The sequence below is a fragment of the Brevibacillus reuszeri genome (genome assembly GCF_001187725.1).
Lineage (GTDB): Bacteria > Bacillota > Bacilli > Brevibacillales > Brevibacillaceae > Brevibacillus > Brevibacillus reuszeri.
In genome coordinates this window covers 173,014-230,684 of sequence record NZ_LGIQ01000002.1, presented here as the reverse complement: position 1 = coordinate 230,684, position 57,671 = coordinate 173,014, and the positions used below count along the sequence as shown (strand labels likewise).

Sequence of the window (57,671 nt, the reverse complement as noted above, 5' to 3'; positions counted from 1 at the left end):
GTGAGGCTCGGCCACTGGAATTCATGGTCTTGGTTCAAATAAACGCGGTCACCGATTTTCACGCCACTGCCTGGCTCTACTTTCTCTTCGATCTTGTAATCGAGGCCAAATTCCTTTTCTACAATTTCGAGTGTCTGGCGGTTTCTACTCTTTTGAATGTTCGTCGCATTATCCTGCGTCAAATTCCAGAGACGGAATGAAAAAAGGACCTTATGCTCCTTCGCTTCCCGGACGAAGGACAGGATTTCCCGCAAATAGCCTTCCCGGTTGGTAGAGCCCTCATGTCCGTCAAAGCTGTGGAGCGAAAAATTCATCTGTCTCAGTGCAGGCTTCCCGAGTAACTTGTGCCGATTTTTTGCGATCAAGGTGCCGTTGGTCGTGATATTGACCTTAAAGCCTTTTTCGTGGCTGATATCGAGCAGCTCATCGATTTTGGGATGCAGTAGCGGCTCTCCTTTTACATGTAAGTAAATGTACTTGGTGTGCGGCTTGATCTCGTCCAATCTTTTAGCAAAGTCATCGACCTTGATAAAATTGGCTTTGCGCTCGGTTGGCGGGCAAAAGGAACAGGCGAGATTGCAAATGCTGGTGATTTCTATATAAACTTTCTTAAATGTTTTCAAGATGTTTTCCCCATTCTGAATATCTATGATAGGATGTCGTTTTCTTAATCATACCCCACATAGTACCATAGGAGAGCTTTTATAGGTAACGGTGCATTCTGGTGGTTTACACACTCATGTCATGGAATAATAGTCAAAAAACATATCGAGAAACGAGTGCAGGACCTCAGATTTCTCATCTTGTCGGTAAGCAATGGCTATATCCATCATGACACTCGTATCCTTCAGTTCTCGAAAGACAGCCCCCGTATTTTGTGTATCCACTGCGGCGGAAAGAGAGACTCCCATCCCCATACCTACAAGAGAGATTACGGTTTGAATGTCATGTGTTTCAACCGTGATTTTTGGTGAAAATCCGGCTTGATGGCAGATTTTTGTCACGGTATCGTAAAAGCCTGGCCCAATCGCCCGGGGAGTTATGACAAACGATTCCTCTGCTAATTCGGTGATAGAGATCGGCCCCCCTTTTATAGCCAATGGATGATTCTCAGGCAGCAAGGCTTGAAGCAGCACCTGCCTATAATTCTTCACGATGAGCTCTTCACTATTAACAGGCGGTGTTAGTAGACCCACATCAATTTTTTTCCCATGCAAGGCACGTATTTGCGCAGTAGTTCCCATCAATTGCAGGCTTAGACTGACAGTCGGATACTTTTCCCGATACTTTTCGACGATAGGAAAAATGTTTTGGCCCGTTCCCGTAAACCCGATTACGAGCTTCCCATGCTCCGCTCTTGCCATCATTCTGGCGGTATCACATGCATCCTCTACCAAATCAAGCATTTGATACGCCTTTTCCAAAAAGGCTTTTCCTGCATTGGTCAATTCCACACGCCGATTCGTCCGATAAAACAGCGGTACGCCAACCTCTGCTTCCAGCTGCTGAATTTGTCTGCTTAACGGGGGTTGGGCAATATGCAAGCGCTCAGATGCTCGACTGAAGTTGAGCTCTTCTGCCAATGCCACGAAATATCGAATATGCCTCAGCTCCATGTTTCCCACTCCCCTCTTTTGAATAATACCCTGTAAGTATCATTACGGATTAATTGGGTATTTCTACAATTTCCCGTTTCTCTATATAGTATCTATAAATCCTACTCTTGCAACGCTCATTTCAAATAATCGGTCGGGAAGGAGACACCTTCCAGGATGTCATGAACCATTCACTTTTGAGGAGCTGATCTTATGAATTTTCAAAACCGCGTAGAGAAATTACGAGTATTCATGGAAAAGGAAAATTTGGCTGCCGTATTACTGACCGATCCAATAAGCCAGTGCTACATCACCGGATTTGAGATTATTACGTATTCCCGACCGATTTTCACCATCGTAACCAAGCAGGAATGTATCTTAATCGTTCCAGGTTTGGAGGAAGAACACGCTAAATTACATGCCAGATTTGATCAGTTAGTCGTCTATTATGAGCATCCTGAAAAAGCCTCTCAAGGAACGGACCCTATTGCTTTGATATTACAATGCTTGCAGCCTCTTGCAGGCAAAGGGAGACTCGGAATGGAGTCGCGCTCGTTGCCTTTTGCACTCGCTAGCATCCTCCAAAGCAAGAATTGGGAACTGGCAGATGTTTCTGCGGAAATGAATCATAGCCGGGCGATTAAGGATGCACAAGAACAGGACAAAATGCGCCAAGTATGCTCACTCGCCGTTGGCTCTGTACAAGCTGCGTTTCGCGCCCTTGCTGTAGGAATGACAGAACGGGAGCTTGAAAATGCAGCTGCCAGCGCCATTTATCAGGAAGCCTCGACCCTCTATCCGGGCTCAAGCTTTTTCACCGGAGGAATGAATCCGACCGGAAGCGAGCGCACGATACTCCCACATGTGTTTTCCAGCTTGAAAAAAGTCGAGCGTTGCGACGGACTCATTATTACGAGAATTACTTCACTTGACGGCTATAAAGGTGAGTGTGAGCGAACTTGCTTTGTTGGGGAGCCATCCGCTAAACAGAGAGAGCTGTTCGAGGTCATGGTAAATGCCCAAAAAGCAGCCTTTGCTACCATTAAAGCAGGAGTGCTGGCAAGTGATGTCGATTTCGCTGCGCGCTCCGTTATCCAAGAAGCTGGCTACGGCGAATATGCCGTTCACCGCACGGGACACAGCATCGGTCTCACTCTCCATGAGTCCCCATTCTTCCGGTTTGATGACAGCACGATTTTACAGGAAGGAATGGCATTTACAGTCGAGCCTGGGATTTATGTACCTGGAATAGGAGGCTTCCGTCATTCGGACACCGTACTCGTTACAAAAGACGGATATGAGATGCTGACTGAGTGCCCCCGCTCGATTGAGGAATTGGTCTTTGCTTTGTAGGTGAGGAAGCTGTTTTCCGATTGAACAGAGAAATCCAATGACATGAAAATGACGCTGGCATCGTTTGTCCAGCGTCATTTTTCATCTTCTGCTTTGTTTATCCGCTAGCCTTGGTGGCAGGTTGTAGCCTATTTTGATTGTCCTTCTCCCTTACATTTGATCAAAGTTACCTTTCCTTCCCCATTCATTACTCTTCCGGGATATAGAGGTCGCCCTTTATGATTCGTTCAGGACGGCTGCCCCGGATGCGATAATTGATTCAAAGCGTAATCTAGTAATTCTTCTTTCACAATCCTCGGCAATTCAAATCTATCATACCGCAGAGCATTCGGATTTATTTCTACTGTTCTACCTGCATCTGCTTCTTTTTTTACCAAAAAGGCTAACGCATCCAATGGATTCGATGATTCCTTCAGCAGTATTCCCCTTAATTTTGCCAACAATTGATGTTGATAAACGCTCTGGAATTGTAGCCGTCCATCCGTTTGCTTACACTGTATTTCATAATGGCTATAGTGATCAAAGACTTCCCAATCAGACCACTTCTCACTAAGTTGTTCTGATATATTTGGGAGATCATAGGCATGCCAAAATTCTAATCTCCTCATTTTTAAATCAAGATGAAAACCACCTACAGGGAAACTATAAGACCATTCACCCAAAGATAAATTTTTATAGCCATAGGATTTGTTTATCTTGTTGATCATACCAGGACCGTCTGATAAAAAAGCTTCAACACCTCCACACAAGGGGAATATGAGAATCTCGTCTTGCGAGTACGCTACACTTGCTACAGTATCCACCCAATCCCTTTCCTCTGGAGGAGTTAAACTTGTATCATTCACATCGTCTTCACGGCTCTTTAAAACTCTTTCCTTTGGGTAACCAACATAGGCTGCTACATCTACTATTCCTTCATAAGCCCAATCAATTTCCCACCCATGCCAAATTTTCCTCATCAGTTTTAAATAGAGATCCTTAGAGGAATGTTGTACAGAATATCCTCTCCTCCGTAGAAAACTATCTTCTTTTTATCTACATCAAGAACTGCTCCGCCTTCCGCCCAAACATCATCCAACCATCCAGACTCATCAACCCTTGTCTGCATTTCGATAAACTGGATGGCATACTGCTCTCCCCAAAATAAATCTTTTGGCAACGTGTTCGCACACCAGTGACTATAGTACAAATCGTAGGTATTACCTCTAACGACAATCAGATTTGCTCTTTGTCCCATTGCTCCCCTCCTGCCCCCCTGCCTTCACAAACTACAACTCAATCTCAATCCTTGTCCCATGCCCCTCCTCACTATGAATCGTAATTTCACCATCATGCGCCTGAATAATATCATTCGCTATAGCCATTCCGAGTCCAGAGCCTTTATGCGCCTCACCCGTATTGGTTCCCCGATAATAACGATCAAAAATACTGTTCAGTTCTTCCTTCTTAATCCCTTTTCCATTATCCTGTATCACGATATGCGTTCGTTCCCTCTTTTCCACACGCACAACGATTTTTACGTCGGGTTCATTGTGAACGATCGCATTGTATATCAAATTGGTGATCGCTCTCCTCATCAAAATTTCATCAACCTCTACGGATATGTGCTCTGCCGTTGGCTGAAATTCTATTTGCCGATGGGCGTACTTTGGGTCATTCACTATATCGATCACGATGCTTCTCAACAGCGTCACCATATTAATGGTTCTCTTATGAATGGATAGTTCTTTATTTTTCAAGCGTGTCGTCAAATGTAGGTCTTCCATGACCTCTTTTATATAGAGTGATTTTTGTTCAATGATCCCTGCATATTCCCGAATTTCATCCAAGGTAAAATCGTAATCTGGGTCTTTGATCATTTCCGAGTAGCCCTGGATGGAGGCAAGCGGTGTTTTTATATCATGGGAAATATTTGCGATCCATTCCTCTTTTAACTGATCCAATTTCTTGCGTTCATTCTCGTTCGTTTTCAACTGCTGGGATAACTGATTGACATGATCGAATACTTGCCGATAAATTCCTTGTGGCTCGTAATGGACATGGTATTGGTTGTTTGCCAAGTGTTTGATCCCGTCAATGAGGGAATGCAGCGGCTGTGTAAGACGCTTGCTAAACATATATCCGATCCACAACGCAATCAGAATATCGATGAGAAAAATATATGCCCCAACCTTGGAGATTTGGAAAAAAACCTGGTTATCGTAAGAGATCACGTAGCGATTTAAATCAGGATCTTCTATCCCGATGAAATAGCTGTATCGGTGGTCTTTTCCTTCCTTTTCCCCGATAAAAACAGTCGTATCTCCATTCACCTCTTGATACTTGTACATTTGAATCATATCGGTTGGCGTATATTTTTTCTTTACCCCTTCAGGCACAAGGTAACCCATGATCTCCTTGCCATTTTCGTCTAAGATTTGAATCCACGCCTTCTTTTTCAGAAGCTCGTTTTTTCCTTCCTCCGTAACCGTTACTCCGCTATTTTCAATTTTGATCTGATTCTGGAACTCCCGGGTGAACTGCTCAGGTGGTGTTTCCTTTTTGAAGAATATCGGTATGTCGAATCCGGACTGAGCGATTAACAAAGCGAAAGTGAGAAATAGATTCATGAAAATAACGAGTACTACGACCAAAACAACCGACACTAAATATCTTCCGGTTACTTTCCATTTCATGGATTAATGATCCTCTACAGTTAGTTTGTATCCTAAGCCTTTTATCGTGATCAAATACTTTGGCTGGGAAGGCTGTTCTTCAATCTTTTCCCTTAACCTCCGAATGTGCACCATGACTGTATTATCAATGCCCGTAAAATCCTCGCCCCAGACTGTATCGTACAGCTTTTCCTTACTGATCACTTTATTGACGTTTTGCAGGAAAAACTTCATTAGCCCAAGCTCTTTCGGCTTTAAATCGATAGGCTTGCCGTTCTTTAACAACTCTGCTTTTTGCGGGTTCAACTCAAAAGGACCCGCTTTTATAATCGGATCTTCTATCATCTCGGCTACCGCATAATCGGCTCTGCGCAACTGTGCCTTCACCCGATAAGCAAGCTCCTTGGGGCTGAACGGCTTGGTGATGAAGTCGTCTCCCCCTATGGCAAAGCCCAGTATTTTATCGATTTCTTCTGTTTTGGCGGATACGAACAGGATCGGTACTTTGGAGACATTCCTCATCTGCTTGCAAATCTCATAGCCTTCTCCATCCGGCAGCATAATGTCTAATAAGACCAGGTCTGGCTTCCTCGTTTGAAATTGAAGCCATCCTTCCTGTGCTGTCGTCGCCGTTATGACTTGCTCGATTCCTTCCTTGATGAGCACCGTTTTTATAAGCTTCAATATATCTTCTTCATCGTCGATAATTAATACCTTTTTGCTAGACATTCCATACCGCCTCCTCAACTGCCCAATCCTTTTACTGTGAGAGTATGCCTGAGACTTGGCCGCAGATCAAGCTGGATTCATGCTCCCTTGATAGAAGAATGCGCAAAAAGGCCGTTTTTCAAGCCTTCCTGCGCATTCCATTCCACTACTTTATTTTTTGTTTGCCATAGGTCATAAAGCGCCACATCTTTTCCAAAGGTCCCATGGTAAAAAATTTGAACCACAAAGTGCTGAAGATGATTTGTACGATAAAAATCAGGCAGGCAATGATGACTACGTTTACCGGTGAGACGGTTTCTAGCCCCATGATGGAAATGATCAGCGACCCAATCAAGCTTTGTGCAACATAATTCGTAAGAGCCATCTGGCCTACTCGCGATACAGGAGTAAACAAGGAACGAATCTGCTCATGCTCCAATAGCAAAAATAAGGAGCTTAGATAAAACAAGACCGCAGGAACGGTGCCAAGTGAAACGATCAGATTCAGTTCATCTGCTCCACTCTGCGCTGCAAACCAGGTCCAAATTGAAAAACCTGCAACTACCGGCAATGATCCAATCGCGACTAGCCTGATCTGATTTTTCCATTCCCCCACTCGTTTGATCAAATCAGATTTTGCAGCTAGAAAACCTGCCAAAAACATAAGAAAGATCAACGTCGAGTCGGCAACAATTGCGTCTAGTACACTGGCTAAGGAGCTAGGTGCCCCTGTAAGCTTCCAGATTAATGCGAGCAGATAAACGCCAGTGATCGCCACAAGCCATTTACTACCTGTCGCGACTTTTGCTCGATAAAAGGGCAGCAGGAGAAAACCAATTAGTGCATAAGCAGGCAAAATCGTTCCCCAAAATAAAAATACATGAACGACCCCGATGACAAAGAGTGTCAAAAGACGCCGAGAGAATCGTCTTAACGGCTTATCTCCCCGCTTTTCTGCCCGGGAGGCGAAAATATAAAATCCAACACCAAACAGGAATGAGAAAATAGAGAAGAACTTCTTTTCCACGAAAATGTTGATCAAAGTGTCGATCACTGCATTGATCCCATTATTAACAGGGATGTCCATACCTTCTGTAAGCAGGATATAGCCTTTCACATTAATAAACAGGATCCCGAACAGTGCGAGACCGCGAATGATATCTAATGAAACGATTCGCTCTTTTTGCGGGATGGATGGGTTCATTTGCTTCTACTCCTTTCTTTCTTGCAGCTTTTCTGCGACTTTCTCTGGGAGCTTTTCTTTTGCCACTTCCTGATAAGAGGTCACTCCCTTTCCTTCTTTCACGTACAAGCTCAGATACGCTTTTTCCCGAAGCTGCTTGTCCGCAGTAAACTTCAGGGTAGTTTGCGTTCCGTTTTTATCAACAGCTGGCAATTCATATTCATATCTGACCAGCGTCTCTCCATTGCCGATTCTGTTTGTCAGTTCCTTTCCTGGCCCTTGGATCTGCGTATAAAATACGTCTGCACCAATCCGGTTTAGGTTTACATTTTGGATAATGAGCAGGCCTCCAAGGAAGACGGCTACGATCCATACACAAGTGATGATGTTATTTTTCATGGCTCTCTCCCGTTTTTTCGTATTTGATTCGTACAAAGCTGATTATAGCCGCCTGCACCTTACAGCGTTTTAATCCGAACCTTAACTAAACCTTAAAAAATAAAAACAGCAAACCTCGGTAATGAGATTTGCTGTTCGCAACGGATAGTTGGCTTCCAAGTATAAATTCTATGATTGTTCCACTTGCTCAGGTTCTCGCCGTCGCCAGCTCGTGAATACCAATGTCAAGGCAACGATGGCGAGGATCATCCCGAGCAGGCGAAATCCCTCAGCGCTAAGCCTATCTCCCATTACAATGCCGAGTAGCAGTGAAGAGAGAACGGTGCCCAAATATCTCGATGTCATAAATAATCCGGATGCTACTCCAATCATTTCTTTCGGAGAGCTCTTAAACAAGGCAGCTTGCATGCCAACATTGTTCAACCCGTTGCTAATGCCAAATGCAGCTAGCACCAAACACACACTGATAACTGGTGAACTCTCTTCCAGTGTCACAATCCACACTGATCCTATTGTCATCAATATTGCAGAAACCAGCAAGGCTGGCCTTGGTCCTGCTTTATCGATCCATCTCCCTGTTAGTGGTGACACAACAAGCGAGCAAAAGCCCAAGCTTAACATAAGCATCCCTGTATCGACCTCGCTGTTATGACGCACCATTTGCAGGTAGGATGGAAACCCAAAAAAGAGCGAGTAATAAAGCAGGTTCACGAGTATGAATTCGACATTCACCCAAGTCATCGCGGGATATTTCGCAAATGAACGTACAGGAATAAAGGGTGATGTCGCTTTTAACTCATGTCGTACGAAAAAGCCTAGCGCAACGAGACCGAGCAGCCCGACGATGACAATACCAAATGAGACATGGCCAGATGATGTTGCTGACAACAATCCAATGAGTAAACCGACCAGCCCCACCGTAAAAAACAACAGCCCTTGCACATCGATAAGCTCTCCCCATTCTCGTAGGGACATGCCCTGTGTAGTAGATTTTGGCGGTGCATCATCAGGAATATTCCTCCACGCAAATAGAAAGCTCGCCACCACAAACGGAATATTAACGAAAAAGATGGCTTGCCAATCCCACCAATGTAGCAATACACCGCCGATAAAAGGCCCAATCGCTGCCGCTCCTGATAGAAACATGGACAAAACGGACAATGCAGTTGCCTGTTTTTCTGTGACATGAACGCGAACAATCGCCATCCCTACCGCAACCATCATGCTTGTTCCAATGGCTTGCAAAATACGGAACACAATGAGCCAACCGAAACTGGGTGAGAATGGAGCTAATAATGATGCCACAGAGACAACAGCTAGCCCCGTAAGGAATATCTTTTTGCGGCCAAATAAATCGCTGGCCTTCCCCATCACGGGTTGAGCAATGCTGCTTGCAATATAGAAGGTAAAAATAATCCAGGAAACCTGGGTAAAATCAAGGCTGTACACATGCTGCAGTCTTGCAATCGCCACCGCAATCATGGAAGAATTTAAAGGGTTTAGTAGTACCCCCAGTCCAACAGAAATTAACAACCACCTGCTGCGAGCATTCATTTTTTAGCCCCCCTAAAGCTTGTTGAGGATAGCGTATAGGATATCTCACATTTACTCCAACGCATTTTATGCTATGATTTCATTGACTCAAAGGAATGAACGGAGGGGAACTCCATGGAGCTTCTTCAATTAAAATATTTTCTTGCTGTAGCTCGATCCGAGCATGTGACCGAAGCCGCCAGAAGTCTGCATGTGACACAATCGTCGCTCAGTAAAACGATTCACCGCCTGGAGGAAGATCTCGGAGTCCCTTTATTCGATCGGATCGGAAGAAAGCTGCGATTGAATGAGTACGGGAGCAGATTCCTTCGCCGTGCGGAAAAAGCATTGTTTGAATTGGAACAAGGGAAACAAGAAATACGTGATTTATCCAGTCCGGAGCACGGTACGCTTGAATTGGCGGTCACAACTGCAAGCACATTGCCACATATCCTGCGAGAATTTCGGAAAAAACGGCCCCATATCCAATTTCATGTGCAGATGCTGAGCACACAGGAAATGGTTACGCTGCTTCAAAGAGGCGAGGTCGACTTTTGCTTGTCCTCACCGCCCATTCACGAGGATGACATCGTGTGTCAAATCGTGTTTCTTGACCCTATTCTTGTAGCTGTTCCTAAGTCGCATCGGCTCACAGACCGAAGCAGCGTATCCTTGGCAGAGTTGGCAGATGAATCGTTTGTCGGTGTAAAAAGAGGCTATGGTACACGCGATTTGGTCGAGTCGATGTGCAAATCGGTTGGGTTTGCACCGAATTTTGTGTATGAGGGAGATGAACCTGCCAGGCTGATCAGTCTCGTAGAAGCTGAGATTGGCATATCCTTCATCCCAAGTACGGCAGCCTCTGCACATGAAAAAATCAGCTATCTCCAGATAGAAGATCAAGAATTGGTACGGGAGATCGCTTTGCTTTGGCACAAAAGTCGGTACATCTCGCGGGCTGCTCTGGAATTTCGGGAGGTCGTTGTGAAGTATTTTGAGTCGATATCCAAAATAGACTGAGTTGAATGGGGAAAAGCTATGAAGCCTAAAGTGATCGTATTGGATTTGGATGGAACTCTTCTCAATTCCAAAAAACAAATATCGAAAAGAAATATGCTTGCTCTGCAGAAGGTGAAAGCTGAGGGGATTCCTGTTATTTTTGCAACAGCTCGTCCGCCAAGGGCTGTGAACTATGGAGATATCCATTTATTTTCATTTGGAACGGTCGTATTCTATAATGGTGGATTATTTCGGTGCGATGTTACAAATCGCGAAATCCATCATTCAATAGCAAAAGAATTGGTTGCTTCTATCTTTGATTATTGCCTATCGGTAGACCCTGAAGCCAATATTAGTGTTGAAGTCAAAGATAAATGGATCACCTATAAATCGTTGGATTATAGAGAAATGATGAAGACTACAACAAACCCAATCATTACTAGCAAAGAAAAATTAAAAGGCTATGATTGCACAAAAATTCTTCTAACCGATTGGAATCATTTTGAACATCTCGTTACTAAGTTTGGGGACCAGGTTACTATTATAAGCACAGATGATGGAAAGTTGATTCAAATCATGTCTCTAAAAGCATCAAAAGAAAATGCCGTTACCTATTTGATTGAATCTCAGGGCTATAAAATGAGTGACGTCATGTGCTTTGGTGATGACTTCAATGATTTGGGGTTGTTTCAGGCCTGTGGTATATCAATAGCGATGGGAAATGCCATTCAAGAATTAAAAGAAACGGCAACGGAAATAACGGAAACGAACGATAATGATGGAGTGGCTATCCTATTAGAAAGAGTCCTGGGTATTTCGCAAAAGAGTTAATCTTTAGCTAGCACCTCTTCCACCTGCCAGCACTTCCACTAAAATGGGGTCAATCGTTCAATATAAAAACAGCGGTCAATCTAAGATTTTTTTTCAGCTCTTAGTTGGCCGCTGTTTCATTTTGTGGAGTCAGTCTAAAACAATCTCTCGTGCGAGTCAAACTCATTCCCATCAGCTTAAAAGCTTTATTCTACGCTTTTCAACGACTCAATCATATTAATATTGGTTACCTTTCTCCTGAGCAGCAGGTTAGATAGAATCGTAAGCACGTAGGCAAGAATAACGGAGACTAGCATGACAAAAACATTGATTTGATCTGGTATTTGTTGATGGCTGCTAGAAAGTGCCTTTACAACAATTGAATAGACATAGCCACTGATCGGCAGAGCTACAATGACCGCAAATGTGGTCAAGATGATATTTTCAAAAAAGATCAGTCTGTTTATTTTATTTTTTTGATAGCCTAACACCTTAAGTGTTGCGAGCTCCCGAGTTCTTTCATAAATGTTTATGGAGGAGATCGTATAGATGGCGCCAAAGGAGAGGATGACGGCACTAATGATAAACATGATAAAGACAAAACTGTTTTGCTTCAAAATGTATTCAGCTGATTTCTTTAGGTCATTCTTATCTGTAATGGTCTCTACATGCAGAGCTTGTTCATAGAAGCTGCGAACGCTGATCCGATCTACAAAGCTGTCTGCTTCAACCAGTAGTGAGGTCGGTCTGTAATCTATGTCAAAGCTCTTTAAATAGGCTGGTGTGCTATAAAACGACGGATTGGAATACTGGGTAGAGATATGTAAAACCTTCATATCTACTGATTGATTTTTTAGCTCGGGTGCAACAAATTTTATTTTGATGCTATCTCCTGCTACAATCTGATATTTGTCGGCATAGGATTTGGGTATCAGCACGCCACTATCTTCCAAAGATATCCGGCTTTCATTTTCGTCAAAGAAATGGATGAGATTGTTTTCTTTTTCGGTAACAATGAGAGTGGCCTTTTCTTTTTCAGCATCTTTTATGAATTCAACAGGATAGGTCGCTAAAGGAAAGCTATTTTTTATACCAAAGGGTGCTTTAACCGCATCCGTAGCTGTTCCCACCGCATAATCTACTCGTAAATCGTAGGTGTAAACATCTTCAATTTGGTTGGCTACTTTTAGCAAAGCCGTTTGTGTGCCAAAAGCCGTTATCAATAAAACCGTGCTAACAACAATACCAATTGAGCTCGCGATTGCCTTTTGCTTGTTTAAAAATATATTTCTCAAAATGAGCTTGTAGCTGTAAGAAATACGATTCCATATACCCGGAACTCTTTCGATCCATAGCTTTTTCATCTGCTTTGGCGGTTTCGGACGCATAGCCTGAGCTGCACGTTCCTTTAAGACGCTTCTACCACTGAGGTAACACGCCAGAATCCCAAAAGCACTGGAGAAAATCATTGGAGGAAGGAAAGAATAAATAGATAGAGAGTAAGTAATGCCAGGCAAAGAGTATGCTCTTGCACTCGACGCCGTTACGAGCGGAATAAATACAAGAACAGCAGCGACACAACCGATTACGGAGCCTATTATACCTGCAAGCACTGGGTATCCCATGTAATGAAGCATGATGCTCCTGTTTTTTACACCCAAAGCCTTCATGATACCGACTTGATTTCGTTGAGAATCGATCATCCTCGACATCGTAAGAAAGAGAATAATAGCTACAATCAAAAAGAGAACGAATGGGATAACCTTGCTCATCAGTTTATTATTATGTATCGTTTCACTTATTTTCGAATAACTGAAAGTCCGTTCTTTGCTTATTTGGCCTACATAAGGAAGTTGTTTGGATTGTGCTTCAATGGATTTACCCAACAAGTCAATATCGTAGCCTTCCTTTGCTTCAATCATGATTTCATTGTAGGTAAATACACCGACGATTTCAGGAATGGCCGCCTCGGAAATATAAGCGATTCCGTACGCTTTATGATCCTGTATTTCGTTCTTTTTGGCATGCTCAACATTCTCTCCCATGCCGCTAATGGTAAACGTAAAATCTTTTTCATTTGCTCTTAGAGTGACCTGGTCACCGACACGATAATCATGTTCTTTTGCATAATGGGAATCGAGTAAGATCTCCTCTTTTTTGGATGGAATCCTGCCCTCGATCATCGTAGGCGTATTGATTTCATTTTCGAGCGGAATGGAATGAATTTTGATGGAAGCCTTAAAGCCATCAAAGGATTGTGTGGCGTCAAAGGTATAGCGTCCCTCGATTTTTTGGATGCCCTCTACTTTGCTCAAAGCCGCCACATCATTTTGGGGAATTTGACTGTAATACACATTGAGGTCGCTTATATGATGTTCTTTAAAGTAAGCCTCCGTATACGCACTAAGATTATCACTATAAGTGACCAGCCCCGCATAGAAAAAAGCTCCTACTGCGATAACCAAAACAAAGGCGATAAATTGCCCGATCGATTGTTTGATATCTCTTCCTAATTTTAAAAATAATTTCATTCTCACCACTCGATCCCTTCGACACTTTGTTTATCCGTATTTATCGTGATACTATCAATCCTTCCGCTTTTCACCTTAATCACTTTATCAGCCATTGGAGCAATCGCAGAATTATGTGTGACCAAAACGACGCATTTCTTTGTTTCCCTGTTTAAATCTTGCAACAGCTTTAGGACTGACTTACCTGTCACATAATCCAAAGCCCCGGTTGGTTCGTCGCAGAGTAAAAGTAAAGGATTTTTGGCAACCGCCCTAGCGATCGCAACTCTTTGCTGTTCTCCTCCAGAGAGCTGGGAAGGGAAGTTTTTGACCCGATCCGCGAGCCCCACTTTATGTAAAATCTCTTTCGCATCCAGATGGTTTTTGCATACCTCAGTGGCAAATTCCACATTTTCCAGAGCGTTTAAATTCGGAATTAAGTTATAGAATTGAAAGACAAAGCCAACTTTCTCACCGCGATATTGGGTTAATTTTTTTTCGCTCAATCTGGTTACCTCTTGATCCCCCACAAGCACTTGGCCTGAGGTAGCCGTATCCATCCCGCCAAGTATGTTCAATATCGTACTTTTCCCAGCACCACTTGCCCCCAAAATCACGACGAATTCTCCCTCCGAGATGGAAAAATCAACACCGTCCAGGGCCTTGATTGGCACTTCCCCTATTTTGTATTCCTTGGTTACATCTTTGAATTCGATTAACTTTTTCAATGATTCCGTCCCCTTGAATCGTATTTTATGGTTCTAACGGGCATCTAAGCCAGAACTGCGCTAGTAATCGTCATACTCGTCCCTAAATTCCATTATATGCCAAACATGAGCCTTTGAATCGTGCAGACGATGGATTTTCGCATCGGTCTCAAGGTGGAGTTTCATCAAAAATACCAAAAGGATCGGCGGTCTAGAAAAAATGACGGCCGATCCTTTCGCTATAGGTAGGGGATATCTTACTCTGACCATATAAATCGGGGAGTGCGGCTGAGTGTGGCGGGAAGAACGCTCACATGATCTTCTCCAGTGAACTTTAACCACTCCAGATGCAGCCCTTTGTCTAGGAGCGGACTCAGGCTCTGGGCGACCTCTTCCGCACCTTTCAGCATATCCTCAAGCTCCTCTGCGCCAATGGTCAGCAAAAGATGTCGCTGATCCTCGCTTTGCCAGCATGCTTTAAATTGTTCCAGTTCCTTTAGCACCTCGTTATTGCCCCACCAGACGGATGGACTTCCAGAAGCATAATGCGTGAACAGACGCGGTCTTGTGAACAAGGCATGCAGCGTAAGCAGTCCCCCGAGGGAATGTCCAACTATCGCTTGCCGGGCTGGATCAATCGGCCATTCCTTGGCGATGACGGGCATCAATTCAAACTCGAGAAAATCGAGAAACTGGTCAGCCCCTCCATTTGGAGGCCACGGCTTACCATCTGGTCGTTCGGGAAGGTCTGCTCCGTCGACCTGCATCGTAAAGTCGCGGCAACGACGTTCCATATCGAATGGCTCCTTTGATGGATAACCAATTCCAATCACCAGAATGGGGTCATAGCCCTTTGGCTTTCGTGTTTGCAGCTTAACCGCCTCGGCAAGGGTCTGAAATGACGCATCACCATCCAATGCATAGATAACCGCGTATCCTTTTAACGGCGGTTCTTCTGTTGGCGTGGCAAGCAAAATCCGGTAGTCCAGATTCCTGCTCGATGTCATCCGGTATTCAAAGCAATGCTGTGGAATGTGAGGTGTTTCTGTCATTTTGCTCATGGCTGAAGGAACCTCGCTACATCGTCAATCACTTTGCCGTTGGCGATAAACCCGCCGCTCAGCCAATAGTCATTTGACGTTTCGAATACGTGACCGTTCTTCACTGCGGGAACGTTCTTCCACACTTCACTTTCACGCAGCTCATTGAAATAGCGATCTCCCTGATTGCCATCGTTGATAAGAAAAATATAATCAGCATCCAGCTCAGGCAAAATTTCCAGGGAAACTTCAAGAGCACCGTCTTTCACCAGGTCGCTTTGCTCGAAGCCCAAATCATGCTTCAGCACATACCCGCTGAAATAATTGCTGTTCATGAAAAACATGCCTTTTGCATTAAATCGAATAATCGCTGCTTTTTTCCCTTTAATCTTCCCTTCCAGCTTGGTCCTTGCATTTGCAGCTTTGTCGGCGTAGCTTTTTATCGCCTGCTCAGCCTTGTCCGACTCATCCAGCAATTTTCCGAGAGCGCGAAGTGAGCTGTTTAAATCGGTTGTTGCGTTCTTGAACACATACGTCGGAGCGATCTTCGCATACTTTTCATACGCGCCACTCTCGGATGCATATGAATTGTGCAAAATAATCAGCTCTGGCTGCGAATCCAGAACCGCCTCAAAAGACGGCAGCCCGCCGGCAAAGCTGATCTGCGGAACACTGCCGAGCTGATCCTGCAAATACACTTGCGGATTGACGCCGTTTGACCATTGCATCGTCGGCTTGATCCCCAGTGTAACCAGAGAATCCTCCATGATCGGAGCAAAGATTTTAGTCGGCTTGGACGGAATCTTAAGCTCATGACCAAGCTCGTCCTTTATCGTCAGCGGGTAGATATTTACTTTTTCCGTCGCATTCTTTACCACTTCCGTCGAATTGCTCGGTACTGCTGCCTCCTGTTTGGCGCTTTGCACGTTGCCCGTATCCGTTCCGCACGCGGCAAGCAGTCCAACTACCAAGACCAAAGACAAGACAATCGACCTGCGGGCATGCCGATTTCGCTGGTTCACCATGTTCATCATAAAAAGCCCCCTCTAAGCGATAATCATTCTCACAAGAAGGAATTATAAGGGTATCTCCCACGTAACTCCATGGACAGGAATAGGAGAGGGGGCTGGATTTTTCCCTGTTAACATCAAGGACGTCTCTTCCAGTATCCGATTGACCGCGATCGCGGAATATTCGAACCATGGATTGGAGGGGATGACATACATATGCCCGTTCTTTACCGCATTCAGCCCTTTCCACTTCGTGTGATGCTGCAAAGAAAGCCAAAACTTTCGGGTATCTGCATCTGGCCAAATCAACAACAGCATGCGATCAGGATTCATGTGCAGCAACTGTTCGAGTGTGATTGGTACATTGCATTGTTCCTTGAGCTCGGGAATTGTCTGCAGTAACAAATCCTGAAACAGTACGTCGCGAATTCCTCTGTTGCTGTAGAGATAGATTTGCGCCCCCGATATGCGCAGCGTGACAAACAGATCATCCCAGGCACTATGGCTTATACTTTCCCTAGCGTGTGCTGCTCTGGACTCATAGGTGTGAATCCATTGCTCACAAAGCTCCTGCTTGTCCAGTACCTCTGCTATTTGTCGCAATTGCTCTTGCCACTTCGTCGCTCCCATCCTGACGCATTCGATCCCCGAGATCATGAGCCGCTTGCGAACATCGTCATCATGATCATGCTCTACAATCAGGACGTCAGGTCTTGCCGCAAGCAGTTTTCTGAAGCTCTCTTCCTCCATGGACATGTCAGGTCCAGAAGAGCCTATGCGCACCTTGATCAGGTCCTGGTAGTAATAGTGATAATAGGGGCTCCATTTGGGATCAAGCGGAGCCGCAACAGGGATGACGCCAAGCGCGAGCAGATTTCCGATGGCTGCCGATGATGTGACCGCTACCCGCTTGTGAGCGTCCCTGCTGTATGCAGAAGGAGAGATGCCCACTACTTTCTTGAACTTTCTACTGAAATAAAACTCATCGGAGTAACCGACCTTGCGTGCGACCTCGTGCATATACAGATCCGAATCGCGAAGCAGCTTTTTGGCGTGACGGATGCGCAGCTCTGTCAAATAATCGTTGACGCTGTGTCCGTAAGCTTTCTTGAAAGCTTCTCCAAAATAGTTTGGACTGTGCCCAGTCAACTGCGCCAGGTCATGGATCGACATGGATTCAGCGAAACGCTCTCCCATATACGCACGAACCTCATCCAATGACATAGGTGTAGCGGTACTGCTTGCTTCGTTTTGGCTCTGTTCTTTGCTGGTCATACATCCTCACCTCCTGCACACTTTCACTATTTGTCATTAGCTATGCCATTATTTCTTGCCAGCTTCTCTCGACATAACTAAAGCGATCTTGTTGAATTTAATCAATAGTGATAATCATTATCATTTATGAAGTATACACTACACATTCTGGCCGGTAAATAGAAACCTGCTGTTGTCCTTTTTCCCATAAAAAAGGGAGCGCTGACCCAAACGGGTTCGAGCACTCCATTTTCTTAGCAGCTTACGTATTCGCATTTATCAATCGTCTTTTAGCATCTTACATGCTTGCGTTTGAAGCCAAGCTGGTTTTTATCTACTGCCTTCTGAATATTTTCTGAAGCGCTCAGAAATTTGCTTTTTCCATTGCTTTGCTTGACTTCTACTAGACCTACTTCCTTCGCGGTCTCGACCGCCTTATCATGGAGTGGCATATAGGATACCGCTACAGTGTAAATGAAGTTATTCATCGCGTATTTCGCTCGCTCTGGAGTTTCGTGAATCGTATTTTTTACCGTCTCAAGCATAGTGGCAAGCTTGCTCTCCGAAAATTCACTGTCCTGTCGATTGCCCAAAAGCCAGCAGTAACAGCTCCAGCCCGCTGACCTTCTCAGCTCTTCGTCGCTTGCGATCCATTTATCGGCAACCTCTTGAGCAATATCTGCTTCTGCCAAGGTTACAGCAACTACATAATCGGACAGCATGTAAAAATACGCTGTGTCCATCCAACGCTCAAAATCCGCCTCCGACATCGCTTTTGGGTCTGCAATGATGCCAGCAAAGTACATGGCATCATAGTTTCCTGTGGCGTAAAGCTGCTCTGCCAACGGTTGATTGATTTTAATTTTTTTGAACATAGGCTTCATCTGGCCAGTCGCCACCCCAAAAAGCGGTTCGTGCGCCCCATTGGATACGTATATTTTCTTTGTTCGTTCTTTGCCCAGCGCTTCAAGCTCCTGCATAACCGTTTCTACGTTCATTGTTTCATACTCCCTTCTTTTTTTCGAAAATTTACTTATAAGATGAGAGCCAGGAATCGGTAGGGAGATGCTCTGAAAAGATTAAATCCGGTTCCGTTTACAACAAATGCATCTTGGCTTCCGCCTCGTCCCACGGCACCGAGTAGCCTGCCCCTTTGGCACAGAAGATCGAGGAGGAGGTATAGAGCGGATCGGCATCCTTGTTGTAGCCTTTCCTCTCAATCACTTCCTCCGTATTATGGCAAAGGTCGTAGCCGCCAAACACACAGCGGATACTGCCTCGTCCATGCGTGAAGGAAGCAAACTCGGTGCTGTAGTTCATAAATGTCGACACGGGCACTCTCCCCGTAATGATCGCATGGGTATCCGATGTCTGCGGTGGCTCAAACGTACCTGAGAAACGCTGAATATCAGACAGCACCCTCCCGATCTGCTCGATTCCCACCTTGATTTTGAAGTCATAGTACGGTTCCAACAAGATGTTGTCTGCTTTCTCCAGTCCCTGCCGCAGTGCGCGGAAGGCTGCCTCACGGAAGTCGCCCCCATGAGTATGTTCTTTATGCGCAGCACCTTTTACCAGCGTGATCTTCATATCAGTAATCGGCATGCCAGTTAGCAGTCCATGATGCTCCCGCTCGTAGAGATGAGACCCGACCAGATTCTGATAGTTAAAGCTCAGGTCATCAGGATGACAAACGCTGGCGAAGTGAATCCCACTGCCTCGTTCTCCCGGTTCTAGCAGAAGGTGCACCTCCGCATAATGCCTGAGCGGTTCGAAATGTCCATATCCCGTCACTGCAGATCGTATCGTTTCTTTATACAAGATTTCCGGTTGGCCAAAAGAGACAGCGAAACCGAAGCGCTCCTGCACGATCTGCTCCAGCACTTCTAACTGGATCAGACCCATGACGCGGATGTGAATCTCCTGCAGATTCTCTTCCCAAACCAGGTTCAGAGACGGGTCCTCTGCGTTCAAAATGCGAAATACACCGAGCACCTGCTGCACGTGAAGCGAACTGTCGAATTGTACCTTCGACTGTAGCGTCGGCTCGGTCTCGTAAGCAAACTTGTCTGCGTATTGCCCCACACCTTGTCCAGCCTCTGCCTCAGACAAACCGACGACTGCAAACAGATCGCCAGCTGTAACTTGATCAACCGACTGCGTTTTGCTGCCGTTAACCGATAAGATTTGTGTAATTTTCTCTTCGTATTGATTTCCGCCGCTCTCATAGCTGAGCTGATCCCGTACCTTTAGCATGCCGCTCATCGCTTTGATGAACGTTTGCCTCAAACCGTTTGCAGCGTATCGAATTTTATAAATACGGCCCCCGAACGGAGCTGTTTCGTCATAAGACGCCGTCGTCAACAAGTGCAGCTGATCCAGGAATTCAGCAACGCCCACGTCCTGCAGTGCCGAGCCATAGGCGCAAGGGAAAAGACGTCCCTCTCGTATATTATCCTGCAAGGCACCCAACCAAAAAATAGGGTCATCCATCCCCTCCAGAAAGGATTCCAGCAAAGACTCATCTCGCTCCGCCAGCATCTCCCGCAGCCCCTCACCGACGATACTGCCCGCGAAGCCTTCCGTGATAGAACAGACATCCCCGGTCAACTGACGACGAATCTCCTCCATCGTTTTGTCTGCATCCGCGCCAGTTCGATCCGTTTTGTTGATGAAAAAGAACGTGGGAATCCGATGCTTGCGCAGCAGCTGCCAGACTGTTTCGGTATGGCCCTGTACACCTTCTACTGCACTGACAATCACGATCGCATAATCCATTACCCCCATCGCCCGCTCCATCTCGGAGGAAAAATCGACGTGTCCAGGCGTGTCGATCAAATAATAAACGTCACCTTTAACGTGCATAACCGCCTGATCGGCGAATACGGTAATCCCTCTTGCCCGCTCAATGTCGTGGCTGTCCAGAAAGGCATCTTGATGATCCACCCGGCCCCGCGACCGGATGCTGTTCGTATGGTATAGCAGCTGTTCTGCGAAAGTCGTCTTGCCCGCATCCACATGAGCAAACAAGCCGATTGTTAGACGCTTCATGTAAATCCCTCTTCCGTCATGCTCGAACTAAAATTTCTTCCTTTATTAAAACATAAGAGGTGGGCGTGGGAATAGGGCGGGCAAGCGCGTAAGAGCCCGAATGATTGAACTGGCAATCACTCAGGCTCTTCTTTTACGAATAAAGCAAATATTGAGCTACCTCATCCAAAATACGATTAATGCCTGTAGGACCATAAGAACCAATCCACACGGACGAATCCACTGTATACACGCACTGCTGCTTCACGGCGGAGAGTGAACGCCACTCTGTACTGTGCTGCACGGTGGTTGTCCAATCCTTGAACATGTCATTGCACAGTAGAAAATAATGATCGGCATTTACTTCCGGCAGCACGTCAAGAGAAATTTGGTAGGCAGTATCGGAAGCTTCCTCTATAAAAAATGGCGCAGACAATCCCAAGTCCTCGTACAATACCGCTCCCGTACGATGAGCTGCAGTATGCACACGAATAGATGCATCACGCGGGCGAATGAGAGCCACCCGCTGACCTCTTAGCGTATTGGCAAGCTCTGCAGACAATCTGGCTGCCTTCTCGCAATATTCCAGTAAAATTTGGTTTGCTTCCTCCGTTTTATCTGTAATCATCCCGAAAATCCCCAATATGAACCGCCAATCCTCGTTCCGTTGAAACATAACGGTCGGTGCCAATCGGCTTAAATGCCCATAATGCTGCTCATGAGCCTCCGTGCATACAATCAGGTCAGGCTGTAGCATGGAAATCGAACCCATATTGGGCTGTTCATACGTTCCGAGCACTTCCGTTTGCCCAAGCTTATCCTGCAAATAATCCGGAAAGCCAATGACAGTGCCTCCAATACCTACGCTGCCAACAGGCCGTTCATTCAGCGTGATCAGTTGATCCGCATATTGCACATCAAGCACGACAATCCGTTTCGGCGACTGTCGTAATGAAAGCTCGCCTTTGACATGCTTGATAACCAGGTTTTTGTCGGCAACAGCGGCCCTCCGATAGGAAAGCGGACTAATCCCATAGTATTTCTTAAAAGCTCTACTAAAATAAAACATATTGCGATAACCGATGCTTTCGGCAATTTCACGAACAGTTGCCGCAGTGTGCTGCAGCAGCTGTGCCGCATGATTCATCCTGATTTTTATTACATATTCCATCGGTCCGATCTGTTCCTGTTGTTTAAACCATCTTTGCAGTTGTCTCGAGCTGCAATGCACAAGCTCCGCCATCTGATTCAGTCTCAGATCCTGGTTGTAATGCGCATCAATGTGCCTGATAACAGTACTTACTGCTTCTGATGGATTTTGGTAGCCGTCAGTCTGCAACTGCTTCAACAGTTCATAGAGCAGCCCTTGCAGAAGCGCATTAGCATGGAAGCCTTCAAGGCCTTGCCTCATACTCCATTTTTGCTCGATTTGCTCCACAATCTGGTAGAGCGTCATCCGCTCGGCAAGACTCACGCCAAACTGCACCTGTAAAAGATTAGACCCGTCAATATGCTGGGCCACCTCTCCCCTATTCAGGTGCATAAGCTCGGCCCTGTAATAGATGGCGATATATTCGATTGGCTGTGTAATCGCACCAAAATCAATAACCGCACTCCTGCCAGCATGGCAAACAAAAAACGGGGAAATCGTATAAGGGGTTCCGTCTATGAACAGCCTTCCATGCCCTCTGCTTACAAAGAGCAGCACGTTTGCTGGCAAACAATAATTAGGAAGGGCGTTGCCAGAAAGCATGCTTCCTCGCTTCACATCGAGCAGCTTGATTGCCGTATCGTTACTCAGCAATACGTGTTCCTTTATTGACATTGATCTCATCTCCAAGTAGACAGATTCGTTCTTGGAGCTATATGCTTGTGAGGCTTTATGTACGTATTTATCATTTTAGATGATAATCATTCTCATAGTCAATACTGCTAGTCTATCAGATTGACATCACCTCTTGCTACGTGAAATGAGCATTTATTGTTTGGGACATTTCAAGCAATACTCGGGCGCCATTTGATAGTAGAGGCAGCAAGTCAAACGCCTACTACGCCCGACGATACAGCCCCCTTGGTCTTTATTTACAAACGAGGCAAACGGATTTTTACTCATGCCAAACAGCTCTCCCGGAGCGTTCATTGCAAGAAAAGAGAAATCGTCTCGCAACAGCTGACGTCTTGATTCATCCTGCTCTTCGTCATAGCTATATACGGGAGCGACGCGCACCATCACATTCTCCCACAGTGTCGCTTTCGATACCGAGCCCACCACAGCTACGGTTTTTATGAATGGCGTCAGGCAATCCGCGAACAATTCTTTTATGATACCTGCTTGCCACGATTCTCTATGATTGGCGTCAGGTACTGTAACTCGTGCATCAGACAATACCATGTACGGAAAAGCGGAGCCAGCAGACGAAGCAGCCAAATGAAAGAGATGACAATGCTCGGGACGAATCCCGATTCCTTTATTGTAATAGGTCGCAGCGCTGAGTACTGGAGTCACGAGCAGATTAGCCACCCTTTTTACTAGCATGGAGGATGCTACTCTAACGGTTCCAGACCCGATATGCTCCGCAAGCCATTCCACGTACGCCCTGCATTTTTCCTCATTCAGCAGCTCGCCCAAAGCCAGCACCTGTATGCTTTGCTGCGAAACCTCTCCCATAGTCAAATGGTAATCATCCATAAGCTTTTTCCAGTCATCTGACAATAGAAATGAATTCATCCCCTATTGCTGTCCCAATAAGGATTCTGCAATTTGGCTGGTAATCATGTCGATGGCAATTGGTCCATAATAGGCAATCCATAATGTCGAGTCCACCTTATAAACCCGATTGTTCTTTACCGCCTCCAAGGATTTCCACGTTTTCGAACTTTCCAGATTTTCGACATCTGCTGCAAACATCTTATCGGACAACAAGAAATAATGATCGGCTCCAACCTCGCCAATAGCTTCCAAGGAAATTTCGTACGCTGTGTCATCAACCTTTGCAACAGATGGGGGAGTGTTCAAGCCCAAATCGTTATAAAGAATGGCCCCTGTACGATGCTTGGGGGTGTGTAGACGTATCCCTTCTTTTCTTGGGCGAATAAGCGCGACTGTCTCAGTACCCAGCTTGGCAGCAATCTGCTCCTTGAGCTTGGAAACTTTATTTTCATAGGCTTGCTGGACAGCCTGTGCCTCTTTTTGCTTGCCCATGATTTTTCCCATGGTGTTCAACGTCACACGCCAATCTTCATTAAATTCAAGCACAAGCGTCGGTGCGATTTTGCTTACATTGTCATACACTTTTTCTTGAAAGTCCGTCATGAGGATCAAATCCGGATTTAATTGCACGAGCGCTTCCAGGTTCGGCTCATCTCGCGTGCCCAGTACCTTCACGTCACCTAGCCGATCGCTCAAATACGCTGGAAAATCCTTATCAGAGCCAGCGGTAGTCACACTTCCAGCCGGCTGCTCCTTTAGCGCAACCAATTGATCGACGAATTTAGTGTCTAGGACGGCAATGACCTCTGGCTTTTTCTCTAGTGTATATTCACCCTTCATGTGGGGAATGGTCACGGGAAAGGCAGTATCTCCTGCGGGCTTCGGAGTGGCCTCGGCCTCAGTCGTCGGTGGTGGTGACGCAGCAGTCCCACTTGACGTATTGACGCTGTTTCCTCCCGAGCTGCATGCCGTCAGCAGGAGCATGAAACAAATGAGTCCTGTTGTTAATTGAGCAGTTATGTAGTTTCTCTTCACTTATATATCCCCTCTTCTTTTTAATGATAATGATTTTCATTCTCTATTTTATATGGATTCGTTCTCTTTTCAATGAAAGTTTGCGACATATAGCTTTTCATTTTGCGACGGATATTTTGGTGATTCTTGATCAGCTTCTGGGAGATAGCCATATGAAACGACATTTACGTAAACAAAAAAATAAGAGGGGCAACCTCGCCCCTCTTTACTACGATCCTGTCAAAGCAGTTTTTGGTAATCGCGTTTACTATAAATAATACGTCAGATTTCTACGAGATTGTCCATTACAGCGTAGAATACAAGGTAATTCTCAACAACAAGTATTCGGTACTGATCCTTGAGCCCTCTATTACTTTTATAATGATGTCCGGAAAAAGGGAAATATTGTAAATAAGAAATAGCCTTATCTAGCTTATCAACAAGATGTATGGCAGCTTCAGGTGCATGGAGCTGTTCACTAATATACTGAACAATGTCTACCAAATCTGATTGTGCCACTGCAAGATAACGTATGTCGTACCTTTTCTCCACCATCTGTCCCCCTTTAATCTTTAGTGTTAATGCCCAGCCGTTCAAGCAATCTCTCCTACTTCATTCATGAAGTCAATAGGATAGGACGGGATTTCAAGTTGTTCTATATCATGGAACAAATTGGTTGTCAAAAAAGCAATAAACTGGGGGCAACCATCCCCCAGTTTCATGTAATCATTTATGATTTTTATCCCTTACGAAGACGTTGTCTTAATTGCTTAAACACTTCATCGTGGCTATAACGAACATCTGAGTTCTTCGCTTCGATTTCAGCCTCTTGAAGCTTTGCAAGAATCTCGTTGTTGTACTGCATATCCTCATAATGCTCAATACTCATGACCACCATGTCGCCGTGTCCATTTTTTGTAAGAAACACCGGTTCACGATTCTCGTGAACGATCTTTGATATTTCAGCGAAGTGATTACGCAGGTCGGATATAGGTCTGATTTGCGGCAATGCCCCCACCTCCTGACATGATTTTATCATTATTATGATAATCATTCAACTTTATCTTTATGCAACTAAGGATGACTTTTCGGGAGCTCATGAAAAGCTAATCGAATAAGTCCGCATATTTAATTGCCATATTTATTCCCCTCTTGCACCACGCATCCACATCAAACGTAGCCGCGCTGCTTCAACAACGTCCAGTGTTCAGCATCGAGTCCTGACTTCATCGCCTTCAGCGGGTCGACCTCACCAGTATTGTCGGCGAAGGCCACGACGAAATCGTCAGTCAGCGGCAGTCCGGCGTGCTTTGCCATTCGGAGAACCTCTGGCACAAGTTGTTTCAGAACACGCATCGCCGATGTGTTGCTTTGCTTCATGTCCATCAGTTGGGCATGAAGAAGGCAAGCTTCCCGAAGTTCCTGGCCATCGAACCAGTATTCGTGGTCTTCGCCCTGCACGTCTCGGATTTCATCCGGCGCCCACAAGTAGTAGGACACATCCTCACCGCGCTCGACAACTGATTGTCGATAAGATTCCCGGCCCCAAACCAGGAACGGCGGCCATGCGGCGCCCAGATCCTCATGGGTATAGCACAGGAGCAGGCAGTATAACTTCTCCTCCTGTGGAATGTTATCTAGTGTAGTTTCAATGGCCTGAAGCAACAGTGATTTCACCCTGGCCTCGACTGTGGCAAGCGATTCTCCCTTGGGCAGACGCAAATAGGTGAGCCTTTCCTGACCCGTCGGTTGACCCTGCTCGTCCGTGTACTGCAAAACAATCCGTTCCAGATGGTCCTGTGCATCGTAGCTGAAGACGTATTGGCTGTACCACGACTCATCCTCTTCCTGCCAATGGCGGCTGAAACTGCGTAGCAAGCGGCCATCCTCGTACTCCATGCGTGTGTCCGCACCGCGATAGCCCATATGCAAGTGATTGGTAGCCAGTTGCCCATCCTGATAGCCATATTGCGTTACCGATCCGATTCTCACGTCATCGTTGTGAACGTACCACTGCACACCTGTGCGCCGATCCACCTCGTACAACCAGACCGTTTCTTGTATGCCAGGGCCGCACTCAATCACGATGCGGTCTTGTGCATCCAAGCCATGGCGGATGTGCGATGTCGGATTGGCTCGGTCATCGGCCACCCATCGTGGACTGGAGCCGCCATACAGCTCGCGGGCGAAGGGCATTTCAAAAGCCATCGATTCGGTCGCCCAGCGCCATGTAACAACTTGCGTACGCGCTTCTGTCCTCAGCTTTTCCCATACACTCTTTTTATCAAAAAACGATTTCAGAAACTCCGAAATGGCTTCATCGTTTAACTTGTATTTTCTTTGTTCCATTGGCTCTGAGCCCCCTTTAACCTATAGATAATTCTCGACACTTATTTTCACAAATCATTCGCTGCATCCTCTTTTTGTTCTAAATCATCATATAAGTCGAACGAAAAACGTCCTGCTGACCGCTTCTCTTTTTCCTCTTCATTCGATCTCTCCCTATCACCACCAGGATGGAACCTGAGACACATCCCGCCGTTCCTCTGTTCTCAACTCCACCGGTATATGGACTTGTTTCGCTATCGCAAACAAATGCTGTAGAAACGATTCCCATTCGTCTGCAACTACGCGACAGGGCAAGGATGCGATTGTCTTTTCTTTATCGTTATGCTGCATAAATGAAATATACATATTGGTTGACCCTTGCCCGCTAACTGTTGGATCAACAACAATACGGCTGACTGCCGATAAATCAAGCTGCTTTTTTCGCAGCGTAATCGCAGGCGGCTGCTGCTCAAAATCAATGCGCTCCAGCTTCGTACCGAAGGCCACCCTATCCGAGGCAAGAAACGCTTGCTTCGCTGTCTCCCACTTGCGAACCTTTTCCATATTGCGCTTCCCATTACAATGCACCAACCAATTTCCAGCACCGTTGTCTCTCTCATAGCATGTCAAATCGATTCGGTAGGCTCCCTCAGGAGTTCGAATATCGTATACTGCTAACCACCTAAGGATATTACCGTGGCGGTTTCGGAAATAGTGCTGGTTCACTCCCAAAATACTACTGCTCGTAAGCTCTACGTCTTTTCCCCCGAGTCGAAATCTCAGTACCCCACCCTCAAAACGCATTTGTTCTGGTTCCAAGGCACGATTTTTACAACGCCGAAAACCGAGAATAACACTCAAACTGAAAACACCAAGGCAAATCAATAATGTAGCGAACTGGATCTCCAAAAAAGCGTTCAAATTCCACGATCCTATAAAACCCAGCAGTTCAATCACCAGCAACACAACATAAAGGAAAATCGCAAACACCATGCTTGCTTTGCATGCCTCTAGCAAGCGTTTAGAGAACGGATCACGCAGAAATACTTGATCTACCATCCATGCCTCCGGCGGCCCATTTCTCCTTTTCTTCTTCATCCTGCTCCTCCTGCCAGTGAATCCTTCTTCAGAATCCACCGCCGCAGCTGCTGCTCAATGCGATCCAGTGCTTGCTCTTCATCTGATGATAGACTGCCACATAATATACGACGGTAAGCTAATCGCCCCTGAGCATACCTCTTCTCCACATACTGGATTACTTCATCGGATGCCTCCTCAAGTGAGAGCATTGTTGTTCCGTCAATAAACCTGGCAAAGACAAGTACATCTTCTCCATCAAGCGTAATCGTAAGGAAAGGAACATAAACCTCTTCGAAGCCTGACGATAAGTCCTCTTCAGATACCGTATAGATGTTCGACGAGAGGTCGGGTACAGGCTCCTGTTCCTTTTTGTTTCGTTTTCTACAAAACATACGCATCACTCCTCGCTTTCACGGTGCAAAATATACCCAGAACTATTTCGGAGCTTTTTCACCCTTTTGTGTTACTACGATACGATAGTACCTGTCGTTTCAAATATTTACCACAAAGCATGTGTGATCATTTCCATAAAGCAAAAATAACCATTCACCTACTCAATGAGAATGGTTCAGAGCTAGATGAAGTATTTCATTCATATTCAACGGAATCCAAACATAACCCCCTTCAGAATCCAAAGGCTCTTGAGTAATGGCTTTTGATAAAGATGTAAAGGGAACACGAATCGCTCGCGTCCCCTTTGTCCTCAACCCTCCTAATCACTCACCCAAATCTCTTATTACTCAACTAACAGACCGACTCCACATGTGTAGAATAAGTAAAATGGACATGAAGGAGTATCAAAACGATAAATAGAATACACAATAACAAATTAAGGAATAAAAAAAATCAGGAGGGAATCATGGGCAGATTAGTTCATTTCGAAATTCATGTAGATGACATGGGGCGTGCTAAACAGTTTTATGGCGAGGTATTTGGGTGGGCATTTGAAGATTGGAGTGAATATGCTGGAATGCCTTATTTTGGAGCTGTGACTGGCGGTGCAAACGAGCCTGGAATAAACGGAGCTTTAATGCAACGTCAAGGCCCTTCCCCAGAACCTGGCCAGGCTGTGAATGGCTATGCCTGTACAATGGGAGTGGAAGATTACGATTCAACTGAAGCAAAAATTCTAGAAAATGGAGGCAAGGTCGCTCTTCCAAAGTATGCTCTGCCTGGAATGGCGTGGCAAGGATATTATATGGATACCGAAGGCAATGTTTTTGGTATTCATCAGCCAGATGTGAACGCAAAATAGAATCTTTTTAAAATATAAACTAGAAATAGTGATTTTATGTTTGAAGAAAGAGAGTACTTTAAAAGCGGTACTCTCTTTCTTTTGATAAAAACTAGTACGCTTTGTAAGAATGAACATACTTTATTATTTCCTTACAAGCAATACACAACACTCCACATGCCCCGTATGCGGGAGCGACTTCGCGCTTTTTCTTTGAAACCCTTGATTTTCAAGGGTTTTTCCCGTTCACTTCCGTTCGTATCTGAGTGTATTTTTGGGATTCCGAGTGAAGTTAGTCCCCATTTCGTCCCCAATCGTCCCCTACTTCTTTGAAGGTGGGGCATCTTTATTTTCCTCCATCATTTGCTTAGTTATTTCGTTGATCTTCTTCTGCGCCTCAAACCGTAACTTGCCCTTGCTACGTTTGATTTTATCTCACTGATTAAAAAGATATTAAGGGATTTTAAAATCATTTAAATACATTTGTTTGTGAAACTTAAGACAGTAGAGGGTTTTAAAACCCCTCCAAATTCCTCCAATGCTTTAAAATTAAATATACCAACGCCCAGAATCTACATCTGGGCGTTGGTATCACATTATTAAATAATAATAAGCTAGACTAGGTATCTAATCAACTACTTATGTGTACTCCGATTTATTCTGACTTTTCGTAAGTCCATTTCCCATTATTCTCGTCATACTTAATATTAAAAGACATAAAGTCCCCGTTATCTCTGTAAAAAGAGAAAGAACCTTCTGTATATTCTTCATCTAATAAAATTACAGGAATAGTATCACCTTTTTTGGCGTACGGTCGTGCAGCATCTCGTAGTTGTTATCAAATAACACAGTAGTAATATGGCACTCACCCTCAACAGCCTGTTGTTTGGCAAGCATGGAGTTATAGCCACCGATGGTGTCTTTCTCCAAACCTCCCATAGAACCGCTCTTGTCCAATATAAATACTAACTCAGTTAATCCTTTTTTCATTGAAATGTCCTCCTCAAGTTTTATTGTGACTTAAGGATAACATTTCTAAATTGGTATCAGGTCGCTTGAGGAGCGACATTCAATCCAATTCAAGTGCTGATCTTATTAAGTTTAACATTTCTTCCCCATGAGCGATTGCCACTTCTTCCGTCCATGCGTTGGCATCGGTAGTTGAGTCGGCCATTCTTCTTAGTTTCAGGCTTTGTCCATCAATCCCATTACGAAAATTTGCCTTTTTAGCAAGTGGCAAGTTATTCGAAAACTTAGAGTTTAATCCACTTGAAACAAGGCAGAGGTTACCGAAATGATTCAGTTCTTGCTCGTCCCATCTGACATTGCTGTCGATGGGATGCTGCGGATACCAATGTTCCACCGAATTACGGAATTCAAATTGGAAATCCTGCTTCGTTTTTTGCCACAACAAGTAATCCAAGTAATTGAACACTATGTGCGGAGTGATCAGCCCAGTAGAAAACTCACCATCGTTCATATATTCACGCACTGCTGCTTTTGCGATGTTTTCCAGCTTTTCTGAATGCTCATACGAGTCATACCCATCCATATCAAAATAGAGCCACGCAAGAAACTCTGTAGTCCAATGCATAACCAGTGGGGATGTATACGTTACCCTTAACATGGATTGCAACATTCGACTTGCGATTGAATTAGTAACATCCACATAATACGCTTTTGGCTGCCTCTTAGCATATTTTTTACTATTGCTCCATGAAACCTTGAGTGTTTTAAGACTCCATCTTCCTTCCGTATCGTCGCCGCTGAACTCCCTTTTGAGCATATAATTATCGAACAAGAATCTACATCTTAACAAGCATAGCCCGAAACGCTCTACCGTTTTGCCTACGTGCTTATTGCGAGGAAATACTGCTTCGAAACGCTGTATGAGTTTTTTGTCGTCAATCAGTTCCCCGCTCCACGTTTTTTTAGCAACCACTTCAGCCACATTTTCCTCTACTTCAAAAATCTTTAATACGTGCAAGAGAAAATGTCGGAATGTTAAAAAACTCTCAAAACGTATATTGTCCTCATCTGATTTATCGAGGCGAGATGTACTCAGTGATGTAACGTCTACACTATCGGCAATCTCGCTTATTGAACGCAATGCCGTGCTGTCGGTTTTGTCGCTTGCTAAGTAATATCCGTCAGAATCATCAGGATAACAATCCCAGTCATATCCAAAGTAGTGATTTCTCTCGGCTACGACAAAGTGCATCTGCACATAGCCGGCCATATCACTGCAAGCGTCCCAAATCCGAGCAAAAGCATCCCTTTTCATTCCATCGGTTATCATCTCTATCAATCTGGACTTTACGATATCTTGCTGCTCCAGTTGCTCGCCACGATTGTTCATGATTTCAAAATATTTGTTCAGGTCGGTGTTTGGCGGGACGATTACTCTCACAAGGCTAACCTTTTCCAGTTTCCACTTTAATTCGGCAGATTTAAGAGTTCTTGAGGAAGCCTCAACTTTACCGAGAATCTTCTTTGATACGACGTCGAAACCTGACAATATACAGCTATCGGCATCTTGACGCCAGCTGACCTCATCGTTGTTTCTCAACCTCTCCAGCGTGTAATCAGACTTCGGGCGGTATTCGAAAGAGATAGCGTCTCTCTCAAACGGAATGTCCAGAGCGGTCAGCAACAAGTATAGAGCGGTCAACCGCTGCTGACCATCGATAACCTCAAACTTTCCATCATTGCGCTCGAACACAATTAGGTTACCAAGATAGTAGTTATCCGTCTCGAAGTTTAGTATATCATCAATTAACTGCTCAATTTCTTTATCCTCCCATGCAAACGCCCTCTGATAAAGTGGAATTATGTACTTGGTCTTGCTGAAAATATTTCCTCCCGAGAAAACGATTTTAATGTTGCGGACGTTTTTCACCATCATTCAACACCTCCCGACAAACCCATTATTCTCTGCACTTTACTTAAAAGTAGGATTTTATCGTCGCTACTGGGAGAATACCTTATCTCTTCCGAAGACAACATAGGAATCATTATTCTTAATACATCCGACTCCTTCATACACTTTTGCAACAAATAGAACATTGGAATTGTTTCTTTGTCACCAACTTTTTCGCCAATGGCGTAATTTCGCACTGTATCAAAGCCTAACTTCTGCATTTGCAAACGGACCATAAAAGCCCAAGCGTACAGCCGTTTGATAACGCGGTCGTCAAAATTCCTGAATCTGTCGCAGTAGTACAACACAACACAATAAAACAATTGTTTGGCATAAGAGAATCCAACGCCTGTCCCACTCAGGAACAGGTCAAGTTCCGCCTTCGAAACAGCCGCCTTCACATCCGAAAGCAGATTCAGGTAATGCTCTACGTATTCAAAAAAGTTTTTGCCTGATACAAAGGTCTGGTCAATTTGAAATACTGGCATCCCCTTAACCGTTCGCATAGCATAGTAGTATTGTAAATCAAAGCTGACGCCTTTGAATTCGTCAATATCAGCGGATGTGAACCTATGACCTTTATCTTTTTCAATCCAATGTTTTATGGGGAACAGGTAATATTGAAAGAGAATATGAATTTCCTTTGGATCCGTTCTCTCCCATTTGTCTACCGTGTGTTTCATTTCGTTTGGATGGTCGCGCATTTCTCGCAAATGAAACGCTTTCAATAAATCATGGGGATCCAGAGCCCTACCACGCGTGTTCTGAGAGTCAAATAGTTGGAATGCTTCGGGGAGACTTTTCGTGGCGACAACTACAAACTCTAAGTCACTCGACACCGCTTCAATAAAACGTTTTTTTTCAATTGAACTTTTCTCAGCAAAATATGACCTAATTGCCAGGAAATTACGTCTGATATTCTCTTCCGATACCTTGGAAGAGAGTTTCGTCTCTAATATTGGCACACTACCTGATGCATCCAGAGCCTTGCAAATAAGGGCTAGTGTAATAATTCGCTGTTGCCCATCAACGATATTTAATGCTCCGTTAGTTTCATCGTTGTGCAGAATAATCGTCCCAACGCGATACTTGAAATCAGGATATTTGTTAGTCTGATCTATGGCAAATTCAAGGTCTTCCATAAGAGCAGACACATTTTTAACACTCCACTTATATGGACGCTGATAGTTAGGCAAATTAAGATTTTTCAGCTGAAGAACCGTATCGACTGACACAATTTCAGGATGTTCAAACAACTCATCACCCTCCTAACAGTGGCTGATCATAGCTGAACAGCACTTCATTAATCTCGTATATGTTGTAATTGCAACTCGTAATAAAATATTGGATGATCACGTCAAACTTCTGGCTTCTCGAGAGGACATACCCCGCTCGCTCCAAGAGGTCGTCTGTTTCATCCAGCGACAACTCCATAGCCACAGCAAGGGCTATGGCGGTACACTTGCTCGGCATATAACCCTTGTTCCTTCGGATTTTTGAGAACAGCTTACGGTCGAGGTTCGCACGTTTATAAACCTCAACATCCGTCTTGCCCTTGGCGTCAATCAGTCGAAATAGTGTCTCAGCGAACGGCTCGTCAAGATCACCTACCAAATCCTCAAGCCCGCCGGTCTTCATCTCTTCGAAGATTATAGATTTAGGAGCATCAGCATCGGCCGCCTTTATAGCGTCCAGCTCGACCTGTAAAAACTGATTTTGGCGACGGTAATCAACATAGTCATCTACGTAGTTTTCGTCTATGAATGCCTTGACCTCACCGAGTAACTTCTTGCTCACATCAAACGCAGCCTTGTCGAACATCACAAGAAATACTTCAATATCGTGGTCGACAAGAAAATCCTGAATCGCAGAGGTGGCAACACGGAGAGCTTCTGCTTTCGGGTAACCATAGATACCGCTTGATATCAGCGGGAAAGCAATGCTTTCACAACTGTTTTCCACGGCACGTTTCAGGGAATTGGTATAGCAAGAACGGAGTAGTCCGTGTTCGCCATGCTTACCGTCACTGTAGACCGGTCCCGCGGCATGAATAATGTACTTCGCCGGAAGCCGGAACCCAGGTGTAATAACAGCTTCACCAGTCTGAATCGGAGCGAGTTTATCACAAGCAACTTGAAGTTCGGATGCTCCCGCGGCTTTGAATATGGCTTCGCAGACGCCGCCTCCCATCTAGAGCATAGTATTCGCCGCATTGACTATAACATCAACTTTTATTTTAGTGATGTCCTGTCGGACTATGGTAAATGGCATATTTTAATTACCTCTAATGATTTGATTATCATCAATGATGGTTAATGTTTATTACTTGGAAGACGTTGAGATAGACCTGCATCTTCCAGTCTCTTATTCCATTGATATAAGGTTTCATCCGAATGTTCAACTAACAACCATCTATATACCATGTGCTCATGCGTCATTTTCCATTGGTGTCCAGCCTTCAAAATTAAATCCTCAGCATAAAACTGATGTAGATTTAATCCAATACATAATGCCATGACCGCTGGTAACTCCTTAGTTAACGCTTCCTTATTCCTGTAATCACTAATTATTCTAGAACTTAATCCAGACCGTTCAGCTAGAACCTCATTGGTTATGCCTCTTCTTTTTATATGACACTCCAATGTTCTTGAAAAGCTCCCTGGCATATTCATTAGTTCTTCTGAAATTTCTTTGGAGAAAGCGATTATTTTTGCTGTCTCCTTTGCACGCTCTTGTGCATTTTGATTATCGATATAGTTGGGATTGTACTCTGCCTCTACAAAATTGACAGCATTAACATCCCTACAGAGAAAGCACCTTCTATAAAAGGAATCATCATACAGTTTGCTGATTCGATTTGTTCTATCAAAGATCAAACAGCACTCATCAACATTCTCTAATGCATACTCAGTCAACTCTATTGAGCCATCTTCGCAACGTAGCACATATTGGGGATCGTTAATACAGAACATGGCATTTACATAAACAACTTTACCTGAGTACACCATATCAGAAAGACCCTGCGACATTTTTACTACATTAAAAGCATTCATCTCATCAATTACAAACGTTTGATTCTTTCCTAATGTGCCTCTTCGGAAGGAATATGGCGGATAGTATCTACCATCGACATATACAAAAGTCCCTGCTGCCTGCTCAAACCCAATGTCAATCGCTCGTAGTTTTGCTGATAATTTGGATACGCCAAAAAAACTAGCGAGTTCCTCAATTGCAAGTTGCAAAAATTCAGCATTTCGTAGATCTTGCTTTTCACCCTGTAACCGTATCAATATTTCATTCAATTTCTGTTTTGTGGTTTTTAAAGGCATTAAGATTCTTGGTGTTAGAACGTTTGCCTGCCATTCCATCCAGTGTAAGGCATTATCAATCCCTACCGTATCTTTTCCATATTCCTCAACTACATCGCAACTTATTGAAATCACGTCGTTATTCAGCAGCTTCTGTAATTCGAAAAAGTTTGCATGGAGATCATGGTGAACACACTCATGAACAATTGTATTATTTTCAGAACCAATATTTCTCATAAAAAATACATTGGGATTTACCAATATGGTTCCAACATCAATATTTTCTGTTCGCGTGTGTATCATATCCTCCTCGAATACTTCCACCTGAGCCTCACCAAAGTATGACCTACCGAAAATGTTATCCGGCAAAGGTGCATAATACATAGTTAGACACATATTGTCCAGCAGCTCGGCCATGTCTAATGGCATTGGATTCTCCAGTGCTTCTGGATAGTATTTTTGCAAGAATCTCTCAGCTTCATTATCTAGGTCTTCTGAATATAAATAAGGGACTAGGTACCTTGATAATGCGTTTTCTTTGCTAAATCTCTCTTTGCTGTAATCCCTAACATCAATTATCATGACTTTTCGAAGGCCCGATATTAGATGTCCATAGAAGGATAAAATAAACCATTTAGACTGCCTATCTGCTTCATAGTCACGTTTACCCATCCCTTTTAAAACAATTTCAGCCTGGATAGTAGCATTGAAAAAAATTTGACGGTGTTCGATACCATAGAATGTTATACTTCTTACACGGATATTCTCTACCTCAATGTATGAGGGATCTAATACATCATAAGAATCAAGCGATCTTCTTCCTTTTTGAAGGATGGAGTTTTTTATGGCTTGATGCATTTCATCATAATAAATATCTTCGAGATAAGCTTCGAATGATCTATAGTTCTTATGCACCTTATCACCCCCGCCTGATTCTCATCACATCTGGTCTCCGAATTAATAATACTGCTCAATATACTGATAGGCTTTATCAAAGACTTCTTTGTCTTTAATTTTGTATTTGACCCAGACAACACTCCGAAGAGCTTTCTTCACTTCCTGTTTTCCTGCTGTTGTACCCTGCCAACCATCGAATCGTACAATTTTAACGATATCATCTATATCGCCAACAATTCGTTCGACGATAATCGGTGTCTTTGAATTCCTCAAACCATCAAAAAGCTCCGTTAACGCGGCCTTGCCTTTATCTATTTCTTCCTCAGGCACTACTTCTTGTTCAGCTTCCGCAGCTTCGCGAGCAAGCTCTAATAGCAGTTTAAGAAACTCAATACTGGTTATTAGTCCTTGTTCGTGTTTCTCGCGGAGATTCTCAAGTTTTTCTCCTAATTTAACGAATTTAATCTCATTACTATGTTTTTGAATTCTTGCGACCAAATCAATTTCAACTTTGATCGTTGTCTTTCTCAGATCTTTTTGTTTTTCAATAAATTCATCGATTAAATCTGCATCCATCGTAAGAATTTCCATATCATCATGTACTTCTCCAACTTGCAGATTCTCGTGAACTAGTTCCAATGTTTTCGCCCCAAGAGAAGCCCAGATCAACCCGCCTCTGCCATCTGTAGGTTTCACGGATTCGAATACTCTTGTCAGCCATTGATAATCGAATTTCATTGAATTCAGAAACGGATCTGGCGATAGCGCATCCCACGCTCGATTGAGCACTTTATAATCGGCTCCAAATTCGTCCTTGATTTTATTGTTTGGCAAACATTCTTGTGCAGCAATTAAACCTTCCCAACCATCTATAGTACGGTCTACTCCCATAAAATAACTCAAACATTTACGCATTAGTGCAGGGATCTGCTTTTTGACTTCTTCAATGTTCGAGATGACTTTTTTCATACTCGATTCATCAAAGTCCAAAGCTGTTGCTACATTATCAAAAATACCTATATAGTCAACAATCAAACCATGAGTCTTACCTTCATCATAGGTTCTGTTAGTACGACAGATGGCCTGCAGCAAATTATGATCTTTCATTGGCTTATCAAGGTACATAGCCTGCAATATAGGTGCATCAAAACCAGTAAGAAGCTTTGACGTTACAATAACAAGCTTTAAAGGGTCGTTAGGTTCTCTAAACCTGTCTAAAACCTTTCCTTCTGCATCCCTATCACGTTTATACGCTTTATATTTATCCTCTTTGTCATTATTTGTGTCCATCACGATGGTAGTTGCTTCCGGACCTAGCAATTTATCAAGTTCTTCTTTATACATAAGACAGCACGCTCTGTCATAACAAACAACCTGACCTTTGTATCCATTCGGTTCAATTTTCTCTCGGTAGTGCTTCGCTATATGCTCACATATCTTTCTGATACGCTTGCGGTCATACATAATAGCTTTCATGTTGACTCTCCGAGACAGCTCTGCTTTATCTTCGTTAGATAAATTCTCTGTTAATGCTTCAAATTCAGCATCGAGCTTTTCTCTATCCACATGTAGGTCAACTGGTACTGGTTCGAAATTCAATGGTAGCGTCGCATTGTCACGGATTGAATCCGAGAAGGAATACTTGCTCATATATCCACTCTTATCCTCAACTGCACCAAATGTATTGAAAGTATTCTTATCAATACGGTTAATCGGTGTACCTGTAAGGCCAAAGAAAAACGCATTCGGAAGAGCAAGACGCATCTTACTACCTAGATCCCCTTCCTGAGTTCTATGAGCTTCATCCACCATAAGTATGATATTGTCTCTAGGGTTAAGTTCCTTTTTAACATCACCAAACTTAAAGATTGTTGTTATTGCGATCTTTCTCTGGTCCCCTAAGAAAAAGGATTCTAAGTCGTCCTTTGAGCCAAGACTGACAAGATTAGGAATATCAGACGCATTAAATGTTGCAGTTATCTGTGTCTCTAGGTCAATTCGGTCATCAACGATAACTATGGTTGGATTGTTTAATTCAGGCATCATTCTAAGTTTTTGTGCTGCAAAAACCATCAGCAATGATTTACCCGAACCCTGAAAATGCCAGATAAGACCTTGTTTCGGGTATCCAGCCTTTACACGTTCCACAATAAGATTCGCACCTTCATATTGTTGATAACGACATATGACTTTATATTTGCGATACTTTTTATCAGTTGCAAATAATGTAAAGAACTGAAAAATGTCCATGATCTTTTCAGGTGTAATCATATCTTCAACACTGATTTTCACATCGGCAAGACTTCCTTCACTTTTATGGTCCGGAGTATGCCATGGCCCCCACATTCCAACCGGCATACAAACTGAACCATATCTGTAACTTTTGCCTTCTGTAGCGAAATTGAATATGTTAGTTACAAACATGCCTGGTATGCTTTTTTCATATGCAGCTATATCTCTAGCAGCATCCAACCATGTAATAGAATTACGAACAGGCGTTTTTAACTCACCAATCGCTACAGGAAATCCATTAATCAATAGAACAATATCTAGCCTCTTACCGTTCTCTTTTTGTGGATATACCCATTGATTGGTGACAACATATTCGTTCAACACTAGGTCTTCTTTAGTCATCGTCCCAAAGAATCGAATAGGAATCATGCGTCCATCTTTACCGAATGGGTATGAATTCTCTTCAAAAACCATCTTCTTAAACATTTCATTCTGTGTTACTAGGTTGTGCGGCTGAACCGTTAATATTAATGTACGCAGTTTATAGATAACTTCATCTGCGCGGGATGGTTCTTCAGCAATTTCAGGATTAAGACGAATGAGCGCCTCTTTAACCATAGTCTCAACCATTACGTCAGAATATTCACGTTGTAATTCTTCGGCGGGGATAAACTTCCAACCATTGTTTTTGAGCGATGTAAGAACCATTTGCTCCATAGTGTTGTCTTCATTAAACATTAAGTAGCCCTCCAATCTTAGATAAACCTAAATTTAATTAGCCAAAGTTCTGCGACATTAGAGCTCTAATGGTTGTTTCGAGGTTATCAAGATTTTGTTCTAATACCAATTTTGATTTATCAGTCTGTAGGACAAAGTCAGCAAACTGTTTTTGTAGTTCAATAGGTGGAACAATTAAAGGTAATTTCTTTTGTGCAGTAATACCAATGTATGCTCTTGTTGTTCCACTTCCGGCAATCTTAAACATTTCTGTCTGAAAATAGTCGGAGTCGAAATATGCTTTAAGATATATGTTATTTAAACCTTTCAAAATACGGTAGTAGGTAACCTGCGGTGTCAGCATAATAAAATCAAATTTGTTGTCTACAATTGCCGTTCTTCCAATAGTCCCTTTGTGTGTAATTAGCACATCACCTGCCTTGGCAAAGCCTTTATCAAGAGAATTCGCTTGTGGTTCTGTTAAATAATTGCATGAATGGTAGTCAACTCTTCCATCGATCAAATTATTTGCCATAATAAAGGGCACACCCGATGAAACATAATCTGTTGCTCTAGGATGTTTTCCGCCATGGTTACCGTCCATCGGACGTTCAATAAAGTCTCGTTTTACCCACTCTTCAACTGGCGAAATCTCCCAATTAAACGGATTTTTATTGGGATCACCAAACATCTCGATAAATTGCGATTTGACAAGCTCATCAGTGAGATAAAGCAATTTCTTGTAAGCTTCTTTTGTGTCATTGGCAGCCCATAATAGCTCAGCAAGTTTTTCTTGCTCATACATATTAGGAAGTATAAATTCAAGTTCTTTAAGTGCACTCCAATTAATAGTAGGTGACAATGATCCAACTGAAATCCTAATAGCTGCATCAAAGAAATAATCCGAGCAAATGAAAAAAGGAAACAACTTTCGTGAGATTACTTTCTCATTGGGTCGTAGAATCATACCATGAGCAGAAAATAGTCCATCATGGGGTGCAATAGCCGCTCTTCTTAGATAGGCATTCCTTTTCCCAAAAAGAATATCCCCCTTTTGCATTAGGAGTTTATCGCCTTTTATTGGCACGTTGCTTCCCCATCTAGTAACAGAGAGACTGCCGCTATCTAAATGTTCTAGTCCGATATATGTTTTCATATCATCTGATGTTGGCTTTCTTTTTTGAGTTATATTAAATGCAATATCTTCAAATCGATATTTAGGCATTTTCATCACCACCATTCTCAAAAAGCATGTATTTCAAAGTTTCATAAGATTTTCTAAAAGCATCACTACTAGCAAGCCATCCATCTAGTGCCTCTTCCGCAGAATATAACGTCTCCTCATCTTCAACGCTGTTAGATCCACTAACATACAGCGGGATACTCAATTTACTGTCATATCCGATAATCTGTTCTACTGTGGCGATTGCTGAAAAACCATCTTGAACTTTAAATTCGGTGTAAGCTTGTGCTATCTTCTGTATATGGTCTTCTTCCAAATAACTCTCTGCATTTCTTCGAGTTACTTCATGTCTTGCATCAATAAATAATACCTGTCCTTTACGAGAATGTGCCTTTCTCGTTCGGCATATAATAATACATGCCTCCATTGGAGAATTGAAAAATAGATTTTTACCGATCCCAATTACACATTCGACCAAATCACTTCTTACAAGCTTTTCACGCATTTCTCTTTCTTCATCCCTAAACAAAACACCATGTGGGAATAAAATTGCACATCTACCCGTATTCGGATTAAGGCTCTTCAAAATATGTTGGAAAAACGCGTAGTCAGCCCTACCTTGCGGTGGTGTGCCGAGAAAATTCCGGCCATACTTATCAGCTGAAAATGCTTCTCTATCCCATTGTTTAATCGAATATGGTGGATTAGCTAACACTAAATCAAACTGCATTAACTCACCATGCTCCACAAAAGCAGGTTTTTTTAAAGTATCGTCATTTACTATTTGAAAGTCCTTTACACCATGTAAAAACAAATTCATCCTTCCAATCGCGGATGTAAGAGCATTGATCTCTTGCCCGTATGCTCTTACATTTCTCCATTCAAGTCCTTGTTGCTTCAAATAAGCAATGGCTGAAATAAGCATTCCTGCGCTACCACAGGTAGGATCGTAAATACTTTCGCCAGATTGGGGTTTTAGCATCTCTGTCATAAGATGAACGACGGTACGATTTGTATAAAACTCCTGTGCAGTGTGTCCACTATCATCAGCAAATTTCTTAATCAAATATTCATAGCCTTGTCCGAGTTCGTCCTCAGGACAATTTTTCATACTGAGCGTTTTTGAAGAGAAATGTTCAATAAGGTCTTTTAGTAATTTATCAGGTAATCTGTTTTTATTAGTCCAAGCACCATCTCCAAAAACACCTTGCAATTTTTCAGGATTTCCTTTTTCGATAGCTCGAAATGCATTTACAATTGCAACGCCCACATTTTCTGATACTGATCTGACATCATTCCAGTGAAAACCTTTCGGAACAATGAATCTATGATTTTCTTCCCACTCGAGTGCATCCTCATCCCCGTCATATTCCTCAAGGATTTCTGCACATTCTTCATCATATACATCGCATATTCTTTTGAAAAACATAAGTGGGAAAATGTATTGCTTATACGAACCTGCATCTATATGAGTCCTTAAGAGTACTGCTGAATTCCATAAGTATGATTTCAAATCATCAAGTGTGATTCTACTACTGCTCACTAATGTATCCTCCTTCAATCAATAAGGATTTCAAGTTTCCTTCTGCTTCAACAGCTTCATCTAATGCTGACAAAAATGCCTTCTTAACTTTCTGAGGACAAATCGTTTCTATAGGTGCTTTTTCAATATAACTATTCACAGAGAGAGTACACTCTTTTAATTTTATATCTTCAATTGACACTATTTTAGATTTTTCAATAACTGACTCGTAGTTTTTGAATAGATTGTAGACTTCTTCAACATCTTCTTCAGTCATTATATTTTGAGCTCTTTGTGCAGTATATATCTTTGATGCATCTATCAGGCAGACTTTCCCTTTATGTTCCTGCACTTTATTGTTGTTTAATATTAAAATACATGCCGATACCCCTGTACTGTAAAACAAGCCACTTACCAAAGTAATGACGCATTCTAACTTGTCAGATTCTATTAGTTGCTTACGTATTTCTCCCTCTCTGCCTCCGTGGAAAAGGACTCCCTGTGGAAGAACAACCGCACAACGTCCATTTTTTTTATCCATAGATTTCACCATATGCTGTAACCAAGCAAAATCCGCACTGGAATCAGAAGGGGTCCCCCATAAATTTCGACCGTAAATATCTGAGGCAAATTGATCTGCCCCCCAAGCTTTTAACGAGAACGGTGGATTCGCGATTACACAATCAAATGTTTGTAATTTTCCTCGATGTAGGAAAAGAGGTGATTTTAATGTATCCCCTTGTTTAACCTTAAAGTCCCTTGCTCCGTGTAAGAAGAGGTTCATTCTTGCAATGGAGGAAGTTGCTAAGTTCTTTTCTTGACCATAAATCCTACCATACGTACTCTTATCATCATGTACATTCCGAATTGCTTCGATCAACATACCACCTGTACCACAAGCAGGATCATAAACTGTCTCGCCTGGCTTCGGATCTAGGATTTTGACCATTAATTCTACAACTGATCTAGGGGTATAGAATTCACCTGCATTTTTCTTTGAAAGATCAGCAAATTTTTTAATTAAATATTCATAACTATCTCCCATCACATCAGATGAGTAGTTTTCATTGCCTACTTTGATTTCTGACATGTGTTCAATGAGATCCTTTAAGCGTTCATCTGACAGTTTGTTTTTATCAGTCCAGTTTGCATCGTCGAAGCTAGAAAAAACGCCATAGAGTGTGTCCGGATTGGCACGTTCAATGCCGTTCATAGCATTAATTATTGCAACTCCAACATTTTCGCTTACTTCACGAACGTCCTGCCAATGGCAGCCATCGGGAATGATGAAACGGTGGTTTTCAGGAAAACTGGCAAATTCTTCATCACCACCAGATTCTTCTAACGCGGCTTGTGTTTCCTCGTCATACACATCAGATAGTCGTTTGAAAAATAGAATTGGGGTTACATAGCTTTTATACTCATCCTGATTAATTGGACCGCGCAAAATATTGCAGGCTTCAAAAAGGTGAGAAAATAGCTTTTGACTTGTTGTTTCTTCAGGCTCTGAAGTACTGTTTTTTAGTGCTTCATCAGCAGCATCCATTGCTGTATGAATCATTTCTTCTCTTCCTCCCATTTTTATTTTGGCTCCGGCGAACTCTTCTTTTATGCTGACGCTCCCTGAAGACTGTATTTTTTCCATCTTTGCGGGATATATGTTTTCAAACTCAAGCAGTATCTTCAGGAGCCGCTCATCAAGAAATGTCAGTGCGTGCTTTCTAATATGTGTGGGCACCCCGTAGTAGGCTTCTGCCATACTTCCCGTAATAGCAGCCAACGTATCACTATCGCCACCAATAGAGACAGCGTTCCGGATTGCGTCTTCAAAATTGAATGACTCAAAGAATGCAACAAGAGCTTGCGGCACTGTTTCTTGGCATGTCTCATTAAGCTGGTATGTTTCCCGAATTCCATCAAGCGTGAAATTCATGGGGTAGTAGTGCTTATCAATGTAATCGCGTATTTCTAAGATATTTTTCCCGCTACGAGCCAGAAAGACTGCAACAGCAATAGCCTCCGCACCTTTTATCCCCTCAGGATGGTTATGTGTTACAGCTGTCACCTTGTGCGATAGTAATTTAGCTTCTTCAATGGAAGTAGCTACATAGCCACAGGCGCTAACTCTCATCGCTGCACCGTTTCCGAAACTGAAATAAGGCTCTGGCGAATCACTGTATATCCATTTATAGAACATACCTCCATACCCGCTACTCTGGTAGGATCTTCCAATAACTTGCATAGATTTAATGGCTTGATCACTTAAGTCACTAAAATCTCGTTTACAGATCATAAGTGCTTCACATATCGCTAATGACATCACCGAGTCATCAGAGAAAAAACACTTGTATGTTAAAAATTCAAAATCTTTCGAGCGATGATTATCCCATTCAAATCTGGAACCGACAATATCGCCAATGATAGCCCCGATCATGCAAATCCCCTCCCTGGTGCCGGGCCGATACTTTTAGTGAAGCCTCAGCATACATACAGACTTATAAATAGCTCTTCCGATACAACACGGTTATTTGTCAACACTTTATTGTTTCACATTCATAATAGTTTTTTGAAGACGCTCCATAACTTCATTCCATCTATCCTCAGCAAGACGAATGCTGTCTACATATTTGGAACGTTCTTGCTCATATTCTTCTGCGATCAACTTTTGTTCTTCAATCCTGAGCAACGGGATTTCAAGCGTTTTCAAGTCTTTATAACTAATATTAATGACGACTGTTCCTTGCTGCTTTCCTGCTAATACTTTGTTCCCCATCGGGCTATCCAAGAAAACTTTTAGGTAAGTCCCTAAAAGCAGTTTTTCATTCGGTCTTATTACAATAATGTTTGATGACGCGATACAAGGATACTTCTGCTCTTTAAAAATCGCTATTCTGATCGCTGTTCCACGTGCTGGTATTAATAAATCCCCATCTCTAAGTAAGTAATTTGCAACTTTACGCTCTTCTTCTTCGATGTGATCAAGACCCGCATAATCAATGTCATAATCATTAAGGTTCGATATATTTACGACTCCAATGCTACCATTAGCATCTTTTTTGTTGATCGTCTTTCCGCGAAATACTTCAGCAACATTACCTAATTCTTCTTTTTTAATACTTGAGTGCAGATAACGCTGCCAATCTTCATCCACCATCCCAAAGATATGATCAACATTCCAGTACCCCATTTCGATCAACTCTTCCAGCATGACAAATGTATCATCAATGAGAACCAGTTCATTAATTCCATTTCTTTTGATGTTGCTAGTAGCAGCATCATACCTCTTAATCATTACATCTTCTGTTCGACCAGTTGTGATCGTAAACATATACGTCCTAATAGCGGTAGATGCAAATATGCCAGTTGGCAGCTCGGCTATCTCCTCCAATTTATACATACCTTGTATAAATTCCCTTAAGTCTTTAATCGAGCCCGCTGCAAAAGTTATTCGAGCTGGAAGGACAATTACCAATACACCCGAGCTATTCAAGTGTAAGAGTAAATTTTCTACAGCTATCATTTCATATTCCCTACAAATGAAATCTCCGTTATCTTCTCCGCGTTCTCTTGCCCCAAATATAGGTACCGCTAGAATTAAATCAAACTTCCTTGCTGAGAACTCGTAATCATAAATACTTGTCTGCTCGACAATTACATTGACATACTCCTTAAATATTTCGTCGAGAAGAGCTTTACTCACGCTATTCATGGTAGTTAGGAAGAATTCACATTCAGAATGTCGGCTTACTATTTCAGTAAGGTAAGGTGCAAATTTTTCAGCTTCAGGAATCAATACTGTCTTAGTTTTTGGATTAAAGTGTTTTTCAAATTCAGTAATCAGCACTTTCGGTATATAAAACATCTCTTTATGATCTGCAGATGCAAGAGCCATTTCCCAATCAATATATTCATCATCTATAGCCATAAAAGCACCAAAAAACACCTTTGAATCCGGGTATGGATTTTCCATTCCATAACTATTGGCTATTGAAAGCATTACCTCGAAAGCTTTCTGCTCAGAAGGTTTTTTTGAATTTGATGCAAACTCATCTTTTGTCTTTTTCAAAAGAAACAAAGCACCGGGCAGCTCTGACTGAGCGGTGTATCCCCTCAACGCATTATAACGACTCCAAATATGGTTCATATGCTTATCGTTACGCACCTTTTTAACCCCCTTTCAAATCAATTCACCGTTATTATCTTACATAAAATATAGCACCGCACACAAGTCGTGTCAATCGATATTTAGTTTTGGTATGTTGATACCAAAACTAAAAACGACGTTGTATTACTTTATGCGCCACAATCAAATAAATTTTGGGAAAGCATGAAGTGCGACTTCGCGTTTCTTTTCGAGCATTATCAAAGCCTTTACAAATAAACAGCATTTTGTTTATTTGCAAAGGCTCTTTTTTGTCCAAACATCATGAAGTCCGACTTCCTGTTGGGACAATTATGACTGAATTACTATTAATTCATAGATTGAAACCTTCACACGACAGCCACCTGCAGGGCAATCCGGTGTTGTGTGAACTAAAATCAAATATTTGCAATCGACCACCGGAAGTGAGGTTGCAATTCGAAATGGAGAAATCCTATTGAATTGCTACCAACCATCTGTGGTCTGGTTTGTAATATCAAAAAAGCTCTCCATTTCGGCTCAAACCGAAGGAGGGCTTCTTTAATGTCAATCAAAGAAAATCAGAGTCAACCAAAAAACAAGGATTTTTACAATGGTACATGGCACTTAACAATCGATGAACAGGTAATAGAAGTCACCAAAGAAGAATATCGCGCCTACAAACGCCCGGCGTGGGCGGAACGTAAGCGCAAAGAACGAGAAATGCGCTGTATAGATGAAAAAGGCAATCGTTGCATCAAAAGCTGTCGTGAATGCGACTTTGAACGTGCGGAAAAAGGACTCCCGCCACTAGAGCGGACAAGCAGTGTCCTTTCATTGGACAAATTCACTGAAGATGGCTTCGAAGTATCCGACGCAGTCAATATAGCTGAGCTCGTAGCGGACAAGCTACTACTCGAAGAACTGTTCGCGGCCCTGGAGGAATTGGACCCGGATAACCGCAGAATCATGTACCTCTTCAGTATTGGCAAATCCGAGCGAGACATCGCCCCTGATATTGGGCTTTCACAGAAAGCGATTAATAAGAGGAAAACGAAGTTGTTCGCCCAGCTGAGAGAGCGTCTGAAAGATTTTATATAAATTCGGTACTCAAATAGCCCTCTGATGTCCTGTGGATATCAGAGGGCAACGAAATAATAAATTTCAAAACACAGGTACTCAATCCCCCACCTTCTGTCCTGTGGATGGTGAGGGGAAAGAAACATCCCTCAGAACGGAGGCCCAAACATGCAAACACAGACAAAGCAAATTGAAGCTGAATGCCGTGACCGCGAGATGGATGCAGAACTAGCGGATGTCCTCACAGCGATCAGCGTGGTATCAAAACGGCTCCCTCGGAAGCTAACGTTGCTTTCACGGCAGGACGAACAAAATGCGGAAGAAGGAAAAACGGATGAGCAAGATGAGTGAACTATCCTATGCCATAACGGAACTGAAGCGTTGTGGGGAGGCGTTGATCGGCATATCGGAGTCTTTGAGCAGTTTGTTCAGCAGTCACGATGATCCCGAGGTTGCAGAGCAGCCAAACACTGATAACCACTTGCCGGAGGACAAGCCCGTCACCCTTGAGACCGTCAGGGCCGTTCTTGCAGAAAAGAGCCGCGCTGGTCATACAGACAAGGTCAGGGAACTACTTGAGAAACATGGTACCCCGAAGCTGTCGGAGATTGATCCTTCGGAATATCCGGCACTGCTTGCTGAAGCCGAGGTGCTGGGAAATGAGTAAGCACGCACTACTTTCAGCCTCTTCATCCCACAGGTGGTTGAATTGCCCGCCTTCCGCAAGGCTCTGCGAGAGATATGAGGATAAAGGCAGCGGATTCGCCGCAGAAGGAACAGATGCTCATACGCTCTGCGAATACAAGCTGAAGGTTGCGCTCGGTATCTGTGCCAATGACCCGATCTCCGATCTCACACACTACAACGCGGAGATGGAGGACTGTACCAACGGTTATGCCGACTACATCCTCGAACTGGTAGAAACTGCAAGACAAAGCTGCGGCGACCCTATCGTCCTAATCGAGCAGCGGCTCGACTTTTCCAAATATGCTGAAGGCGGCTTCGGTACCGGAGACTGTGTACTTATCGCAGATGGAACGCTCCATATCGTGGATTACAAGCACGGCCAGGGCGTTCTTGTGGAAGCCGAAGATAACCCGCAAATGATGCTGTATGCGCTGGGAGCCTTGGAAATCTTCGACGGCATCTACGACATCGATACGGTTTCTATGACAATCTACCAACCCCGGCGCGAAAATGTATCCACCCATACGGTGTTCAAAGAATCCCTATATCAATGGGCGGAGGAAGTGCTGAGGCCCGCAGCCGAACTCGCTTATGCAGGGGATGGGAATTTCAAGAGCAGTGACTGGTGCCGGTTCTGTAAAGCAAAGCACGAGTGCCGGGCCAGAGCCGAACACAACCTAGAACTCGCCCGACATGACTTCAAGCTTCCCCCACTGCTGGAACACGATGAGATTGAAAGCATCCTCGGCAAAATCGATAGCCTGATCTCTTGGGCATCGGACATCAAAGAATATGCCCTGCAGGCTGCCATCGGCGGTAAGCAGTGGGACGGGTGGAAACTGGTCGAAGGCCGCTCCAATCGCAGGTATATAGATGAAGCAACAGTGGTTGAAGCAGTCACCGATGCGGGATTTGACCCGTACGAACGTAAGCTTCTCGGCATCACCGCCATGAGTAATCTGCTTGGTAAAAAACGCTTTGAAGAAGTCCTTGGTGGCTTCATTGAAAAACCACAAGGCAAACCGACGTTAGTGTTGGATAGCGATAAACGGCCTGCCATTCAAACTGCACAACAAGATTTCTATGAAAATTAAGGAGGAACATCCCATGTCCAATAACGCAAACAAAGTTAGTAGCAATCCTTTGAAAGTCATCACCGGCCCTGATACTCGTTGGTCTTATGCCAATGTCTGGGAAGCGAAATCCATCAACGGTGGCGCTCCAAAATTCTCGGTATCGCTCATCATCCCCAAGTCGGATGCCCTTACCGTGGCAAAAATCAAGAATGCCATTGAAGCCGCCTATCGCGAAGGAGAAGCGAAACTGAAAGGCAATGGCAAAACGACTCCGCCTCTATCCGTCATCAAGACACCGCTCCGTGACGGTGATACCGAACGCCCCGACGATCCGGCTTATGCAGGTGCTTACTTCATCAACGCCAACTCTGCGACCGCGCCGGGCATTGTGGACGCTGATCGGCAACCCGTCCTTAATCGCTCCGAGATATATAGTGGGGTCTATGGACGCGCCAGCATCAACTTCTACGCCTTCAACAGCAACGGAAACAAGGGTATCGCCTGCGGACTGAACAATCTGCAGAAGATCCGTGACGGCGAACCACTTGGCGGTAAGGCCAGAGCGGAAGACGATTTTGCTACCGAAATCGACGAGGACTTCCTCGCGTGAGGACGGTCAGCATCGACATTGAAACATACAGCAGTGTAGACCTCGCCAAAAGCGGGGTCTATCGCTATGTCGAGTCTCCAGATTTTGAAATCCTTCTCTTCGGTTATTCCGTTGATGGCAAAGAGGTTCAGGTGGTCGACCTCGCCGGTGGTGACGAGCTGCCGGACGAAATACGCTTAGCCCTTACTGACCCTGCTGTGATGAAGTGGGCATTCAATGCCCAGTTTGAACGAATCTGCTTATCGAAGTGGTTGAGATTCCCCTCAGGACAATACCTTGACCCACAGTCATGGCGCTGCACCATGATCTGGTCGGCATATATGGGTCTGCCCCTCTCCCTTGAAGGGACAGGTGCTGTCCTTGGTTTAGAAAAGCAGAAGCTAACAGAAGGTAAACACCTCATCCGCTATTTTTGTATGCCATGCAAGTCAACGGCCGTCAACGACCAGCGAACGCGCAACCTGCCAATTCACGCCCCGGACAAATGGTCGGAATTCAAAGCATACAACTGCCGTGATGTTGAAACTGAAATCTCCATTCAAGCAAAACTGGAAAAGTTTCCAATGCCGGATAGCGTTTGGACGGAATATTGCATGGATCAGGAGATAAACGACCGTGGTGTGGCGTTGGATATGGATCTCGTGCACCACGCTATTGAAGCGGATGAGCGCTCACGATCTGAATTAACCGTCCAGTTGCGCCTGCTTACAGAATTGGAGAACCCCAACTCTGTAGTTCAGATGAAACAGTGGCTGTCCGACAACGGCCTCGAAACCGACACGCTTGGCAAGAAAACTGTAGTAGAACTCCTAAAGACCGCTTCAGAACCGCTCTGCAAGGTACTAGAACTCCGACAATCATTAGCAAAATCATCGGTCAAGAAGTATACCGCTATGGAAAACGTAATTTGTGCCGATGGACGCGCTCGTGGGATGTTCCAGTTTTACGGCGCAAATCGAACAGGCAGATGGGCCGGCAGATTAATTCAATTACAAAACCTCCCCCAAAACCACATACCCGATCTGGAACAAGCGCGAAGCCTGGTACGCTCCGGCAACTACGCAGCATTAGAAATGCTCTACAACCGTGTGCCGGAGGTACTATCAGAACTAATCCGTACAGCTTTCGTCCCTAAGGATGGCTGCAAGTTTATTGTAGCGGACTTCTCGGCGATTGAAGCGCGGGTCATCGCATGGCTTTCAGGCGAACACTGGCGTAATGATGTGTTCGCCACACACGGCAAAATCTATGAGGCATCAGCAAGCCAGATGTTCGACGTTCCAATCGAGGAAATAACGAAAGGCTCTCCCCTGCGGCAAAAAGGCAAAATCGCCGAACTAGCTCTCGGGTACGGCGGGTCGGTCGGAGCGTTGAAAGCAATGGGCGCACTGGAAATGGGCCTTGTTGATGACACGAACTCCAACCTCTTGTCACTGCCTGGCGTGCATCCAACCCAAATATCGTCAGATTATGGTGGGATGTTGACCGCGCTGCAATGACAGCAGTCAAAGAGCGAACCACTGCAGAAACACACGGCATCCGCTTTTCTTATCAGAGCGGAATGCTCTTCATTTCACTCCCCTCCGGCAGACGGCTCGCCTATGTGAAGCCGCGTGTCGGCGAGAATCGATTTGGCTTGGACTGTATTACCTACGAAGGCATTAGCAGCACGAAAAAATGGGAGCGAATCGAAAGCTACGGACCCAAGTTTGTAGAGAACATCGTGCAGGCTATGAGTCGCGACATTCTCTGCTATGCCATGCAAAATCTCCGGGACTGCTCCATAGTGATGCACATCCATGATGAAATTGTGATTGAGGCTGATCGCCAAATGTCCATCGAGGCTTTATGCAAGCAAATGGAGCAATCTCCGCCCTGGGCAAAAGGGCTTCTACTCAGAGCCGATGGATATGAAACAGATTTTTATCGAAAAGATTAATCTCTTGGTACTCAAAATCATACTGCCTGTCCTGTGGATGGTGAAGGGATAACTCCCTACCATCCATTTTTCAGGAGGTTCAATATGAACAACGAATTGCAAGCATTCTCTTATGAAGGAAACGAAATCAGGACGGTACAGAAAAACGGTGAGCCATGGTGGGTGCTGAAGGATGTATGTGCGGCTCTGGAATTAACCGACACAAACAAGGTAGCGGAGCGTTTGGATTCCGATGAGCTGACACGATCCAAACTCGTGTCAGGTGGTCAGGCCCGCGAAATGTATATTGTCAGCGAATCTGGTCTTTATAACGTCATCCTCCGTTCCGAAAAACCCGAAGCGAAGAAATTCAAGCGTTGGGTAACTCACGAGGTGCTGCCGACCATTCGCAAACACGGCGCATACATCACTTATAGCAAACTGGAAGAAATCATAAACGACCCCGATGCTTGGATCAAGATGCTGACTACTCTCAAGGAAGAACGCACCGCCAAAGAACGCCTCGAGTTGGAAGCTACCCAGAACAAACCGAAGGTTGTGTTTGCCGATGCGGTTTCGGTATCGGAAGGCACCATTCTAATTGGGGAATTGGCAAAAATCCTTAAAGGAAACGGCATTGATATCGGTCAGAATCGCCTTTTCGAGCGGCTGCGTCAAGATGGTTACCTCATTAAGCGCAAAGGTACGGATTATAACGCGCCAACGCAAAGAGCCATGGAACTCGGTTTATTCAAAGTAAAGGAAACCGCCATCACCCACTGGGACGGTCATGTGACTATCAGCAAAACGACCAAAGTCACGGGAAAAGGCCAGCAATATTTTATTAACCAGTTCCTTGGGGAGCGTCGCGACCATGGACAAATATAACAGCAAGGGTTACCCCGACCCAACAGCCGCCGAAGCACTGATCAACGTGGCGAGAGAGGAAAAGGCCACAAAAGCCTTCAAATTTACGCCATTTAGCTGCAAGCTTTCGGGAATCGATAGATCAAACCGCAAGGGCTATCCTGCTGAACGCTTAAATACCAAATGTAAGGGGCGCACAGAATGAAGATCGCTTACGGCAATAGCCGGATGGATAAGAAGTGGAAAAATGGCGATATATCCTGGAAAGACTTCTGCAATCGGGTCAGCGTCACGATGCGCACCACTGAAACGGTTGAGGAATATCGCAAAATGTCCAAAGATCAACAAGCATCTGTTAAGGATGTGGGCGGCTACGTTGCGGGGCATCTCCGCGGCGGCCGCCGCAAAAAAGGATATGTACTCTGCCGCTCCATGATTCTGCTTGATTTGGACTACGGTACGCCTGGCATTTGGGAAGATACTCTCATGGATCTTCCCTATCGCTGTTGTGCATATTCGACGCACAAGCACACACCGGAACAACCCCGAATCCGGCTTATCATCCCCCTATCTCGCGAGGTTAGCGAAGCCGAATACGCTGCAGTCTCGAGAATGGTCGCGAAGGAAATTGGCATCGATCTATTTGACGACAGTACCTACGAAGCCCACCGCTTAATGTACTGGCCTTCTACTTCCAGGAACGGCGAATTTCTATATAAGGACAAGGATGGAGCTGAGCTCAACCCAGACGATTATCTTGCCAAATACGATGATTGGCAGGATGAATCCACTTGGCCAGTGTCATCCCGGCAGTCGGAAGTCGTGCAACACTCCTTAGCAGAGCAGACTGATCCGCTTTCCAAGCCTGGGATTGTCGGGGCCTTCTGCCGCACCTACACCATCTCCGATGCCATTTCTACTTTCTTATCTAACGTGTATGAGCCTTCGACTATGGCAGGACGTTTCGATTATATCCCTGCCGATAGCGCGGCCGGGGTCGTAGTTTACGATGAAAAGTTCATATACTCCCATCAGGCCACCGATCCTGTATGCGGGAGATTGTTAAATGCTTTTGATTTGGTGCGGTTGCACAGATATCGGGAACTGGACGACAAGTTTCCGGAAGATACTCCGATTACCAAACTTCCATCTTGCAAGGCGATGACGGAATTCGCTTCAAGTGATGAGCAGGTCAAACTCCTTCTGGTGCAGGAGCGACAGTCACGAGCATCGGATGATTTTACCGAGGAAGCTAGCGATACGGATTGGCAAAAGAAGCTCGAGTACGAATCACGGTCAACCGTACTGAAAAACAACCTGCACAATATCACGCTCATCTTGCAGCATGATCCCAACTTAAAAGCGCTGGTGTACAATCAGCAGCTCGACGGCATGGAGATTAAAGGCCATGTCCCTTGGAGTCACCCTTCAAAATATTGGCGAGATGCCGACGATGCCCAGCTCATCAGCTATGTTGATTCCCATTACGGTACCTTCTCTCAGCGAAACTACCAGATTGCCGTGGCTAAGGTGACCGATGATCGTTCCTACCATCCCATCCGTGAATTTCTGGCGGATCTACCGGAATGGGACAACGTATCGAGGCTAGACACGCTTTTGATCGATTATCTCGGTGCGGAGGATAACGCATATGTCCGTGCAGTTACAAGAAAGACAATCTGTGCCGCTATCTGCCGCGTGCTCTACCCTGGATGCAAGTTCGACTCCATGCTCGTGCTGAACGGCCCCCAAGGTGTAGGTAAAAGCACCCTCATCTCCAAGCTTGCGGGGGAATGGTTCTCGGACAGCTTGAACCTGGGCGATACGAAGGATAAGACCGCGGCAGAAAAACTGCAAGGATACTGGATTCTGGAGATTGGCGAGCTTGCCGGGCTGCGCAAAGCCGAAGTAGAAACGTTGCGGTCCTTCCTCTCACGACAAAATGACATTTACCGCGCGGCATTTGGCAAACGGGCAACACCGCACCTGCGTCAGTGCATCTTCTTCGGCACAACAAAAGCGGAATCCGGCTATTTGCGCGATACGACGGGCAACCGCCGCTTCTGGCCGGTGAAAACACCCGGCGGCGGCAGCAAACATTCATGGGATCTTACTTTTGAAGATATCCAGCAGATATGGGCGGAGGCCCTTGTATACATCAATGCCGGTGAAATGCTATATCTCGATGCATCCATAGGGCTACTTGCAAAAGCGGAGCAACGTGAAGCTTTAGAGTCGGATGAAAGTGAAGGTCTTATTCGTGAGTTCCTCGACACCCTTTTACCAGACGATTGGGAGAAGATGGACTTATTTGAACGCAGAAGCTTCTTAAGCGGTACAGAGCTGTCCGGCATCGGACGTCAAGGTGTCGTGACACGTCCTAACGTCTGCAACATGGAGATCTGGTGTGAATGTTTCGGAAAAGAACGAGCCAATCTGAAACGCACCGATTCGAATGAGCTAACCGCCATTTTGATAAAACTCGGCTGGGATCGCCTGCCCAACAAGGTCAGAACAACACTATACGGCCCGCAATATGTGTTCGTTCCTAGAGGCTGTTCCTAGCGTATTTCCAGGAATCGATCTTCCCTAAGAACAGTACCTGGGAGAAATAATGGTTCCCACTTTGAGAGTAACGAACATCTCCAGAAACAGTCCATCGGGCTCGCCGCTAGGCATGAAATACGGTTATGTTCCTATGTTCCTACTGTATCTATCAAAATGAAATATATAAAAAGAATAGACAGTAGGACGCAAAATACGCATATATGCGCGCGTAAGGGATTTTTGGGAATTGAGAACAGCCATGGTTGGCCTTGTAGACTCGGATGAAAGGATTGCTAATGGATGAAAGAAACAACGATCGAACACAAACTCGTCATTGCTGTAAAAAAGATGGGCGGCATTGAGCAATTGCAGCGCGAGTACGATTATCTTCTGGCCCAGCAAATCGTAAAATCTATGTTGAGTAACGGCTTGATAACTGAAGATGAATGGAACAAGATCACCGCATTAAACCGAAAAAAATTCTCTCCAGCATTAGCGCAAATCATGCCAAGAAACCGTTGATAATACCCCGCTTCAGAGGTAATATGTGACACTAACAAGGAGGTGAGAACTTGAAAAAGGTCACGAAAATCGCCCAAAATACAGCGGAAATAACTGAACGGCCCAAACTTCGTGTTGCGGCATACTGCCGGGTCTCGACAGACAGTGATGAACAGCGAGTCAGTCTTGAAACGCAGATAAAGCACTATGAATCCTACATTGGGGCCAATCCGGAATGGGAGTTTGCTGGGCTTTACTATGATGAAGGCATCACGGGTACGAAAAAGGAAAAACGACCTGAGTTGCTTCGGATGATCGCCGACTGCGAACAGAAGAAGATCGACTTCATCGTAACGAAGTCCATCAGTCGGTTTGCACGTAACACCACCGACTGTCTGGAACTGGTCCGGAAGCTAATCAGACTTGGCACCTTCATTTATTTTGAGAAAGAGAACATCAACACCGGATCTATGGATAGTGAACTCATGCTGTCGATCCTAAGTGGACTGGCTGAAAGCGAGTCAGTCTCTATCGCCCAGAATAATAAGTGGGCCATTCAAAAACGATTTCAAAACGGTACCTACAAAATTGGGAGTTCACCCTACGGCTACGATGCCGTGGATGGTGAGTTAATCGTCAATCAGGCACAAGCGGAAATCGTGCGATTCATTTCTGCAGCAATTTTATCCGGCAAAGGCACTTGTTCAATTGCAAGTGAACTAAACCGGAGTGGATTGACCGGCAAGCATGGTGGCCGGTGGAAATCATCAACCATTCGCGGGATGATCAGAAACGAAAAATACACTGGCGATGCCATTTTTCAGAAGACCTATACGGATGAGCACTTCAACCGTCACCACAATAATGGTGAGAAAGATCAATACTTAATTAAAGAACATCATGAGCCGATTATTAGCCGTGAAGATTTTGAAGCCGCCCAGATCGCCATCGAACAGCGCGGTAAGGAGAAGAACGTAGAAAAACGCAGCAAAAAATACCAGAACCGCTACCCATTTTCGGGAAACATCATTTGCGGGCAATGCGGCGGCACCTTCAAACGAAGAATCCATTCCAGCGGCAAAAAGTATATCGCATGGTGCTGTTCCACTCATATCGCCAACATCGAGAAATGTGCCATGAAATACATCCTAGATTCCGATCTGGAATACGCTTTTATTGCCATGATGAACAAGCTGATCTTCGGACACAAACTGGTCCTGAAGCCCCTGCTTGCAAGCTTGCGCGGCATGAATAATCGCGACAGCCGGACAAGCATTAAAGAACTAGAGAAGAAGCTCAATGAAAACGCGGATCAACGGAAAGTCCTTGTCGGGCTGATGACCAAAGGCTACCTGGACCCTGCTGTATACAATAAAAGCAATAATGAACTGCTGCAGGAGGCTGAACGCCTGCAACGCCAGAAGGAATCCTTCGTCCGCTTCCTCAGCAGCGACAGCAGGTACCTAAACGAAGTCAGCGAACTCTTGCACTTTACATCAAAAGCAGCAATGCTCACCAGCTTCGACGGTGAACTCTACAGTCGATTTGTTGAGCGGATTAGAGTGATTTCCCGAACAGAAATCGGATTTGAGTTAAGATGCGGCCTTACGCTGAAAGAAAGGATGGTGAACTAAATGAGCCATGTACCACTTGGCTATCGGATCGAAAACGGAAAGGCCATAATCGATGAGAAATCCGCCGAACAGATAAAAACCCTTTTCCAGTCTTATCTCTCCGGCGACTCCCTGAGGACTGCCGCTCGAAAAGCCGGAATCGGATCTTTCCATGGCGGGGTCTGCAAGATACTACAGAATGCTCGATATCTCGGTGATGCGTATTACCCGGCGATCATCGACTCGGATACACTTGCGGCAGCCGAAGCAGAACGGATCAAACGGGCCACAAGGCTCGGTCGTATCCGTGAACCAGAAGAAAAAGCGGAGATCATTTTCCCCACCGCATTCCGCTTCTTAGAAAATCCGGAATGCGTAGACGAGCAGGCGGACTTACCGACCAGCCCATTCCAACAGGCGGAATACGTCTACAGCTTGATCGAAAGCGAGGTGAGTTAAGATGGCAGAAAAGAAAAACGTCACTCTGCTTCCGGCAAGAAAGCATGCCGGGATAGCCAAGGAAGATGCAGAAAAATCAAAGCTTCGGGTAGCCGCCTACTGCCGCGTTTCTACTGACAGCGACGAGCAAGCTACCAGTTACGAAGCCCAAATTGAGCACTACACCGCCCACATAAACGGCCATCCTGATTGGAAACTAGCCGGGATCTACGCCGACGATGGGATCTCCGGCACCAACACTAAGAAGCGCGAAGAATTCAATC

The 57,671-nt window shown here is 44.4% G+C and carries 50 protein-coding genes and 1 pseudogene (2 of these 51 only partly in view); 17 read left to right on the top strand and 34 right to left on the bottom strand.

All coding sequences use genetic code 11. From position 1 onward, the window contains the following. Together ADS79_RS01585 and ADS79_RS01580 are read right to left on the bottom strand one after the other, a co-directional pair. Positions 1-623, bottom strand: the 5' portion of a protein-coding gene (locus ADS79_RS01585; RefSeq protein ID WP_049736658.1) for a radical SAM/SPASM domain-containing protein. The gene continues 253 nt to the left of window position 1, outside the view; the window shows 623 of its 876 coding nt (coding positions 1-623); it begins with the start codon at positions 621-623; its stop codon lies beyond the left edge, outside the window. 114 nt (positions 624-737) lie between these two features. Continuing rightward, on the bottom strand, positions 738-1,616 hold the full coding sequence (locus tag ADS79_RS01580) for a LysR substrate-binding domain-containing protein (protein WP_084765546.1): 879 nt from the start codon (positions 1,614-1,616) through the stop codon (positions 738-740). Positions 1,617-1,808: 192 nt separating this feature from the next. Between ADS79_RS01580 and ADS79_RS01575 the strand changes: the two genes are divergently transcribed. After that, on the top strand, positions 1,809-2,948 hold the full coding sequence (locus ADS79_RS01575) for a M24 family metallopeptidase (protein ID WP_049736657.1): 1,140 nt from the start codon (positions 1,809-1,811) through the stop codon (positions 2,946-2,948). 227 nt (positions 2,949-3,175) lie between these two features. On the opposite strand, the gene ADS79_RS01570 is transcribed toward ADS79_RS01575, so the two are convergent. The 7 genes from ADS79_RS01570 to ADS79_RS01540 form a co-directional block, all read right to left on the bottom strand. After that, positions 3,176-3,907: a hypothetical protein gene (locus tag ADS79_RS01570; protein ID WP_049736656.1), complete on the bottom strand. Its 732-nt coding sequence runs from the start codon at positions 3,905-3,907 to the stop codon at positions 3,176-3,178. A gap of 5 nt (positions 3,908-3,912) precedes the next feature. Then, entirely contained in the window at positions 3,913-4,185 is a 273-nt protein-coding gene (locus tag ADS79_RS01565; RefSeq protein WP_049736655.1) for a hypothetical protein, read from the bottom strand. Positions 4,186-4,216: 31 nt separating this feature from the next. After that, positions 4,217-5,623 carry a sensor histidine kinase gene (locus ADS79_RS01560; RefSeq protein ID WP_049736654.1) on the bottom strand — a complete coding sequence of 469 codons (1,407 nt, stop codon included), beginning with the start codon at positions 5,621-5,623 and terminating at the stop codon, positions 4,217-4,219. A 3-nt stretch (positions 5,624-5,626) separates the two neighbouring features. Next, positions 5,627-6,331, bottom strand: a complete 705-nt coding sequence (locus ADS79_RS01555; protein ID WP_049736653.1) for a response regulator transcription factor — start codon at positions 6,329-6,331, stop codon at positions 5,627-5,629. A gap of 145 nt (positions 6,332-6,476) precedes the next feature. Beyond that, complete coding sequence (locus tag ADS79_RS01550; protein ID WP_049736652.1) at positions 6,477-7,514, bottom strand: DUF418 domain-containing protein; 1,038 nt, start codon at positions 7,512-7,514, stop codon at positions 6,477-6,479. Positions 7,515-7,520: 6 nt separating this feature from the next. Next, a complete protein-coding gene (locus ADS79_RS01545) occupies positions 7,521-7,892 on the bottom strand; it encodes a YxeA family protein (protein WP_049736651.1) in 372 nt (123 codons plus the stop codon). A 168-nt stretch (positions 7,893-8,060) separates the two neighbouring features. Further along, positions 8,061-9,446 (bottom strand): MFS transporter, encoded by a 1,386-nt coding sequence (locus ADS79_RS01540; RefSeq protein ID WP_049736650.1) that lies wholly within the window; start codon positions 9,444-9,446, stop codon positions 8,061-8,063. Between the two features lie 114 nt (positions 9,447-9,560). On the opposite strand from ADS79_RS01540, the gene ADS79_RS01535 reads away from it, so the two are divergent. Then, positions 9,561-10,445: a LysR family transcriptional regulator gene (locus tag ADS79_RS01535; protein WP_049736649.1), complete on the top strand. Its 885-nt coding sequence runs from the start codon at positions 9,561-9,563 to the stop codon at positions 10,443-10,445. Positions 10,446-10,463: 18 nt separating this feature from the next. Next, positions 10,464-11,255 carry a Cof-type HAD-IIB family hydrolase gene (locus ADS79_RS01530; protein ID WP_049736648.1) on the top strand — a complete coding sequence of 264 codons (792 nt, stop codon included), beginning with the start codon at positions 10,464-10,466 and terminating at the stop codon, positions 11,253-11,255. A 185-nt stretch (positions 11,256-11,440) separates the two neighbouring features. On the opposite strand, the gene ADS79_RS01525 is transcribed toward ADS79_RS01530, so the two are convergent. From ADS79_RS01525 to ADS79_RS01455, 15 genes are all read right to left on the bottom strand, one after another. Then, a complete protein-coding gene (locus ADS79_RS01525; protein WP_049736647.1) occupies positions 11,441-13,765 on the bottom strand; it encodes an ABC transporter permease in 2,325 nt (774 codons plus the stop codon). A gap of 2 nt (positions 13,766-13,767) precedes the next feature. Further along, positions 13,768-14,472, bottom strand: a complete 705-nt coding sequence (locus ADS79_RS01520; RefSeq protein ID WP_049736646.1) for an ABC transporter ATP-binding protein — start codon at positions 14,470-14,472, stop codon at positions 13,768-13,770. Positions 14,473-14,708: 236 nt separating this feature from the next. Beyond that, the gene (locus ADS79_RS01515) at positions 14,709-15,512 is read right to left on the bottom strand and encodes an alpha/beta hydrolase (protein ID WP_049736645.1); all 804 of its coding nucleotides are present in this window, start codon (positions 15,510-15,512) and stop codon (positions 14,709-14,711) included. Next, positions 15,509-16,525 carry an ABC transporter substrate-binding protein gene (locus tag ADS79_RS01510; protein WP_049736644.1) on the bottom strand — a complete coding sequence of 339 codons (1,017 nt, stop codon included), beginning with the start codon at positions 16,523-16,525 and terminating at the stop codon, positions 15,509-15,511. The genes ADS79_RS01515 and ADS79_RS01510 overlap by 4 nt, the downstream gene beginning before the upstream one ends. A 42-nt stretch (positions 16,526-16,567) precedes the next feature. Then, positions 16,568-17,776 (bottom strand): ABC transporter substrate-binding protein, encoded by a 1,209-nt coding sequence (locus ADS79_RS01505; RefSeq protein ID WP_049736643.1) that lies wholly within the window; start codon positions 17,774-17,776, stop codon positions 16,568-16,570. A gap of 269 nt (positions 17,777-18,045) precedes the next feature. Further along, positions 18,046-18,753: a DNA alkylation repair protein gene (locus ADS79_RS01500; protein ID WP_049736642.1), complete on the bottom strand. Its 708-nt coding sequence runs from the start codon at positions 18,751-18,753 to the stop codon at positions 18,046-18,048. A gap of 97 nt (positions 18,754-18,850) precedes the next feature. Beyond that, positions 18,851-20,806 carry an elongation factor G gene (locus tag ADS79_RS01495; RefSeq protein WP_049736641.1) on the bottom strand — a complete coding sequence of 652 codons (1,956 nt, stop codon included), beginning with the start codon at positions 20,804-20,806 and terminating at the stop codon, positions 18,851-18,853. Between the two features lie 133 nt (positions 20,807-20,939). Beyond that, positions 20,940-22,610, bottom strand: a complete 1,671-nt coding sequence (locus tag ADS79_RS01490; protein ID WP_049736640.1) for an AraC family transcriptional regulator — start codon at positions 22,608-22,610, stop codon at positions 20,940-20,942. 153 nt (positions 22,611-22,763) lie between these two features. Beyond that, on the bottom strand, positions 22,764-23,513 hold the full coding sequence (locus ADS79_RS01485) for a (2Fe-2S)-binding protein (RefSeq protein WP_141260898.1): 750 nt from the start codon (positions 23,511-23,513) through the stop codon (positions 22,764-22,766). A gap of 3 nt (positions 23,514-23,516) precedes the next feature. Beyond that, positions 23,517-24,530, bottom strand: coding sequence for an ABC transporter substrate-binding protein (locus ADS79_RS01480; protein WP_049736638.1), 1,014 nt, complete (start codon positions 24,528-24,530; stop codon positions 23,517-23,519). A 261-nt stretch (positions 24,531-24,791) separates the two neighbouring features. Beyond that, positions 24,792-25,106, bottom strand: a complete 315-nt coding sequence (locus ADS79_RS01475) for a type II toxin-antitoxin system RelE/ParE family toxin (RefSeq protein ID WP_236699847.1) — start codon at positions 25,104-25,106, stop codon at positions 24,792-24,794. A 142-nt stretch (positions 25,107-25,248) separates the two neighbouring features. Then, on the bottom strand, positions 25,249-25,518 hold the full coding sequence (locus tag ADS79_RS01470) for a type II toxin-antitoxin system Phd/YefM family antitoxin (RefSeq protein WP_049736637.1): 270 nt from the start codon (positions 25,516-25,518) through the stop codon (positions 25,249-25,251). A 161-nt stretch (positions 25,519-25,679) separates the two neighbouring features. Further along, the gene (locus ADS79_RS01465; RefSeq protein ID WP_201783395.1) at positions 25,680-26,858 is read right to left on the bottom strand and encodes a hypothetical protein; all 1,179 of its coding nucleotides are present in this window, start codon (positions 26,856-26,858) and stop codon (positions 25,680-25,682) included. Positions 26,859-27,014: 156 nt separating this feature from the next. Further along, complete coding sequence (locus tag ADS79_RS01460) at positions 27,015-27,935, bottom strand: hypothetical protein (RefSeq protein WP_049736636.1); 921 nt, start codon at positions 27,933-27,935, stop codon at positions 27,015-27,017. After that, on the bottom strand, positions 27,932-28,309 hold the full coding sequence (locus ADS79_RS01455) for a hypothetical protein (RefSeq protein WP_049736635.1): 378 nt from the start codon (positions 28,307-28,309) through the stop codon (positions 27,932-27,934). Before ADS79_RS01455 ends, ADS79_RS01460 begins: the two co-directional genes overlap by 4 nt. A gap of 467 nt (positions 28,310-28,776) precedes the next feature. Between ADS79_RS01455 and ADS79_RS01450 the strand changes: the two genes are divergently transcribed. Further along, entirely contained in the window at positions 28,777-29,172 is a 396-nt protein-coding gene (locus ADS79_RS01450) for a VOC family protein (protein WP_049736634.1), read from the top strand. A gap of 759 nt (positions 29,173-29,931) precedes the next feature. On the opposite strand, the gene ADS79_RS01445 is transcribed toward ADS79_RS01450, so the two are convergent. From ADS79_RS01445 to ADS79_RS01400, 10 genes are all read right to left on the bottom strand, one after another. After that, positions 29,932-30,141 carry a hypothetical protein gene (locus tag ADS79_RS01445; protein ID WP_049736633.1) on the bottom strand — a complete coding sequence of 70 codons (210 nt, stop codon included), beginning with the start codon at positions 30,139-30,141 and terminating at the stop codon, positions 29,932-29,934. Between the two features lie 79 nt (positions 30,142-30,220). After that, positions 30,221-32,056, bottom strand: a complete 1,836-nt coding sequence (locus ADS79_RS01440; RefSeq protein ID WP_049736632.1) for a DUF262 domain-containing protein — start codon at positions 32,054-32,056, stop codon at positions 30,221-30,223. Then, positions 32,053-33,327 (bottom strand): DUF262 domain-containing protein, encoded by a 1,275-nt coding sequence (locus ADS79_RS01435; RefSeq protein WP_049736631.1) that lies wholly within the window; start codon positions 33,325-33,327, stop codon positions 32,053-32,055. The genes ADS79_RS01440 and ADS79_RS01435 overlap by 4 nt, the downstream gene beginning before the upstream one ends. Positions 33,328-33,331: 4 nt before the next feature. Next, the gene (locus ADS79_RS01430; RefSeq protein WP_307725595.1) at positions 33,332-34,261 is read right to left on the bottom strand and encodes a macro domain-containing protein; all 930 of its coding nucleotides are present in this window, start codon (positions 34,259-34,261) and stop codon (positions 33,332-33,334) included. 122 nt (positions 34,262-34,383) lie between these two features. Continuing rightward, positions 34,384-36,294, bottom strand: a complete 1,911-nt coding sequence (locus tag ADS79_RS01425; protein WP_049736630.1) for an ImmA/IrrE family metallo-endopeptidase — start codon at positions 36,292-36,294, stop codon at positions 34,384-34,386. A 42-nt stretch (positions 36,295-36,336) separates the two neighbouring features. Next, positions 36,337-39,246, bottom strand: coding sequence for a type I restriction endonuclease subunit R (locus ADS79_RS01420; protein WP_049736629.1), 2,910 nt, complete (start codon positions 39,244-39,246; stop codon positions 36,337-36,339). 37 nt (positions 39,247-39,283) lie between these two features. After that, on the bottom strand, positions 39,284-40,450 hold the full coding sequence (locus ADS79_RS01415) for a restriction endonuclease subunit S (protein WP_049736628.1): 1,167 nt from the start codon (positions 40,448-40,450) through the stop codon (positions 39,284-39,286). Next, positions 40,443-41,951, bottom strand: coding sequence for a type I restriction-modification system subunit M (locus ADS79_RS01410; RefSeq protein ID WP_049736627.1), 1,509 nt, complete (start codon positions 41,949-41,951; stop codon positions 40,443-40,445). The genes ADS79_RS01415 and ADS79_RS01410 overlap by 8 nt, the downstream gene beginning before the upstream one ends. Further along, a complete protein-coding gene (locus ADS79_RS01405; RefSeq protein WP_049736626.1) occupies positions 41,941-44,364 on the bottom strand; it encodes an N-6 DNA methylase in 2,424 nt (807 codons plus the stop codon). Before ADS79_RS01405 ends, ADS79_RS01410 begins: the two co-directional genes overlap by 11 nt. Before the next feature lie 105 nt (positions 44,365-44,469). Then, a complete protein-coding gene (locus ADS79_RS01400; RefSeq protein ID WP_049736625.1) occupies positions 44,470-46,092 on the bottom strand; it encodes a restriction endonuclease subunit S in 1,623 nt (540 codons plus the stop codon). Between the two features lie 522 nt (positions 46,093-46,614). On the opposite strand from ADS79_RS01400, the gene ADS79_RS01395 reads away from it, so the two are divergent. The 13 genes and pseudogenes from ADS79_RS01395 to ADS79_RS01335 form a co-directional block, all read left to right on the top strand. Further along, a complete protein-coding gene (locus ADS79_RS01395; RefSeq protein ID WP_049736624.1) occupies positions 46,615-47,151 on the top strand; it encodes a hypothetical protein in 537 nt (178 codons plus the stop codon). A gap of 147 nt (positions 47,152-47,298) precedes the next feature. After that, positions 47,299-47,481, top strand: coding sequence for a hypothetical protein (locus ADS79_RS01390; RefSeq protein WP_049736623.1), 183 nt, complete (start codon positions 47,299-47,301; stop codon positions 47,479-47,481). Beyond that, positions 47,474-47,797, top strand: coding sequence for a DNA ligase (locus tag ADS79_RS01385; protein WP_201783394.1), 324 nt, complete (start codon positions 47,474-47,476; stop codon positions 47,795-47,797). Before ADS79_RS01390 ends, ADS79_RS01385 begins: the two co-directional genes overlap by 8 nt. Then, entirely contained in the window at positions 47,790-48,911 is a 1,122-nt protein-coding gene (locus ADS79_RS01380; protein WP_049736621.1) for a DUF2800 domain-containing protein, read from the top strand. Before ADS79_RS01385 ends, ADS79_RS01380 begins: the two co-directional genes overlap by 8 nt. A gap of 13 nt (positions 48,912-48,924) precedes the next feature. Then, positions 48,925-49,503, top strand: coding sequence for a DUF2815 family protein (locus ADS79_RS01375; RefSeq protein WP_049736620.1), 579 nt, complete (start codon positions 48,925-48,927; stop codon positions 49,501-49,503). Next, positions 49,500-51,442 (top strand): annotated as a pseudogene (locus ADS79_RS01370) (DNA polymerase). The gene ADS79_RS01375 and the pseudogene ADS79_RS01370 overlap by 4 nt, the downstream one beginning before the upstream one ends. Before the next feature lie 84 nt (positions 51,443-51,526). Beyond that, complete coding sequence (locus ADS79_RS01365; protein ID WP_049736619.1) at positions 51,527-52,309, top strand: phage antirepressor; 783 nt, start codon at positions 51,527-51,529, stop codon at positions 52,307-52,309. After that, a complete protein-coding gene (locus tag ADS79_RS35905) occupies positions 52,296-52,493 on the top strand; it encodes a hypothetical protein (RefSeq protein WP_049736618.1) in 198 nt (65 codons plus the stop codon). The genes ADS79_RS01365 and ADS79_RS35905 overlap by 14 nt, the downstream gene beginning before the upstream one ends. Further along, the gene (locus tag ADS79_RS01355; RefSeq protein WP_049736617.1) at positions 52,490-54,853 is read left to right on the top strand and encodes a virulence-associated E family protein; all 2,364 of its coding nucleotides are present in this window, start codon (positions 52,490-52,492) and stop codon (positions 54,851-54,853) included. The genes ADS79_RS35905 and ADS79_RS01355 overlap by 4 nt, the downstream gene beginning before the upstream one ends. Before the next feature lie 282 nt (positions 54,854-55,135). After that, positions 55,136-55,357, top strand: a complete 222-nt coding sequence (locus tag ADS79_RS01350) for an SHOCT domain-containing protein (RefSeq protein ID WP_049736616.1) — start codon at positions 55,136-55,138, stop codon at positions 55,355-55,357. 50 nt (positions 55,358-55,407) lie between these two features. Continuing rightward, on the top strand, positions 55,408-56,970 hold the full coding sequence (locus tag ADS79_RS01345) for a recombinase family protein (RefSeq protein ID WP_049736615.1): 1,563 nt from the start codon (positions 55,408-55,410) through the stop codon (positions 56,968-56,970). Then, positions 56,971-57,408 carry a serine integrase family protein gene (locus ADS79_RS01340; protein WP_049736614.1) on the top strand — a complete coding sequence of 146 codons (438 nt, stop codon included), beginning with the start codon at positions 56,971-56,973 and terminating at the stop codon, positions 57,406-57,408. It abuts the gene before it with no gap. A 1-nt stretch (position 57,409) separates the two neighbouring features. Further along, positions 57,410-57,671, top strand: partial view of a recombinase family protein gene (locus ADS79_RS01335; RefSeq protein ID WP_049736613.1) — the 5' portion only. Its footprint extends 1,304 nt past the window's final position; 262 of the gene's 1,566 nt are visible here — the first part of the coding sequence; its start codon is at positions 57,410-57,412; its stop codon lies off the right edge, out of view.

What these genes read in the sequence shown, in the direction of transcription:
- ADS79_RS01580 (WP_084765546.1), bottom strand. Translation starts at nt 1,616, where the DNA reads ATGGAGCTGAGGCATATTCGATATTTCGTGGCATTGGCAGAAGAGCTC.
- ADS79_RS01575 (WP_049736657.1), top strand. Translation starts at nt 1,809, where the DNA reads ATGAATTTTCAAAACCGCGTAGAGAAATTACGAGTATTCATGGAAAAG.
- ADS79_RS01570 (WP_049736656.1), bottom strand. Translation starts at nt 3,907, where the DNA reads ATGAGGAAAATTTGGCATGGGTGGGAAATTGATTGGGCTTATGAAGGA.
- ADS79_RS01565 (WP_049736655.1), bottom strand. Translation starts at nt 4,185, where the DNA reads ATGGGACAAAGAGCAAATCTGATTGTCGTTAGAGGTAATACCTACGAT.
- ADS79_RS01560 (WP_049736654.1), bottom strand. Translation starts at nt 5,623, where the DNA reads ATGAAATGGAAAGTAACCGGAAGATATTTAGTGTCGGTTGTTTTGGTC.
- ADS79_RS01555 (WP_049736653.1), bottom strand. Translation starts at nt 6,331, where the DNA reads ATGTCTAGCAAAAAGGTATTAATTATCGACGATGAAGAAGATATATTG.
- ADS79_RS01550 (WP_049736652.1), bottom strand. Translation starts at nt 7,514, where the DNA reads ATGAACCCATCCATCCCGCAAAAAGAGCGAATCGTTTCATTAGATATC.
- ADS79_RS01545 (WP_049736651.1), bottom strand. Translation starts at nt 7,892, where the DNA reads ATGAAAAATAACATCATCACTTGTGTATGGATCGTAGCCGTCTTCCTT.
- ADS79_RS01540 (WP_049736650.1), bottom strand. Translation starts at nt 9,446, where the DNA reads ATGAATGCTCGCAGCAGGTGGTTGTTAATTTCTGTTGGACTGGGGGTA.
- ADS79_RS01535 (WP_049736649.1), top strand. Translation starts at nt 9,561, where the DNA reads ATGGAGCTTCTTCAATTAAAATATTTTCTTGCTGTAGCTCGATCCGAG.
- ADS79_RS01530 (WP_049736648.1), top strand. Translation starts at nt 10,464, where the DNA reads ATGAAGCCTAAAGTGATCGTATTGGATTTGGATGGAACTCTTCTCAAT.
- ADS79_RS01525 (WP_049736647.1), bottom strand. Translation starts at nt 13,765, where the DNA reads ATGAAATTATTTTTAAAATTAGGAAGAGATATCAAACAATCGATCGGG.
- ADS79_RS01515 (WP_049736645.1), bottom strand. Translation starts at nt 15,512, where the DNA reads ATGAGCAAAATGACAGAAACACCTCACATTCCACAGCATTGCTTTGAA.
- ADS79_RS01510 (WP_049736644.1), bottom strand. Translation starts at nt 16,525, where the DNA reads ATGATGAACATGGTGAACCAGCGAAATCGGCATGCCCGCAGGTCGATT.
- ADS79_RS01505 (WP_049736643.1), bottom strand. Translation starts at nt 17,776, where the DNA reads ATGACCAGCAAAGAACAGAGCCAAAACGAAGCAAGCAGTACCGCTACA.
- ADS79_RS01500 (WP_049736642.1), bottom strand. Translation starts at nt 18,753, where the DNA reads ATGAACGTAGAAACGGTTATGCAGGAGCTTGAAGCGCTGGGCAAAGAA.
- ADS79_RS01495 (WP_049736641.1), bottom strand. Translation starts at nt 20,806, where the DNA reads ATGAAGCGTCTAACAATCGGCTTGTTTGCTCATGTGGATGCGGGCAAG.
- ADS79_RS01490 (WP_049736640.1), bottom strand. Translation starts at nt 22,610, where the DNA reads ATGTCAATAAAGGAACACGTATTGCTGAGTAACGATACGGCAATCAAG.
- ADS79_RS01485 (WP_141260898.1), bottom strand. Translation starts at nt 23,513, where the DNA reads ATGAATTCATTTCTATTGTCAGATGACTGGAAAAAGCTTATGGATGAT.
- ADS79_RS01465 (WP_201783395.1), bottom strand. Translation starts at nt 26,858, where the DNA reads ATGGAACAAAGAAAATACAAGTTAAACGATGAAGCCATTTCGGAGTTT.
- ADS79_RS01460 (WP_049736636.1), bottom strand. Translation starts at nt 27,935, where the DNA reads ATGAAGAAGAAAAGGAGAAATGGGCCGCCGGAGGCATGGATGGTAGAT.
- ADS79_RS01455 (WP_049736635.1), bottom strand. Translation starts at nt 28,309, where the DNA reads ATGTTTTGTAGAAAACGAAACAAAAAGGAACAGGAGCCTGTACCCGAC.
- ADS79_RS01450 (WP_049736634.1), top strand. Translation starts at nt 28,777, where the DNA reads ATGGGCAGATTAGTTCATTTCGAAATTCATGTAGATGACATGGGGCGT.
- ADS79_RS01445 (WP_049736633.1), bottom strand. Translation starts at nt 30,141, where the DNA reads ATGAAAAAAGGATTAACTGAGTTAGTATTTATATTGGACAAGAGCGGT.
- ADS79_RS01440 (WP_049736632.1), bottom strand. Translation starts at nt 32,056, where the DNA reads ATGATGGTGAAAAACGTCCGCAACATTAAAATCGTTTTCTCGGGAGGA.
- ADS79_RS01430 (WP_307725595.1), bottom strand. Translation starts at nt 34,261, where the DNA reads ATGGGAGGCGGCGTCTGCGAAGCCATATTCAAAGCCGCGGGAGCATCC.
- ADS79_RS01420 (WP_049736629.1), bottom strand. Translation starts at nt 39,246, where the DNA reads ATGTTTAATGAAGACAACACTATGGAGCAAATGGTTCTTACATCGCTC.
- ADS79_RS01415 (WP_049736628.1), bottom strand. Translation starts at nt 40,450, where the DNA reads ATGCCTAAATATCGATTTGAAGATATTGCATTTAATATAACTCAAAAA.
- ADS79_RS01405 (WP_049736626.1), bottom strand. Translation starts at nt 44,364, where the DNA reads ATGATCGGGGCTATCATTGGCGATATTGTCGGTTCCAGATTTGAATGG.
- ADS79_RS01395 (WP_049736624.1), top strand. Translation starts at nt 46,615, where the DNA reads ATGTCAATCAAAGAAAATCAGAGTCAACCAAAAAACAAGGATTTTTAC.
- ADS79_RS01390 (WP_049736623.1), top strand. Translation starts at nt 47,299, where the DNA reads ATGCAAACACAGACAAAGCAAATTGAAGCTGAATGCCGTGACCGCGAG.
- ADS79_RS01385 (WP_201783394.1), top strand. Translation starts at nt 47,474, where the DNA reads ATGAGTGAACTATCCTATGCCATAACGGAACTGAAGCGTTGTGGGGAG.
- ADS79_RS01380 (WP_049736621.1), top strand. Translation starts at nt 47,790, where the DNA reads ATGAGTAAGCACGCACTACTTTCAGCCTCTTCATCCCACAGGTGGTTG.
- ADS79_RS01375 (WP_049736620.1), top strand. Translation starts at nt 48,925, where the DNA reads ATGTCCAATAACGCAAACAAAGTTAGTAGCAATCCTTTGAAAGTCATC.
- ADS79_RS01365 (WP_049736619.1), top strand. Translation starts at nt 51,527, where the DNA reads ATGAACAACGAATTGCAAGCATTCTCTTATGAAGGAAACGAAATCAGG.
- ADS79_RS35905 (WP_049736618.1), top strand. Translation starts at nt 52,296, where the DNA reads ATGGACAAATATAACAGCAAGGGTTACCCCGACCCAACAGCCGCCGAA.
- ADS79_RS01355 (WP_049736617.1), top strand. Translation starts at nt 52,490, where the DNA reads ATGAAGATCGCTTACGGCAATAGCCGGATGGATAAGAAGTGGAAAAAT.
- ADS79_RS01350 (WP_049736616.1), top strand. Translation starts at nt 55,136, where the DNA reads ATGAAAGAAACAACGATCGAACACAAACTCGTCATTGCTGTAAAAAAG.
- ADS79_RS01340 (WP_049736614.1), top strand. Translation starts at nt 56,971, where the DNA reads ATGAGCCATGTACCACTTGGCTATCGGATCGAAAACGGAAAGGCCATA.